The sequence below is a fragment of the Nostoc sp. genome (assembly GCF_036917135.1).
In the GTDB taxonomy this organism is placed as follows: domain Bacteria; phylum Cyanobacteriota; class Cyanobacteriia; order Cyanobacteriales; family Nostocaceae; genus Nostoc.
The window spans coordinates 1-40452 of record NZ_JBALEA010000064.1; the positions used below are offsets into that span (position 1 = coordinate 1).

General features: G+C 41.9%; 32 protein-coding genes, 1 tRNA gene and 2 pseudogenes. 9 read left to right on the forward strand and 26 right to left on the reverse strand.

Features of this window, described 5'->3' with window-relative positions; translation table 11 throughout:
* Window positions 1-224: 224 nt before the first annotated feature.
* Window positions 225-1553: pseudogene (locus tag V7K50_RS19435) on the forward strand (IS701 family transposase).
* Here V7K50_RS19435 and V7K50_RS19440 read toward each other — a convergent pair.
* From V7K50_RS19440 to V7K50_RS19475, 9 genes and pseudogenes are all read right to left on the reverse strand, one after another.
* Window positions 1538-1687, reverse strand: a complete 150-nt coding sequence (locus V7K50_RS19440) for a hypothetical protein (RefSeq protein WP_334962821.1) — start codon at window positions 1685-1687, stop codon at window positions 1538-1540. The pseudogene V7K50_RS19435 and the gene V7K50_RS19440 overlap by 16 nt on opposite strands.
* An 83-nt stretch (window positions 1688-1770) precedes the next feature.
* Window positions 1771-1908: pseudogene (locus V7K50_RS30770) on the reverse strand (N-6 DNA methylase); the annotation flags it as partial.
* A 636-nt stretch (window positions 1909-2544) separates the two neighbouring features.
* Entirely contained in the window at window positions 2545-2907 is a 363-nt protein-coding gene (locus V7K50_RS19445) for a hypothetical protein (RefSeq protein WP_334962823.1), read from the reverse strand.
* 30 nt (window positions 2908-2937) lie between these two features.
* Complete coding sequence (locus V7K50_RS19450; RefSeq protein WP_334962825.1) at window positions 2938-3144, reverse strand: hypothetical protein; 207 nt, start codon at window positions 3142-3144, stop codon at window positions 2938-2940.
* A 315-nt stretch (window positions 3145-3459) separates the two neighbouring features.
* On the reverse strand, window positions 3460-4770 hold the full coding sequence (nifN, locus tag V7K50_RS19455) for a nitrogenase iron-molybdenum cofactor biosynthesis protein NifN (protein WP_334962827.1): 1311 nt from the start codon (window positions 4768-4770) through the stop codon (window positions 3460-3462).
* The gene (gene nifE, locus V7K50_RS19460; RefSeq protein WP_334962829.1) at window positions 4770-6173 is read right to left on the reverse strand and encodes a nitrogenase iron-molybdenum cofactor biosynthesis protein NifE; all 1404 of its coding nucleotides are present in this window, start codon (window positions 6171-6173) and stop codon (window positions 4770-4772) included. Before nifE ends, nifN begins: the two co-directional genes overlap by 1 nt.
* A gap of 380 nt (window positions 6174-6553) precedes the next feature.
* A complete protein-coding gene (nifH, locus tag V7K50_RS19465) occupies window positions 6554-7510 on the reverse strand; it encodes a nitrogenase iron protein (RefSeq protein ID WP_174709898.1) in 957 nt (318 codons plus the stop codon).
* Window positions 7511-8002: 492 nt separating this feature from the next.
* On the reverse strand, window positions 8003-9136 hold the full coding sequence (locus tag V7K50_RS19470) for a substrate-binding domain-containing protein (protein WP_334962830.1): 1134 nt from the start codon (window positions 9134-9136) through the stop codon (window positions 8003-8005).
* A 581-nt stretch (window positions 9137-9717) separates the two neighbouring features.
* Window positions 9718-11364, reverse strand: coding sequence for a metallophosphoesterase family protein (locus V7K50_RS19475; RefSeq protein ID WP_334962832.1), 1647 nt, complete (start codon window positions 11362-11364; stop codon window positions 9718-9720).
* Window positions 11365-11770: 406 nt separating this feature from the next.
* On the opposite strand from V7K50_RS19475, the gene V7K50_RS19480 reads away from it, so the two are divergent.
* The gene (locus V7K50_RS19480; RefSeq protein WP_334962834.1) at window positions 11771-13012 is read left to right on the forward strand and encodes a hypothetical protein; all 1242 of its coding nucleotides are present in this window, start codon (window positions 11771-11773) and stop codon (window positions 13010-13012) included.
* A gap of 21 nt (window positions 13013-13033) precedes the next feature.
* Here the strand turns inward: V7K50_RS19480 and V7K50_RS19485 are convergent, their stop codons facing one another.
* The gene (locus tag V7K50_RS19485; protein ID WP_334962835.1) at window positions 13034-13708 is read right to left on the reverse strand and encodes an S-layer homology domain-containing protein; all 675 of its coding nucleotides are present in this window, start codon (window positions 13706-13708) and stop codon (window positions 13034-13036) included.
* Window positions 13709-13862: 154 nt separating this feature from the next.
* A complete protein-coding gene (locus V7K50_RS19490; protein ID WP_334962836.1) occupies window positions 13863-14342 on the reverse strand; it encodes a hypothetical protein in 480 nt (159 codons plus the stop codon).
* A gap of 191 nt (window positions 14343-14533) precedes the next feature.
* On the opposite strand from V7K50_RS19490, the gene rpiA reads away from it, so the two are divergent.
* Entirely contained in the window at window positions 14534-15244 is a 711-nt protein-coding gene (rpiA, locus tag V7K50_RS19495) for a ribose-5-phosphate isomerase RpiA (protein ID WP_334962838.1), read from the forward strand.
* A 372-nt stretch (window positions 15245-15616) separates the two neighbouring features.
* On the opposite strand, the gene V7K50_RS19500 is transcribed toward rpiA, so the two are convergent.
* Window positions 15617-19888 carry a DUF4347 domain-containing protein gene (locus V7K50_RS19500; protein WP_334962840.1) on the reverse strand — a complete coding sequence of 1424 codons (4272 nt, stop codon included), beginning with the start codon at window positions 19886-19888 and terminating at the stop codon, window positions 15617-15619.
* A 430-nt stretch (window positions 19889-20318) separates the two neighbouring features.
* On the opposite strand from V7K50_RS19500, the gene V7K50_RS19505 reads away from it, so the two are divergent.
* Window positions 20319-21941 carry a serine/threonine protein kinase gene (locus tag V7K50_RS19505; protein ID WP_334962841.1) on the forward strand — a complete coding sequence of 541 codons (1623 nt, stop codon included), beginning with the start codon at window positions 20319-20321 and terminating at the stop codon, window positions 21939-21941.
* A gap of 212 nt (window positions 21942-22153) precedes the next feature.
* Here the strand turns inward: V7K50_RS19505 and V7K50_RS19510 are convergent.
* The 7 genes from V7K50_RS19510 to egtC form a co-directional block, all read right to left on the reverse strand.
* Window positions 22154-22238, reverse strand: a tRNA-Ser gene (locus V7K50_RS19510).
* A gap of 416 nt (window positions 22239-22654) precedes the next feature.
* Window positions 22655-24118: a PQQ-dependent sugar dehydrogenase gene (locus V7K50_RS19515; RefSeq protein ID WP_334962843.1), complete on the reverse strand. Its 1464-nt coding sequence runs from the start codon at window positions 24116-24118 to the stop codon at window positions 22655-22657.
* 101 nt (window positions 24119-24219) lie between these two features.
* A complete protein-coding gene (locus V7K50_RS19520; protein WP_334962845.1) occupies window positions 24220-25569 on the reverse strand; it encodes a DVUA0089 family protein in 1350 nt (449 codons plus the stop codon).
* A gap of 833 nt (window positions 25570-26402) precedes the next feature.
* Window positions 26403-27209, reverse strand: coding sequence for a pentapeptide repeat-containing protein (locus tag V7K50_RS19525; protein WP_334962847.1), 807 nt, complete (start codon window positions 27207-27209; stop codon window positions 26403-26405).
* A gap of 10 nt (window positions 27210-27219) precedes the next feature.
* Window positions 27220-27861: a hypothetical protein gene (locus V7K50_RS19530; protein ID WP_334962849.1), complete on the reverse strand. Its 642-nt coding sequence runs from the start codon at window positions 27859-27861 to the stop codon at window positions 27220-27222.
* Window positions 27862-28530: 669 nt separating this feature from the next.
* Complete coding sequence (locus V7K50_RS19535) at window positions 28531-29331, reverse strand: RMD1 family protein (protein ID WP_334962851.1); 801 nt, start codon at window positions 29329-29331, stop codon at window positions 28531-28533.
* A gap of 229 nt (window positions 29332-29560) precedes the next feature.
* A complete protein-coding gene (gene egtC / locus V7K50_RS19540; protein WP_334962853.1) occupies window positions 29561-30349 on the reverse strand; it encodes an ergothioneine biosynthesis protein EgtC in 789 nt (262 codons plus the stop codon).
* Between egtC and V7K50_RS19545 the strand changes: the two genes are divergently transcribed.
* Complete coding sequence (locus V7K50_RS19545; protein WP_334962855.1) at window positions 30348-31112, forward strand: nucleotidyltransferase domain-containing protein; 765 nt, start codon at window positions 30348-30350, stop codon at window positions 31110-31112. The two genes, egtC and V7K50_RS19545, sit on opposite strands and share 2 nt — an antisense overlap.
* 228 nt (window positions 31113-31340) lie before the next feature.
* Here V7K50_RS19545 and V7K50_RS19550 read toward each other — a convergent pair whose 3' ends face one another.
* The 4 genes from V7K50_RS19550 to V7K50_RS19565 form a co-directional block, all read right to left on the reverse strand.
* Window positions 31341-31721, reverse strand: a complete 381-nt coding sequence (locus V7K50_RS19550) for a DUF423 domain-containing protein (RefSeq protein ID WP_334962877.1) — start codon at window positions 31719-31721, stop codon at window positions 31341-31343.
* A gap of 64 nt (window positions 31722-31785) precedes the next feature.
* On the reverse strand, window positions 31786-32265 hold the full coding sequence (locus V7K50_RS19555) for a hypothetical protein (RefSeq protein WP_334962857.1): 480 nt from the start codon (window positions 32263-32265) through the stop codon (window positions 31786-31788).
* Window positions 32266-32766: 501 nt separating this feature from the next.
* The gene (gene bchM, locus V7K50_RS19560) at window positions 32767-33453 is read right to left on the reverse strand and encodes a magnesium protoporphyrin IX methyltransferase (protein WP_334962858.1); all 687 of its coding nucleotides are present in this window, start codon (window positions 33451-33453) and stop codon (window positions 32767-32769) included.
* A gap of 234 nt (window positions 33454-33687) precedes the next feature.
* Complete coding sequence (locus V7K50_RS19565) at window positions 33688-34653, reverse strand: stage II sporulation protein M (RefSeq protein WP_334962860.1); 966 nt, start codon at window positions 34651-34653, stop codon at window positions 33688-33690.
* 80 nt (window positions 34654-34733) lie between these two features.
* On the opposite strand from V7K50_RS19565, the gene V7K50_RS19570 reads away from it, so the two are divergent.
* Together V7K50_RS19570 and V7K50_RS19575 are read left to right on the forward strand one after the other, a co-directional pair.
* Complete coding sequence (locus V7K50_RS19570; protein WP_334962862.1) at window positions 34734-35582, forward strand: DUF975 domain-containing protein; 849 nt, start codon at window positions 34734-34736, stop codon at window positions 35580-35582.
* Between the two features lie 20 nt (window positions 35583-35602).
* Window positions 35603-36382, forward strand: coding sequence for an RDD family protein (locus V7K50_RS19575; RefSeq protein ID WP_334962864.1), 780 nt, complete (start codon window positions 35603-35605; stop codon window positions 36380-36382).
* Between the two features lie 147 nt (window positions 36383-36529).
* On the opposite strand, the gene V7K50_RS19580 is transcribed toward V7K50_RS19575, so the two are convergent.
* From V7K50_RS19580 to V7K50_RS19590, 3 genes are all read right to left on the reverse strand, one after another.
* The gene (locus V7K50_RS19580; RefSeq protein WP_334962867.1) at window positions 36530-36937 is read right to left on the reverse strand and encodes an HNH endonuclease; all 408 of its coding nucleotides are present in this window, start codon (window positions 36935-36937) and stop codon (window positions 36530-36532) included.
* Entirely contained in the window at window positions 36934-37290 is a 357-nt protein-coding gene (locus V7K50_RS19585) for a hypothetical protein (RefSeq protein WP_334962869.1), read from the reverse strand. The genes V7K50_RS19580 and V7K50_RS19585 overlap by 4 nt, the downstream gene beginning before the upstream one ends.
* Before the next feature lie 211 nt (window positions 37291-37501).
* On the reverse strand, window positions 37502-38290 hold the full coding sequence (locus V7K50_RS19590) for a DUF1868 domain-containing protein (RefSeq protein ID WP_334962871.1): 789 nt from the start codon (window positions 38288-38290) through the stop codon (window positions 37502-37504).
* Window positions 38291-38494: 204 nt separating this feature from the next.
* Here V7K50_RS19590 and holA point away from each other — a divergent pair, with 204 nt between their 5' ends.
* Both holA and V7K50_RS19600 read left to right on the forward strand, forming a co-directional pair.
* Complete coding sequence (gene holA, locus V7K50_RS19595; RefSeq protein ID WP_334962873.1) at window positions 38495-39484, forward strand: DNA polymerase III subunit delta; 990 nt, start codon at window positions 38495-38497, stop codon at window positions 39482-39484.
* Between the two features lie 109 nt (window positions 39485-39593).
* A complete protein-coding gene (locus V7K50_RS19600; protein ID WP_334962875.1) occupies window positions 39594-40079 on the forward strand; it encodes a DUF4168 domain-containing protein in 486 nt (161 codons plus the stop codon).
* Window positions 40080-40452: the final 373 nt, after the last annotated feature.

The window sequence follows — 40452 nt, forward strand, 5'->3', positions numbered from 1 at the left end:
TTTAGGGGTAGCCCTACGCAAAAATAGCTCGATGCCAGGGATCATAATTTAAACAAAAGCCTCCTCATGATAATTTGAGGAGGCTTTTGTTATTTCTGGGGCGTACTAAGTAAGGACTATTTCTCCATATTTAAGTAGAGTCATCACATACCCCTCTTTTGTCACTTTCCGGGTATTCTGAATAAAAGAATAAAAAAAGAAAACCCTGAAAGGTAAGTAGGGCAATGGATGTAGAATTACAACTCTTGAAACATTTGGCAAGGGATGCTCACCCAACAGTTGCCACCATAGATGAATATTGTGCAGAGTATAAAAACCTGTTTAAAGAAGTAAGAAATTATGAGTGCTTCAAATATTTACATCTGGGAATAATGTCCCAAATTCAAAGAAAATCATTACCAGAGATAGCGAAAGTAGTAAGTATAAACTCTGCACAGTCGTTACATCATTTTCTAGCCAATTCAGATTGGTCAGTAAATAAGTTAAAGCAACGAAGATTAAATAAATTAAAGAAAGAATTAGATGGTCAGGCAATTACAGTAGTAATAGATGAAACAGGAGATAGGAAAAAAGGTAAAAAGACTGATTATGTGGCTAGGCAATATTTAGGAAGTGTGGGTAAGGTAGATAATGGGATAGTTTCAGTCAATGCTTATGGAGTTTGCTCTAACATAACTTTCCCATTAATTGTAAAAGTATTTAAACCAAAAGGAACCCTAAAGGAGTCAGATAAATATAAAACTAAAATAGAGTTGGCATCAGAAATTATTACTGAATTAATCGAATTAGGCTTTAATATTGAATTAGTATTAGCAGATAGTTTATATGGTGAAAGTAGCCAATTTATTAGAAAAATAGCTGAATATAAATTAGATTATGTCGTAGCAATAAGAAGTAATCATGGAGTCTGGTTGCCAGCAGGACAGAGGGTTAGGGCGAATAAGTGGTGTAAATTTGAGAGAAGATTTAGCAATCAGAAATCAGAAATTAGATACATTAGGGAAAGAATTTATGGTAAAAAAAGAGCCATAACTTACTGGGAAATAACTACTGACCCAGAAACTATGCCAGAAAATTCTACCTCCTTCGTGATGACGAATCTTCAAGGGAATTTGAAGAAGACTTTAGGCGATTTATATGGATTAAGAACTTGGGTAGAATATGGGTTTCGACAGTGTAAATAGGAACTAGGCTGGACAGATTATCGTTTCACTAATTTCCAACATATTGAGAGATGGTGGGAGATTATTTTTTGTGTTTACACGATGATTAGTTTAAATTTTCCAGTCTTCTTAGGCTTCAATCAATCTCGTCAACTTGAGACTGAAGCACAAGAAAATAGTGATATTGATTTTTCTAATCATCCGCAATGGAATCATGAATCAGGATGGAAGAATACTTTAAATAATCTGCGTCTCATTATCCAACCACTTTTACTATTTTGGTTAATTTATCCCTGGTTAAGTATTTTCCCTAATTCACAGTTGTTACTGGGATTCAATCATTTAATTGCAGCCATGAATCAATTTAAACCCTTTTATGCTTCTGGATGATTTAGCTCCTGAACTACTTGCTTATTCCGGAGAGTGACAAAAGAGGGGTAAGCTTCTTTGGCTTTAGTTTCTGCTTCTTGTCTGATGGTATTATTAACAGAATGAACGGGAATGGTAAATTCTACTTTAGTCAATCTTCTTTATATCCTGCTCTCGTAAATTGTTCTGGGTTTTGATATTAGCAAAGTCACGACTAGCATCAATAAAAACCACATTCTTATCTATTATCTATTTTATTTCGCTTAAAAATCAGAATCGCCGCCGGGATACCAGTACTAAAAAATAAATTACTCGGCAACCCAATCACCACATCCAGCAAATTCTCTTCAATGAGTTGCTGACGGATTTTACCCTCACTGCTACCCGTCCATTCATTAGGGTTGTTGTTTCAATCATGTGACTAATAAAAGAAACCCCCCTAGCAGACTCAATCCTATCTAGAAATCACAAATTCACCCTGACTTGCACACCATAAATCGCCGGATCGCCAAACCCCGCAGTCACATCAGGAGGTGTGAAAAAGAACCCAAAATATGGTAATTTTGGGCGAAGGCTTAAAATATATTAGTTTGATTATGATTATAATATGATCTTGTCAAAATTGTCAAAGATATCCTGAAAAGCCTACCAAAAAATGATTATCCAGTATTAAATAGTTGTCTATTCTTTGAGTGCTGGCTTTCTAGCCCAGAAAGGGTTTTAAGCTTATTTTTCAACAAGTTTAGCACGCTAAGTACGCAAGAACCGTTTTTCCATGCCAATACACTGCACGGTTCGGGTTCTAACTATTCCGAAATGCCCCGAATGCTGATTCATTATGCTTATAAAGCTGTTACGTATACAACTTGAATTATCAGGGCGCTCATGTTGCCCACCCCACAATCATATTGAAAAAATATTAGTGCAAATTAAAGGCGCAACAGCTTAATGCGGTGTCAAACTCTTATCTTAGTTAATTTGTCAAGCTCACCCTATACCAAATTAGATGAGCTTACCCTGCATCATCTGATGTTTCTTGAATGTCAATTTCCCAAGGTTCTCCTTTATAATCTGGTGAAAAAAGGTGAATTTTGCCTTTGTTAGAAAACTGCTTCAACTTTTTGATGAACTGGGGAATAGCATCGACTATATGCAGATAACTTTCTATGTCATAGCAGATAATGAGTAACATCAGAGGACTAGTATTTATCTTGAAATACCAGTGACAATTTGATAGTAAAACTCGCATAATTGGGCCGCAAGCTTGATAAAATCGCCTGCAAGTAGCTTCTTCTAGTTGCCTGTAGAATAACTCGTTAAGTATAGGTGCTCCAGTTGGAGGCAAATCATCTGCGGGAAGGGGGAATTTATTCATAGTAAATAACTAGGGATTGGGAATTGTTAGTCAAAAAAATACAACGCTCCTGCGTGTTTTCATCACACTATCTATATGTATAGCTGCGGCGATCGCCTTATCCGATTTTGTCGCGTTAATTCTCTGCAATGCACTATGAAGGCGCTCATACAAAACCACCTCAGTATAATTACTGTGCCCTATCTGATGTTTACCCAAAGCAATATCTGGCTCTAATAAAACTGTGTAGCCAATCACCTCGAACCAAGTGAGCCCATATGGTGTAATGACAGATTCTGTAAGGTCAAAACGGCAGCGAAGTTTTCTTGTAACACGACTCGCTTTGGCAGTTGTTTTTTTTTAGCTGTGCTGGATTCATGAAGAAGACTTAATTTGAGTCAATGCAGGAGCTAGGCACGAGCTTGCTGACATTGGTTAGTATATTCACTAATGGACGTATACGGCTTGATACTAATTATCAAAGCTGAAGTTGATCGGCAAGATTGTATTTTGTGTCACTCCTTACCAATATTATTGGTAATGTTGGGATAAACAGTTAGAATTGGCTCTGTATTAATGCTTAACCTTTGCTTCCTGCTCTAAAAACAGGTTGCCAATGTCAAATAAAAGTTGCATAGTACCTCGATAGCCAACTTTGGTGAACTGACCATAATCTAAGCGGTCAAAAATGGGAATCCCTTGACGGTAGAGAGGAATTTTTAAGCGTTGAGCGATCGCCACTCCATGAGAGTTGGTAATTAGCAAATCAGATCCAACCGCCAGTTGCTCAAAGTCTTCCAAATCGCCAATAGTGACGGTGGGAATCGGAAGTTTTTCTAGCAGAGGAAAGCGTGTTGTTGTCACTGCTGAGTGAATCTCAACTCCTAGCGATCGCAAAAAAGCAACTGTTGACCAAAGTAAATCTGGTTCCAGCGCTAAAGAAACTCGCTTGCAACCAAAGTAAAAGTGATTTTCCAACATCACATGTTGTAGCTGACGGCGTTGACGGCGATATTTATCCGGTACGCTAACACCACTGATATCCGCCAATGCTTGCAGGAATTTATCTACTGCTGCTAGTCCGGTTAGTTCACCAAATATCTCATAAGGTATATTGAATCTCTGCTCCAAAATTTGTGCTGCACCCCGCATACTATCACCTAGTGCCAAAGTGAATACAGAACTGCCAATTGAGCGTAACTGTGCCAATGTAGTGCCATTGGCTGTAATGGCACTAGAAGAATCTTCTATATGACCATCTAGTGAGCCAGAAAGGTCAGGTACAACAATAGGTACAAGTCCAAAAGAGGTAACAATCTCTTTGATTTCTTGGACATCCCCTGGTGTGAAGGCAGAACTCGCCAAAATAGTGATTTGTGTGGCACAAGCGTCTTGCTTGGAGTTTTTTTGGGGAATTTCCCTGACTATACTCTCAACTGCACCAGCAAAGCCATCCTGTAACGTACCTTTGAAATCCGGTGTAGAGACAAGCACAATTGGTAAATAATCCAGTTCTGGGTGACGGTGGCGAATCTCCTTAACAAAGCGTCCCATGTCATCACCTCTGGTTTCCACGAGTCCAGTGCTACAAAGACCGATAATTTCTGGTTTGGATCTCTGCACCAAAGTCAAGATTGCTTGTTCAACTCTTTCCTCGCCACCCAAAATCGTTGCAACTTCGGTCATCGCCGTACTGGAAAGGGGAATTGTCTGACGGAAATGCTGTACCAATACCGCCTTAGTCAAAGCAGTACAGCCTTGAGAACCGTGTAATAAAGGCATGATTCCCTTCAACCCCAAAAAGGCTAAAACTGCACCCACAGTTTGGCTTTGCTTCAGGGGATTAACTGCAACAGATGTACTCGTAACGCTAATAATCGCCATCAAATTTCCTCCTCTGGAGAATTTCCTACTTCAAGAGCTTCCCACGGGGCTGGCTGATACACTTGCTCCCACACAGGATTGTAAAAAGCGGCATACAGTTCTCGTGCTACTTCTAAAATTCCTACATACCCTGCATAAGGATGGTTGCGTTCTTGATTAATATCTAGGAATGGAATTCTAGCTGTGAGAGAGGTATCTTGATGGCGTTTATCAGCAATTAACATATCAGCTTGATTTTCGTTAATTATCTGTAAAATTTCTTCAGGACTATTTTGTTCTAGAATTATGCCATCTTGGCCCAGCAAACTTTTGACTCTAATTTTATCCTCCTCATTATTATTCTTAGTAAGAATAGCAATAACTTCCATCCCCAATTTCTTAGCAGCAAAGATAATCAACCAACTCTTGAAACTTCCAATAGAAAGGATAATGCGCTTACCTTGCAATCGAGTGATATACAAAGCGAGTTTTTCATCTATTGCAGCAGTTTCTTCTGCAATTAGTTTTTCTGTACGTTCTTGCAAATCAGAATTACCCAACTTGGCAGCAATATTCCTTAAACATTGGTTGATTGACTCTATACCATAGATAGACTCTTCAATATAGGGAATGCCATATTTTTTCTCCATGCTTTTTGCCATGTTAATTAGTGCTTTGGAAGAAAGCAACACGTTAAGTTTGGCGCGATGGGCATAGCAAACTTCTTTGTAGACAGCATCGCCTGTAATTTTAGCCAAAACTCTAATACCTAATTTCTCCAATAACGGTAGAACATTCCATATTGCACCTGCGATGTTATGTTCACCAATTAGGTTGATGTCATCAGGTGTACTAGTCTCTGGTTCAGCTGTTCCAATAACGTGTTCTAACAAAGCTTTACCAGCGACACGGTTGCCCAAATTTTGATTCCCAATAAATCCAGGGCAATGTACTGGGATAGTGGGTATTCCTGTTTTCTCGGTGGCATTTTTGCAAACTCCCTCGATGTCATCTCCAATCAGGGCGGTGATGCAAGTGGAGTAAACAAATACCGCCGTCGGTTTGTAGCGTCTTGCTAATTCTAAAATGCCTTTGTAGAGCTTTTTGGCTCCACCGAAGATGATATCATTCTCATCTATGTCGCTAGTAAAACGTATTTTGTACAGCATCGAACCAGAAGAGAGGCTGCTGTAACTTCCCCAAATACTAGCAGCACAGCCACTTGGCCCGTGAACTACATGAGCAGCATCAGTGATTGGTACTAGGGTAATCATTGCACTATCAAAAGCACAACTCCCTTGAGTAGTTCCAGGTTGGGGTAATTGTGTGGAGGACTTTTTTTTATGCAGTTTCTGTTGCTGAGGAGCATTTTCGGAATTTGACTCACTGAATGAATCGTTGATTTTTTCTGGCGTGGGATTCATTTGTTTGGTGACAATAGGTAGAATTTGTTAGATGTTAACTGAATTCCCAAAGGCTTTTATAGGACTTTCATTTATTAATGTATCTAAAACATGGAATAAAAGGGAATGAGAAAGATAATTTATCATTCCCTAAAATATAAACATCAACTAGGTTAGAGAAGGAGAAAACAAAAACACGAACTAAACTATTAAAGTATTAATCTTGCTGTGTATACTTTAGTAGATTAGTGTTAACACGGTGATGATAAAATACTCAGAGGTTAAGATTAGCTATTCGATTACCTCCATTTTAAAAGATTGGTGAGAAAGTGGGCGAGAATAGCCCACCTAATATTTACTTTGTATTTAGCACCGGAGTCTGAACAAGAACCTTACTTCTTCTAGCTACCGGAAACTATTTCTACGTTTCCTTTTTTTACTGCTTCTAGTGCTTCGCCTTGAGCGTCTTCTAGCTTTTTAGCAGCGTCTGCTTGGCTAATCATTTTTGCAGCATTTTCTTCACTTTCAAGGATGCCGAATTCAATCAACAAATCTTCTAGCTCATCCATCTCGATGGGTGTGGGAACTGTAAGATTTGTATTGTTGATAATCTTGTCCGCTAATGTGCGGTATTCATTAGCTTGTTTACTGTCAGGTGCATACTCGTTCACTGTCATCCGGCGCAATTCGGCGTGTTGCACGATATTGTCACGTGGGACGAAGTGAATCATGTGGGTATTCAATCTGGCAGCCAAGGTGCTAATCAGTTCATCTTCCCGGTCAGTTTGACGGCTATTACAAATCAGCCCACCCAAACGTACACCACCAGTGTGAGCATATTTGAGAACGCCGCGAGCGATATTGTTCGCTGCAAACATCGCCATCATTTCACCGGAGGTAACGATATAGATTTCTTGGGCTTTACCTTCACGAATTGGCATGGCGAAACCACCACACACAACGTCGCCCAATACGTCGTAAGATACGAAATCTACGTCTGAGTAAGCGCCGTTTTCTTCAAGAAAGTTAATGGCAGTGATGATACCCCGACCGGCGCAACCTACACCAGGTTCTGGTCCACCTGATTCTACGCATCTGATATCCCGGAAGCCAGTGATTACCACTTCTTCGAGTTCGATATCTTCCACAGCGCCCCGTTCAGCAGCCAAGTGCAACACGGTGGTTTGCGCTTTACAGTGTAGAATCAATCGGGTAGAGTCAGCTTTGGGGTCACAACCCACAATCAAGATGCGTTGACCCTTTTCCGCCATAGAAGCGAGGGTATTTTGGGAGGTAGTAGATTTACCGATACCGCCTTTCCCGTAGAAAGCAATTTGTCTAATTTTGCCGTCGGACATGATGATTAATCCTGTAATTGTTTGTTTGGTGAGTCTGTCGATTTATGAGGCGTTGGCACTTTGTGCCTACCGGAGGTACTTGTGCTGTCAAGTTACAGCAGTGACCTGATGTAGAACGTCGTTGGAGGCGCTCGTTCTACAGCAAAAAGAGTCTGAAGAAAAAACATATTCAAGTTTTGGTCAGTTTTCATTGGCCATTAGTCATTGTTTTTTCTGACTAATAGCTAGAGTAATAAGACATCACTCAAGGAATATTGCAAGTATTACTATCCGCTTACTCAAATGATTTCTCTGGCGGTAGTAATACCAATTGCAAAAAAGAAAGCTACAAATTCCAAGCTGGAAACTCAAATTCAATCCGAATTACGAATTCAGCATTATCAGTTGTTGTAATCTCCTGAAGGTTGCTCATACCTAAAGAATGGTTGCAGCAGGAATTTAAATTTACGCAGAGTTTTCCTTTAACCACGCAACCAACCATTGCAATCCACTCTAAACAGTCGCTACAACTTCACCAATTTTACTGATATCATAACCGCCAAGAATTTCAAATTGTGAGTGAACCATCCGATGTCCCAAAGTACTGAGCAACTGCTGTACAGGTGCTTCTTCTAAATATTCCTTGAGAATCACCAAATCATATCGTGACTGATGTAAAGGGATAAATCCCAGTCCAAAAGCGGTAGCTACAGATGCCGTACTCATACCTGCATCGGCAACTCCTCTGACTACAGCTTGGGCAACATCTTGGTGACTTTTGAGTACATTGTCAAAGCCCTGAACAGCATCGAACGGTATCTGCTCCTTTTGGAGTGTTTGTTCCAAAAGCATCCGACTACCAGAACCTATTTCGCGGTTAACAATAGTCGCTCCCCCAGCCACTAAGTCGCTAACTGTTCTAATTCCCATTGGGTTCCCTGACTTCAACAAAAGTCCCTCCTCCCAGACACCAAGGGTAATCAGAACTGCTTCCCTCCCAGCCAAAACATCTCGAACAAAGGGAGTATTATACTCACCAGTTTCAGGATCGTACAAATGCATCCCAGCGATGTGCGCCTCACCTCTGCATAGACTGTGTAATGCAGCCATGCTATTGGCGAAGTTATATTGGACTCGCAGTTGGGGATGCCAGCGTTCGGTGGCTCTTGCCCATAATGAAATTACAGGCGCACAACCAGCAATCACAACGGTATTGTGAAGTGTGTCGAGATTATCGTCTAGTAACCTGACTCGAACTTTATTTGTACCTGTAAGGCTTGTGCCTTCACCATCAGCCGGAATCATGTCTTGGCGAAAAGCATCCTTACCAATTAAGGGGTAAGCTATCCATTGTCCTCCCACACGAGCCATGCTAACTCGTAGTTGCTGACCATTAGGAACAGGTTTAGCAAGAACGGCTTCAATTTCAGGTAAATCTCGCTCTAACCAGAATAGATCCTCAACTTGACAGCCAAGCGCTTTGGCCAAGCGAAGTGTGATGGCTACTGAGGGAGCATATAGTCCCGACTCTACACCACTAATAGTCTGACGAGTTACACTAGCGATGTTAGCCAAGTCTTGTTGGCTCATGCCTAAGCGAGTTCTAATGGACTTCAAGTTATTACGGAGGTCACTATCCTGCTTCATTGGCTTTGTCTCTTAGTTTCAAAAAGCCGTAGCGGATTTAAACATTGCATCTGCCAAGGCGAAAGTCTAGTCTTTGAGTTTATATTTCTCTTTGACGACATGACTGTGCTTTCGCTGTCTTGATTCCCCATATAAAAAGACTATCACAGAAATTGCCAGTTTGCTTGCGAAGCGCAAATTATTTTTGCGGGTGGTTACTTTTTAGCACCTTTTTTGGCTCAAAAGCCCGAAATTACAATAAACAGAGCATTTGTTTAGTACGAAAGCGCTACCAACTTAATTGGTAAAAATTAGCGTTTAATACAGGACAAAATTTTGCGGTTCTCAGGCAAATTGCAGTCAATCTTTTAGATCAAGACAAGCACGTGAAACTTGGGATAAAAAATAAACAATTTCTTGATTTACGTGTTCAACCGCAATGGGAGCTTGTCAACTTATTTATTACATTTGAATTGGCGACGATTTATTTTTAATAATACTGTTTTTTCGCTCCAAGGTAATTCGACAGACTGGTTGTGATTCCATAACTTGTTTTTCAAACAACCTCTAAGAGGACTTTTGCAATAGGTCTATTCAATGAATCACTGAAGATTCAACTTAAATTCATCAAACTTTAATACTTTCGAATCAGGCTTGCGAGTATCAAAACGATAACTACTTATGGTACCAGTCCCCGTATCAAAGATACTAAAAACTGTAATATCATTACTCGCAATATAAGGCATCGGCTTTCCATTTTCGCCCAATAAGGGAGAAATTGTTGGTACTATCGGTTCTAACCCATTAGGATCACCAATCTTAACATAATCTTCTTGATATCCAATTGGCACTTCTCGCTTTCTCTCACCCCAAGCAGCACTGTAAGTATTACCCACATTAGATGTTTCTAGAAAGTGCATTCCACTGGGGCTAACAAAACGGTTCCATAAATGGGAATGCCCATAGAATACCAATTGCACATTAGCCGCTTCAAGGATTGGGACAACATCGCGGATAATATAATCTGCGTCTTTGGGGTATTCGTAACGCACTGCTTTGATATTATGATCATCCCGTTCAATTATTTGTACTGGTTCTGTATAAGGAGGAACTATATTATCACCCAAAGTATGGGGTGGATGATGGAACATTACAACTTTGTATTTTGCTTGTTTAAACTCAGGGCTGTTGAGTTCTGTCTCTAACCAATTAGACTGCTTACTGCCTTTAGCAATTGGCTCATAAATTAGCTGTCCATAACCCCAATTTTCAGGATTATTTAAATCATTTTCGGCTTCTCGATATCTACCCTTATGCTTTCCATCTAGCTTGGGAGTGCGCCACATATTGGTAGCGAACAGTACCACCAAACGCACATCACCAAAGCTAACTGCATAATACCTTTTTCCACCCTCTTTACTTTTTGGTAAAGAGAAAATCTCTTCATAAGTATTAGTATTAAAAGAATTGTCTATTAAAGAGTTGTCTGGGTAGATTTTGTGAGCAACGACACGGGGAATTGTATCATCAAATTCACCATTTAAACTTCCTGTCCTGGCAAAGCGCCCCATCACCTCATGATTGCCAATGCAAGTAAACATGGGTGCGTGTTGAATTATTTGTCCACCAGTGTAGGTTGTCTTAACGTCGTTGTGCGTCATTTCATATTTAGCACGACCTTGTAAACCGGGAAACAAGGCACCACCACTGTTATCATCAAACCATTCTGAGGCGCGATCGCTAACATTGACCAAATCACCAGCAAACCACACTCCATCAACTCGTCCCACTGTTTCTACCACCTTTTGCAGATTTGCAGATGTCATCGGCTTTAACTGATGGTCAGAGGTAAGTAAAATTTTTAGTGGTGTATCTAACTTGGGAGTAGCTGCGAGGGTAAAAACATCACTATTAACACTCTCGCCCTCTTTTCGCGCACTCGTGACACGATAGTTTACCCGCACACCAGGAGTTAACCCAGTCACCTCAGCCTCATGTCGCCAAATATCACGCTGGACGGGTTTTTGATAAACTTGTCCGTCCTTGGTTTGGTTTGCAACTCTTGATTCCTGGTCTTCACGCGTGCGAGTGAGTTTGGTAGTATTTGCCTTTGCAGTGTGTTTGAGATTTTCCCCGTAGCTTACTGTGTGATTAACACCAGCAAACTCAGTAAACCAAACTACTTGCACAGAGGTTTCAGTTGGTAGTTGCAAAAATGGGTCGGTGAGCAGTTGGGGTGCTGATGTCATAATTGATTGCCCAAATGAACGCACGCTTACTAGACTAAAGCATATAACAAGCACGAGCATACCCACTAAAAAGGTTTTACGGCTGCTTACAGCGATTTTCAGGCAAATAAACCACAAATAGACCTCTCTCCTCCGAGGAGAGAGGCTTTGATTTTCTCCCCTTCCCTTGTAGGGAAGGGGCTGGAGGTTAGGTCTTGTCTGATAATTGTGGTTTAAATACATGAAAACTGCTTAAGCCTCTGAGCATGAGTAAATTTTTGACTTGCTAATGACTAATCATTTCTTGAGAAGTTAGGATGAAATCATAATCAAACTTAAGTTGAGATATTTCCGGCTCAGGCAAGTAAAAGAATCAAACATTTCCTGAAATTTTACCAATTTATAGTAAATTTAAATTACCAATCCTATGTCAAATCGTCATTATCCTCCCGCCTACTTACGCTATCTCAGAGCCAGGTTATGGAATCTTGGGCGACCTGCTTTTTGGGGAACTGCAATTTTTTTATCTTTAGTAGGGCTAATAACCTGGGAATACTGGTCAAACCCAGATATCTTCGTTTATAAGCAAAAAAAACCAGTCGTTTCACAACAGCCTGCGGATTCCTCTCTGTCAGAAGAAAACAGAGCGATCGCAGCAGATATTGATAACTTGCCAGTTTTATTTAATGACTTTGAGCAAGGAAGTCTTTCATCAACGGCAAATACCCCGAAAGAAAAGACTGAGGCAAAAAAGAGTACAGACTTATTAGATGATATAGCTAGCAAGCAAAAGCCTGATAGTGATACCAAGTTAAATCCTGGTTTAGCCGTTAATAGCGACAACTCTCCAGAGTTAAAAAACCCCTTTGTTGTCGAAACACAAAATTTATTGCGTACTGGGACAGGTGATAATAATAACCAGTTTCTAGGTCTCAAGACCTTAAATGCACCGTCTGAAACAGCAGGGGGAGAACAAACATCCTCTGGTCTGGGTATTGGATTCACTAATCAAACCAACAAAAATCAAAATTCTCTTCCTCTCACCCCTCTGCAAGGGGCGCTCAACCAATCGACAAATCAGAAATTGTCTAGCTTCAATGGTACCCCAACTCAGACAAATACCTTGGGGCAAGTTTCTGACCCAGGAACAACGTTAATGCCACCTATCAACAGCTTACCCAATCAGAATTCTCTACCAAGTAATGGGTTAAATACTGGGACAGGTTACACGTCAACGGGGATGAGCATACCACAAAATCCCTACGGTAATTTAAATAACGGTCAGGTATTGCCAAGTAATCGGTTAAATACTGGTGCAGGTTATACGTCAACGGGTACGAACTTACCGCAAAATCCCTACAATAATTTAAATAGTGGTCAGGTAGTGCCTAATGTAGCACCAATAACACCCCCAATCACTACACCTTACTCTAGCCCGAATCTGAGTCAAGGCGTTGTCACACCCACAAACTCTGCGGCATACGGGAATTATGGGTTGCAGCAACCAACGCAACTACCACAATCTAATTATGGGAATTATGGGTTGCAGCAACCAGCGCAACCATCACAATCTAATTATGGGAATTACGTGCAGCAGCAACCAACACAGTCTAATTCCTTATATCTTCGCCAACTTCGAGACAAGTATAGAAGTCCGGGTCAAAACTGATTTTAACTGAATAAAGTTCAGCTAAGGAGATTGTGGGCTATTTGGAATAATGGGAACCTCTGGCGTTTCGGGTTGTTGCTTTTGGCGTTGCAAATATTTACTCAATACATAAGCCATATCCCCACGGGTGACGGGTTTTAATGGAGAAATATTGCCTTGAGCATCTGTGTTAATAAATCCCTCGGTAACTACTGTAGCGATCGCTTTTCTCGCCCAATCTGGGATAGACTTTTCATCTGGATGTGTAGCCAAAATCTCATTCACCGCGTCATCGGGAAACTGAAATACACCATAAGCCTGGGCAAAAATAGCCAGAGCTTCTGCCCTTGTCACCTTTTGGTTAGGGAAGAATTCATCGCCGCGATAGCCTTTCATGATGTCAGTTTTTAAGACTATCTGTATATCATTAAATGCCCAATAAGAACGAGGAACGTCTGGAATCGCTAAATTTTCTTTAGTAATAGCTTGTCTTTTATCTAGCCGAAATGTTTTCACCATAATCGACGCTAATTCTGCCCTACTCAGTAACCTTTCTGGATAAAACTTGCCATCAGAAAAGTTTGTCATCCATTTGGCAGTAATTACTTGTTGAATGGAATCAGATGGGATTCCAGAAGTAGTTTCTGTCCCTTGAGCAATTGCTGGCAAGTTTTGTAGTAGTGCTACCAAAGATAAAGTAATTGAAAGCTGACGCATCACCATAACCACTTTTAGCTGCTAACGTGAATTTAAAAAACTACGTTACTGAGGTTAACGCAAAATTTGGTATTCCTAATAACCTGTAACTCAGTTAGTGACGAATTTAGTGTGGGCAATGTTGCTCCAGCTATGTAAGGTGTGGCTATCAACTTTAAAAATTAGGACTGTGTTCAGAATCCCAGCACTTCCCATTATTCCAAATTCTACCAGTGTGTTCACATTCGGATTTATCGTCAATCCAAGGAATTGAAGTAGGGTGAAAGGAGCTAGATATAGGAGTAAGTGAAGACAATACAGAAGAAAATATAGTGTAGCTAGAAGTGGATAGAATGATTAGAAATCCTATGAGGAACAAGATATTGGCAGGAGTCCAAAAAGGATATAAACTTTTTTCAGAACGTAAACGCACTTGAGAGCGACGTTCTAAACCTGCTAGCAACACCAGATAAAACCTTAATTTGGGAATTGGTACTGAAACTCTTATATCTAAAGGATGACGTGTCCAACCACGAGAGGCAAAACCACTTTTTATCGCTTCTAATTGCTCCACCGTAAAGGTATTTGCTACTTTCGGGTCAATTTCAGCGAAAAGTTGCTCAAAAGTCTGGTAAGTGTACTGAGTTTTGCTCATATTTTTGTATATTGCAATACATTACTCTACCACTAGTCATCTCCTTTGTCCGGGATAATATGATGTTTTATTTTTTGTCAGTCCCTAATCAAGGAAATAGAAATTAGCAAAAACTTGTTTTTTACCTTTCATCTTTTGGCGTTATCTGCCCACTACTATGGACTATAGTCAGTTTTTCAGGAGTTTTGGCAATGACCGCAGCAGCAGATCCCGTAAAGTTGATGAAGCAAGAAGTTGGCAAAGCCGCCGCCGCCTTAGTCAAGTCGGGTTCCATTGTGGGGTTGGGTACGGGTTCAACTACAGCATATACGATTCAGTATTTAGGCGATCGCCTCAAGTCTGGTGAACTCAAAGATATCATTGGTATACCCACCTCCTTTCAGTCAGAAGTGCTAGCGAAGCAGTACGGCATCCCTCTCGCCACCTTAGATGCTATTGACCACATCGATATTGCCATTGATGGGGCAGATGAAGTCGATCCACACAAGAATTTGATTAAAGGCGGTGGTGCAGCACATACCCGCGAAAAAGTTGTAGATTACTTGGCAGAACAGTTTATTGTCGTGGTAGATAGTGGTAAGTTGGTAGACCGCTTAGGTTCTAGTTTTCCTGTGCCTGTGGAAGTGATTCCGATGGCAATTACTCCCGTAACCAATGCCATCAAAAAACTCGGTGGCAAACCAGAACTCCGCATGGGTGTAAGAAAAGCTGGCCCAGTGATCACTGACCAAGGTAACTTTGTCTTAGATGTCACATTTGACTCTATTGAAGATCCAGCCGGACTAGAAAAGACATTAAATAACATTCCCGGCGTTTTGGAAAATGGTATCTTCGTTAACTGTGTCGATTTAGTTTTAGTTGGAGAAGTCAAAGATGGTCAGCCATTAGTGCGACAACTGTAAGAGTTATAGATTTTGGATTTTAGATGTCTCTGAAATCTAAAATCCAAATCTTCTTTAAATTCATCGTCTTCATCGTCCCAATATGCGTAGTTTACCAACCTAGGCATCGCAGCTTTGCCCCCATCTTGCTCAATAATTATTAAATCGCCCTTTTCGCCTAACTCTGCGTTAATGAATCGTGAAGTTTCACCCCATTCTTCAAAAAGCCTAATTTTAGCTCGCGTAGTTTGGAGACATGCAAAAAATAAAACGCCCAGCCGTTTCAATGATATTGTTGGCAAAAGTCCCAACTGGCCATTTTATTACTTGTAAGTGACCTACTGGGCGTCTTATTCTCTTAGAAAAACATAGGCAGATCGCTAGAATCGAGCGCTAGACGATGACATTAGTACCGACTACCAGATTTGTAGCGGTGAAATTATTCAAAGTTGCAAAGGTATAAAAATTGTTACTCAAGTAGGCAAACTGAACTTCTGTAGAAGTACCCGATTGCACAAACCGCAGATAACCATCTGAGATAGGATTGCTGCTAATGTAGCCTCTACTCTTAAACAAGTCAGTAAGGATTAACTTATCCTCGCTTTTATTAAAGTCAGTGATTGTATCACCATTGCTAAGGGTTTGGTAGATGAACTGGTCATTACCGCTACCGCCAGTCAGCGTATCACTAAAATCACCGCCAATGAGGATGTCATTACCAGCACCTCCAATGAGGCTATTATTACCATCACCACCAAGCAGGGTATCATTACCATCACCACCAAGCAAGGTATCCTTACCAGCGCCACCGCGCAGCAGGTCGTTACCACCCTTGCCGTCGATGCGGTCATCGCCCCCTTGACCATTAATCACATCTGCTGAGTTGTCAAAGCCATTGACATTGTTGTTCAGGTCATTGAGAAATGTGACTGTGTTCTTGTTGAAGATAGCGTTTTGGGTGGAGTTGGCATCCAAAACATCAAAGCTTTCACTAATGCTGGTTTGCCCATTAAACAGGATATTGCCCACTGCCGATACGTTCTCTAGGTTTTCCAGGGTAAAGTTTTGGAGGATAACTTTGTCATCAGCTACCCCTTCAAAGGTGATTTCCAGATTGTTAGCATTCTGGGTAAGTAGCAGATTTCTGGCTGTGAATCCAGCACCTTGGAATTTGAGGATATCCACTTCGGCAATGATTGCTGCTGATGGATTTGAGCCTTTACCTAGCCCACCGAAATCGGTAATGGTATCAACACCGTCACCTAAGTTGTAAACAAATTTATCTTTGCCACCGCCACCAGTTAGGATGTCGTTGCCTTGATTACCTGTGATGGTATCGTTCCCGGCTTGAGCGTTAATTATGTCACTATAACTGTTGCCCACTAAATTATCAGCGCCATTGGTTCCATTCAGTCCATTAAACTCTAATGCACCAATATCAACTTTACCCTGAGAGATTCTGTTAAATGTACCACCCCGTTGGTCAGTGGTGATACCTGCTGGAATCAAAGCATTATTGCCAGCGTTAATGGCGGGACTATCCGCAAGTAAGGCATTAGTAAAGGTTGTACCACCATTATTTTGCAGGGGGCTGAGTCTTGGATCAATGGGGTTGGTTTGGGTGCCGACAAGGGTACTGGTGGTAAAGCCAGTGCTACCTGTGTTGTCGCCAATTAGGTTATTACCAGCGTTGGTGAAGTTGCCGGCAACGTCGCGGGAATTAGCGGAATCGCGCGGACCTGGGTAGAAGTTGCCTGCAATGATGGTATCGCCAACGATAACAGTGCCGCCATTACTGACAACACCCCCACCGTTACCAATAGAACCGTAAAAGCCCTCTGCTGTATTATTGGTAATGGTGTCATTGGTGAGGGTGAGAGTGCCACTGTTCAAGATGCCGCCGCCGGTGTAATATACACTATTATCAGAGACAGTGCTGTTAATCAGGCTAAAAGTACCTGAGTTAGATATGCCACCGCCGTCTGCCGCTCTATTATTAGAGACAGTGCTGCTAGTGATATCAACAGTGCCTAAGTTATAAATGCCACCGCCGTAAGATGGGTAGGGGTCAGGGCCTCCCCGTTCAAGACCCGTAGCGAACGCACTATTATTAGAGATAGTGCTGTTCTTTATACTGAGCTTGCCTGTGTTGAATATGCCGCCGCCATAGGCTGTGTTGTAATCGACGTTTGCATTATTGCTTGAGACAGTGCTGTTAGTTAGGCTCAGGTTGCCTTTGTTAAAGATGCCGCCGCCTAAAGACGACCCCCTATTGCCAAAGACAGTGCTGTTAGTCAGGCTGAGAGTGCCTCTGTTAAATATGCCGCCTACCTCCCCTCTATTGCCAGAGACAGTGCTGTTAGTCAGGCTGAGGCTGGTATTGCTATTGAGCAAAATACTGCCTAAGGGATCGTTAGCATTAGCAATCTTCAAACCATCAATGTTGGCATCTGTCCCAGAACCCGATATCTCGAACACGCCTGATGAATTATTCCCACTCACAATGAGGTTAGATGCCCCAGTCCCCAAAATGGTAATATCATTGGTAATGGTTAATTTGCCAGAGGTCAGGGTGATGATATCTGGGGTGGCATCGGTGAACACGCCCGCAAAGGTAATCGTATCTGCCCCAACGGTCGCATTGGCATTGAGAATAGCCTGCCGTAATGACCCTGAGCCAGAATCGTTGGTATTAGTCACCACTGTAGTAGTATTAACAGGTGGCGGGGTGATGGGAACCTGGACTTCGTAAGCACCAATATCAACAACACCGTTGAATATCCGGTTAAATCGAGTGCCGCGTTGGTCAGTGGTGACACCAGTAGGAAGTAGGGAATTATTGCCAGCATCAATCGCGGGGCTTTTCGCAAGTAACGCCTGGGTAAAGGTTGCACCACCGTTATTTTGCAGCAGTCCGAGTTTGGGGTCAATGGGGCTAGCACTTGTGCCGACGAGGGTGCTGGTGGTAAAGGCAGTGCTACCAGTATTATTGCCAATCAGGTTATTGCCGGAGTCAATCAACCCACCACTCACGTCGGGGTGTATATCAGCGGAGGTGGACTTGTCGAAGTTGCCTGCAATGATGGTGTTACTAACCCTGTCGTCAACAAAGGAAGTAAAGTAACTATAAACACCCCCGCCATTGCCAGTACCATCACCATCTGAGTCAGCTGTGTTGTTATTAATTGTAGTGCTGATTAGGGTGAGGCTGTTGTTACCGACATAGGCTCCGTCATTGTATATGCCACCGCCATCCTCTAACGCTGTATTGCCAGAGATGGTGCTATTAGTTAGAGTAGCTGATCCGAAACTATAACCACCATCATTTCCGTTAAAAATGCCACCGCCGGAGGTTGCCCTATTGCCAGAGACACTGCTGTTAACTAGGCTGAGAGTACCGCCTTGATTATAGATGCCACCGCCGGAGTTTGCCGTATTGCCAGAGACACTGCTGTTAACTAGGCTGAGAATACCAGTTTTACCAGAAGAAGCGTCATTAAAAATGCCGCCTCCGGCAGTATTGCCATTAAAAATGTTGCTTCCCCCGGTATTGGCATAAACACTGCTGTTAGTTAGGCTGAGAGTACCACCATTATAGATACCGCCTTGCGTATTGCCAAAGACACTGGTGTAAGTAAGACTGAGGATGCCGCTATTATAGATGCCACTTCCTGCTGTATTACCAGACACACTGCTTTTAGTTAGGCTGAGGATGGAACTTCTATTAACCTTAATACTGCCGCCAGCGATCGCCAAGCCATTGATGGTGACACCTGTCGCTAGTCCCGATATCTCGAAGACTGGAGAGGCATTCTTTCCATTCACAGTCAGATAAGATGTCCCAGTCCCAAAGATGGTAAGATCGTCAGTAATGGTCAATTGCCCAGAGGTAAGGTTGATCGCATCTGGGGTGGCATCAGTAAAGATTCCGCCGAAAGCGATCGCATCATTCCCAGGAGTCGCATTAGCTAAGTTAATTGCCTCCCGAAGAGTAGTGATGCCGTTGTTTGGATCACCATCATCTGCGTCTCCGGTATTATTTACCGTAAACGTCGCCAGCACTCCCGCGTAAGCCTGTCGCGCCGTTTCTGTAAATGCTAAAATCACTTCCATCTCAGCAGTGCAGACTTCTAACTCCCAGTTACCGCCTAATGCTGCATTGCCAATCTGCTGAGGCGAAGCGGCAATATTGGCTCCCGTGAGTTGGTGTAGTTTTTCGACAAATTCTGCTCCCGCATCACCCAAAGCGACATTGCAACCATAGATGAGTAGGTTCCACGAGTTATTGCTTTTAGCAGAGGCTGAAAATATCTTCTGCCATTGTTGGAGTTGCTGGCTGTACTCGTCGAGGTTATCAAGTCCTAAATGGCTGTTGCCCAATTTTAAGCTACCGGGGGCACCGTGGCACACAATATGAATGTTAGTCAAATTCGAGCCATGTCTAAGGACAAGCCCCTGGGTGTCTACGCCACTGGCCAGAATTTGCGTAATTTGTTCCACACCGTTCTGTGTCGAATCAAGCACAAACACTTGGGTATTATCAAGCACGCCATTGACTAAATCACTATAGTCTTCAACGGCCATATCGATGAAGACTATACTCTGGCTATAGGAGGTGGAAATTGCCGGATTTGCTTGGAAGTGTGAGGTATGTAGCGTTGCCATTTTGTTACTTCGAGCTAAGGTTATGAGGGAAACTCAAACCGATTCCAGCCTTGTAATTACAGGATTTTCACACCACAACCGAGAGTTAAACAATTAGATATTTACTAATCATTTTCCCTTTCGTTGCTATCATCTAGCAATTTGTCGCTTTTGTAAAGCAATAAAACTTTAGCGTATCTTCATCCAGAATTGGTATTAGCCCGTCTTCCGCTTTCGGCTTGCCGCACTCCCCGCGTTATCATCTGAGAAAGATAAAACTGTTGTGATCATGGGGAGGTCTTTCTCACTTCAGGTATTCCAACAACTAAATTATCCCCTAATATAGACAGGCAAGAACCCTGCCCTATAAGAAATATGGGAAAATTTTTGGGAAATCCCTCAAGACTCAGGACTCGCTACTTATCTGCTCACTCAGGACTCAGGACTCTTTATGTTAGCAGGCACAATTTTGCAGGATGGAAAATATACCCTAATTCAAGAAATAGGGCGGGGTGGCTTTGGCATTACGTTTAAAGCTACGCATCACTACTTGGATCAGGAGGTGGTGATGAAAACCATCAATGAACGGCTGCAACAACATCCTGATTTTGCCAAATTTGAGCGCCAATTCCAAGATGAAGCCAGACGATTAGCTACGTGTATCCACCCAAATATAGTCAGAGTTAGTGACTTTTTTGTGGAATCTGGACTGCCTTACATGGTGATGGAATACATTCCTGGCGAAACCTTGGGAGACGCATTTGTATTACCAGGAATACCAATGCCTGAAACCACAGCAATTCATTACATCTGGCAAATTGGGGCAGCCTTGCAGGTAGTACACAACAATGGTTTGTTACACCGAGATATCAAACCAGATAATATTATTCTTCGTCAGGGAACGCAGGAAGTAGTATTAATTGATTTTGGCATTGCCAGAGAATTTAATGGCAGTGTGAGGCAGACTCATACGGGTTTAGTTTCTGAGGGTTATTCTCCCATTGAGCAGTACTTGACGCAAGCAGCACGCACACCTGCCACAGATGTTTATGGTTTAGCAGCAACCTTGTATGCACTGTTGACAGCCCAAGTTCCCATACCAGCATTATTGCGCGATCGCGAACAAATGCCTTCCCCCCGCGAACTGCAACCACACTTGAGTGCTGCTGTCAACCAGGCGGTAATGCGCGGTATGGCGGTAGAGTCTCGTTTTCGGCCAGCGACGGTTGCTGAGTGGTTACAACTGCTACCTGGAAATGGGTTGCATACGACACCGCAAGCTTTAGCTACTTACGCGGTGCCAACTGTCAATTTATCTGCACAGCAGCCAGCAACTGTAATTGGGAAAACTGCCCAAAATCGGATTAATAGACCATCTGCGTTAGCGCAGCCCAACCCAAGCATGGCTAAGGGATCAGTAGTAGCTAAAAAGCTGGGGTCATCACAGGTACTTATTGGTATAGGTGTAGCTCTAGTTGCGGCTACAGCAGGTTTTGGGATCACGAGCATATTACCCAAATCTCCGCAACAGCCAACTACAAAGCCGCTTTTTGAACAGCCAACCCCAGAACCAGGCGCGAAAGTGCCTAACTTCGATAGAACATCTTCACCCGAAGGTGAAGATACTAACACCACCTCAAGAACCGAAACAGCACCTGCGTCTAATTCCAAGCAGCGCCGGCGGAATCGTCGTTCTCCCCAGCAAGAATCTTCCAGCCCCAGCCCTACAGGACAATTGCAACGGGGCAATTCCGAACAATCTACACCTGCACCGAGCGTTTCACCCACACCCTCGCTAGTGGAGAAACTACGGGCGATCCGCTCATCTCGTAAGGCTTCACCCGCACCATTCCCACAAAATAACTTACCCGCCTCTAGTCAAAATTCTCCCTTCCCTCAACCCGTGAGTCCGTCAAAACCTGTGGTTATACCAGCAGCACCATCAACGGAATCGAAACAATCAGATCCTTCTGCTGTAGTAGTACCAACGGTGGAAAAGCAAAATTCACCAACTAATAGTCAACCCCAGAATGTTCACAAGTTTGAGGAAAAGCCACAAGATGATAATAATTAGTACTTTGTCAAGTTGGTTTTGAGGGTTTGTAGTAAGCACTTTAGTGCTTAGAAAATAAGGACTAAAGTCCTGACTACGAACTTGCTTACCCATCTATTTAAACTTGACAGACTACTAGTAAATTTTAGATTTTGAACTTTGAATTTTGGTGAAGCAGCGTAGTGAGTTAACCACCACGCTGGCTCCTATTAACTAATTCGTCATCTTTTGAACGGAGAGGGGGGGATTCGAACCCCCGTTGAGTTTCCCCAAAACGCATTTCGAGTGCGTCACCATCAACCACTCGGACACCTCTCCAGCTATATATTCAGACATTTGAATATCTATTCAAGATTCAAATGCTGTTAAGTCAAGGAAATCTTAATGTATTTCCTGAAATATTATAGCATTATTGCTTTTTTTGCGTCACGCAATCTTCCAGGAACGCCAATGGTCAAGCCCAAGACATTTACCCCCCTTAATCCCCCCGATATATTGGGGGGAAACCAAGAAATCTAGTTCCCTCACCTTTATAAGGGGAGGGTTAGGGTGGGGTAATTGAACAGACTGATTGTGATTCGATAAACACGGTAGCCTTTTTAAAGCTTGTTCGGAGGGATCATTTAAATGCCTGAAATCACAGCAAAACACTTTTAAAACATCATCTGAAAATGACTCAGAGTGCGTGTAGTTTTGCGTAAGTCCTATAAGTAATGCAAAATACCCAATCTGCTTTAGGTAGTGGGTATAGAGACTTCCCAAATTCCTTGGTTTCCACCATATTCTATAACATAAATCTTATTGCCGATAATCTCAGCATCAATGGGATTACTAAAACCTGCGGCAATCCGCGTAGCGTTAAGTTTATAGTTGGTATTTCCGACTTTCGTTAACTTTAAATGCAGTAAGTCTTGGCTGGCATCTTTAAAAGGGCCTGCTAATGTTTCGCCAGTAGGATCGCCTGGTGTCCAACTCAACATGAATCCATCTCTCTTGAATTCTGGACTCATTACTCCTACTGTATCAAAAACCAAGCCCAAAGGAGAACGGTGTGCTGTAAAAGTGCTAATACTTTGCCCAAGAACACTAGCATCTTTGACTTTACCATCTAGAGGATCGCGGTAATTGTCTGCGTCCGGGCCAAAATTAGGAATTGGTTCAATCAAGTTTACAGGGCGAGTAGGAAAGGTTGGATCGTTACGATAGTAGCCTTTTATGACTGCGCCAAATTTGGGGTTTAACAATCGGTCAGTAGCAGGGTTATAGTTGGGGAATTGTTGGGGATTATCTGTTCCACCAATCCGCCAGGGAAAGCCGTAATTACCACCTAGACGTAGCCAATTTAATTCTTCTGACATATCGCGATCGGGACCATTTTCTGTACCAAATAAATCCCCATTGGGTGCAAAAGCCATATCGAAAGTATTACGTGTTCCTTCTGCAAAAATATAGCCAGCTGTCTTTAAGGTTGCTCGATCGTTTGCAAGAAAGAGATTTGTGCCATTAGTAGGAAGGCGGAGTATACAGGCGGTTAATCCTACTTCGCGAGTATTAGGATATAGACCATTAACAGACTGAACCTCACCATGATCGGTGCGAGAACCGCTATTGACATAGATATAGTTACCATCTGGGCTAGCAACCACGCCGTTGAAGCGATGGTCATAAGCTGTTTTGCTTTTGGGATAACCTGTACTCTTAGCTAAGACAGACCAGATACGCTGTCCTGTAGCCGAATTAATTACGCCTTTAACAATAATTGCTTTGGTCTGGTTATTCACCAGGTCTACATTGCCAACCAAATAAATTGTCCCGTTAGGGCCAATGGCCATACCTTGAGTTTCACCGACATTATGATTGCTAGAGTTGTAGACAAGTGTACTAGTAGAGGAGCCTAAATTGACTTGATAAATGTCACCATTTTGTTTGAGGTAATAAAGGGTGTTGTTTCGTGGATCTTTTACAATCCGAACAGAAGGAGAGTCTGATAACGTATTCAGAATATTGCGAACCTGAATATCAGGACGCAGGGCTACAGGTGTAGGATTGACTGCAATAGTGCTATGACTTGATATAACTATTGTAAATAACAGCGTTATTGTAAATAACACTGCTTGAACGGCGAAAAAGAACCGTTTTAGAGGGAAATTATCGGTAAATCTGCGTTGAACTTGGTTGGATGATTTAGTCTTATTCATTATTTTCTTGATAAAATACTCAGATGATTTTGTTCCTAAATCTTGTTGATGAGGGAAAAATTTTTAGAGATTACAGAGTGAAGTTATTAATGGCTATTATTCTATTCTTGTGACAAACTGACTCCTAGGGTATAAGGAGCAGAGTTGTTGTCACTAGAGCCAGAAAAAGTTCCGCCATCTTGAGGAAATAAAGCATATTTACTCACTGAAATGGAGTATGTACCAGCACCTAGTGAAGCAGTGATTAATGACCCCAAATCAGGGCCACTATCATCGTCACTTTTCAGTAAAGTCCCAGCATTGTTAAACAGTCCGATAACTGTATCATCGGTTGTCACTGTACTGATAGTAACAGTTTTTGGACTTGCTAGAGAAAATGTAAAAAAGTCGAAATCGGGCTTGTTCCCTGGTTGAACTGTTACTAATTCACCTGAGATATTAACGTTTGAGCCGGATGATAAAGAACCCAATCCTTCAGCGCTGGCTAGTGTATTGTTTGTAGCTTGTCCAGCATTTTCCCGCTCATAGAAAAGGAAGTCGTCACTATCAAGTCTGAGGTTAACTACGCCCTGTACAATACCAATAATTTCATCTGGCTCTGCTCCAGGTTTGTCTAAGAATATTTGTGTGTTGGCTCCAACAACTTGTAGGCGGTAGTCCTTTGGGGGGCCTTTGAGTTCTATTCGATCTTCACTACCGTTGAAGTCAGTAATAGTAGCTAAGTCCCCAAAACCAGCATTCCTAGTGTTTTTATCGTCGTAGTAGACATTTTTAGCATCCCCAAGGATAAATCTATCTCGCCCAGCACCGCCAGTTAAGGTATCAATCTCCCCTAATCCGGGTGAGAGTGGACTACCAGGCCAAGCACCGATGAGGATATCGTCTCCAGATCCACCATTGAGTATGTCATTGCCAGGCCCACCCTGTAGACTATCATTATCATCCTCACCATTGAGGGTATCATTACCAAAATTACCATCTAGGGTGTCACTGCCTGCTCTTCCATTCAGAGTGTTGTTAGCACTATTACCAAAGATGAAGTTGTTAAGACTGTTACCTATCCCGTTGATGGGGCCTGTCCCGGTGAGCCTCAGATTCTCTAGATTGATACCTAGTGTGTAGGTGACAGAAGACTGGACGGTATCTGTGCCTGAATTCACAGCCTCGGTAATGATATCAGCAGCACTATCAATAATGTAAGTGTCATCGCCTACTCCGCCATTTAAGCTGTCAGTACCCAAGCCGCCATCAAGTGTGTCATTGCCTAGTCCACCGATTAAACTGTCGTTTCCCGTCCCACCAAAGAGATTATCGTTACCCGCCGCACCATTTAGGGTGTCGTTACCGGAAAGACTATTGGCATTACCACCATTAGCCCAACCATATATCGTGTCATCTCCCGAAGTTCCATTTCTGGTATCAGCAGATGTAGTTCCGTAAATAATTGCCATAGTATTTTCCCTGAAATTATAATTAATGCCTAAGTTCGCCCTCAGTCAAAGAACTCTTTATAAGTTCAATGTGGATTAATTTAAATTGTAAATTTAGATGCAGACAAACTTATTAACCTAGTTGATACTACTTGCAAAGTATTAATTAAGGAACTGACAAATCAAAAAATCTCCCAAATTTTTTTGTGGGATGGTTTTCTTCAGCCGTCCCATACTTAGGGTGGGCAGGATGCCCACCCCACAAGATTGATAATTTATTTCTTGTCAGTCCCTTATTGATTTGGTTATTCGATTACGCAAATGGTAAGTAACTACTACACCACGGCGTAAATCTAGCTACCATCTCAATTAACTAGACAACAAATTGTTCAAGTCCGTTGTTAAATCCAGGCAAACTTTCGTCACAGTGTACTATGTCAAATATTGATTTGCTTTGGTTTTTTTGAGAATATTTTTAATTTTTAGATGTAACTATTTAATTACCATGAGCGAAAGGTCACGTCAACTTATTTACCAAATCTTTAAAATATAATATGTGTACTTTATGATATATTTAAAATTCTGAGAAAAACTTTAAGTAGCTGGACAAAAATATTTACAGTCATTGGGAACCTTTCACTTCTTTACAAGGCGCTCGACGAATGTTACACTGGCTTTTGAAATTGTGTAATTAATTAGACATCTCCAGAAATTAAATATGCTTTATCCAGAACCCTTGTAGAGACGTAGCACTGCTACGTCTCTACATTCATTTTCACTCCTATGTCTATTCTGTCCGACTACTTAAACTCCAAAAATTGAATCTAAAGGTCAATTAATTACTTTTTTGTCACCTAATTGTGTTTTGAAGCGTCAGGCATAATTGCTTCCTGAATATTTACGCCGATGAGGTTGGCTCCTCTAAGGTCGGCTCCTCTAAGGTTAGCTCCTCTGAGATTCGCTCCTGCCAAATTTGCGCTTCTGAGGTTAGTCCAACTTAAGTTAGCTTGACTCAAGTCAGCTTCACTGAGGTTAGCTCGCAACAGGTATGCACCAGTGAGGTGAGCCTTGTTCAGATTAGCTTTGTAAAGGTCAGCTTTGTAAAGATAAGCTCCCAACATTTCTGCTTCGTACAAACTTGCCTCGCTGAGGTCAGCTGCAATCAAGTTAGCTTCAATGAGATTGGCAAAAGAAAGGTTAGTCCGCATCAGCTTTGCTGCACCCAAATCGGCATCTCTCAAGTTAGCGCCTCTTAAGTCAGTTCCAATTAGATTAGCATGAGCGATCGCAGCGCCTCTAAGATCCACATCACTCAAGTCGGCTCCAATCAGATTGGCATGACTCAAATCAGCCTGCCTAAGAATAGCACCACTCAAGTTAGCAACACTGAAGTTAGCCGCACTCAGGTTAGCTTCAATGAGTAAGGCTTTGTAGAGGTTGGCACTACTAAGGTCAGCACCACTGAGGTTTGCTCGCACCAGTAAAGCGTTACCCAAATCCACTCTTCTCAAGTTTACCCCCTGGAGGTTTGCGCCTCTGAGGTTATCGCCTTGCAGATTGGCGGCGCTGAGGTCTGGTTCAATGTGGGAATTTTTCTTTCTCCACTCAATCCATGTAACTGCACCGGCTTTGAGTAAAGCTAGATGCTCTCGATTTGCCATTTTCTCTCCTTTACTCCTGACGCCCACCCAGAGGATTTGCCCGACCTGCTACACTTTCAATGGCCGTTAACGCTCCCTGAGCACCTGCTAGAATATCCTGTTCTTGTCCACCTAAGTAAAGCCGTCCAAAACTACCTACAGCCTGAACCTCAAGAATGTTAATCCTCGCTGCTTTCTCCGCTTCATTGGCAGCCAGTGCAGCGTAAGCAGCAGGCTCCACTTCTAATACATATAGTGTTTGTCCTGCTAGTAGTAGCTGTCCCCGGCGCGTGCGATTAATCAGTTGTGTTTGATAAGCATCGATGTTGCGGATAATCTGACTAGAAATAACACGCGGTTTGAGACATTCCTCTCTTTTGACTCCCAATGCTGCCAAAATTGCTTGACCGGCTGCTCGCGTTTCCCCTTGGGAGCTAGAATGAACTTCCAATAGTCCGTATAGTCGTTCAACTACCTGTACTCCTGGACGGACAGAGGCAGATTTCAGGGCTATATCGGTAATTTTGTTAATTTCGATACCAGGAGAGATTTCAATCCACAGTGATGTATCTCCTGGTAATGGTAAGAAGCCTTGGGCTACTGTTCCCATATATGCTGCATGTTGAGGTTGCAGGTTGTCGAGAAATACGAAACTGCGTAGTTCTATTCCCAAGATTTTGCTCTCCAGTCGTGAAGGAAAAAGGTATCTATATATGGCATAAAGGAGCGCAAATTCCGTTTAATGTATCTACACCCGTGGGTTAAATCACAATTATAGAAGTCAATGCTTATTTAGAAGATCCTCGTCCTCGTGGGATAAAATCTACTTTGATCGCACAACCTAATTTTTGTTCAACACAGCTATTTTGTAAACACCTTGACCTTTTTACATTACCCCAGTTTTAGCCCAAAATTGACTATTGGCTTAAACAGCTTGGTCTGATATTTTTACATCTCCAGAAAAGAAAAAGACCCCTCTCCAAACCTCTCCCCGAAACGGAGAGAGGCTTTAAAACCCCCCTTCCTTGGTAGGGAAGGGGGGAAGGGGGGTTAGGTCTGCGTGTAATTGTGTGGTATCTAAATCTTTTCTGGAGATGTCTTTTTGACATCAACCCGCCTCGCTAATTATATAGAAGTGGGAAGAATGTTTTCTTTGGTTGCGATCGCTTGAGGTCGGCTTGCTCGTCGTCATCACCTGGTGGGATGTAAACCGATGATAAGCTAAAAATCTTTTAGATTTGCATCCTCCAAAAATAAATCTCTTGTGGGGTGGGCAACATGAGCGCCCTAGTTGTGCAATCTTATTTGCGCGACAGCTTATTTACCGTCTCAAAATTTAGGGTTAGCTTTTGAAAAGGATGTCGTAAACTGACAGCAGAACTTCCACCACAATCAGAATTACCACATACCACTCTACTCGCTGGCTACTGCTATGCTGCATGAACTCCAACACTGTTTGGGCGGTTTGGGAAATTAACTCTAGTTTGCGTTCCAAGGCGCTGTGACGCTCACGGATTTCGTATTCATCCTCCAAACGCAGATATAAGTTTTCTAGCTGTGGGGATTCCCAGAGCAACTCCGGCTTATCGATAATCTCGACTCGACCCACAATCTTATGTTGAACTAATAGGGTAGTCCCAAGTTGACGCAGTAATTCCCGACTTTGGCGCCCACTTCTGTTTTCACGCTGGAGACTAGCTGCAAAGGGTTCAATTTGATCAAATACAGTCGCTAGGCTAGTTTCATAATGAGACAGCACAACACTCTTGGCGAGAATATCAGCGACTATCTGCAAGCGTTCTACACTAAATTCATGGAGCAAAATTTTTCCTTCTTTAACTCGCTCACTCTCGCCAACGTTGAGATGAATTTCCACTTCTTCTGTTTCCGGGTTGGCAAAAGAGTCACGAACTTGAGAGGATAGTTTGGTCAAGAAGGCTACCTTTTCCCCAGGCTCAAGATTAAACAGCACAACTGCACCATAGCCCAGAAGTACCGCACAACCTTGTTCACCGACTGTAACCATTACTGGCATCGTCGCCAAGCAAATGTAATTCTCCAACATCTGTAAGTTAATATCTTTACCCAGGAATAGGGCTTGCGCTCTAAATCTATCTTTGTCATGAAAAAGGAGTTTTTGCATTGTTACCATTGGCTATATTTTGCCTGTTTTACTACCGGGTAGCGATCGCAATTGATGCCTGTTGTTGGAGATCACTAAAATTTCAGCTATACTGATGCAAAAACCTGTCCCAGGGTTCAAAATCAATCATTCTCCCCTGCTAAAATTCACCAGATGAGATTTTAATCATTTCTCTTGAGAGTACTGATTTTTGAGTTTTGATAAGCAAGATAACTAAGACTTTTTCGCACTAGATTTGCTCAATTTGGATCTCACAGTCTGCTCCCACACTAATGATGCTATTTTCTGGAAAAGGAATCCAATTACCTCTAAATAGAGGTTCAGACGCAATAATTACAGATTTGGGGAAAGTCGGATCATCTCGTATCCAGTAAAGAGATGGAGGTGGTGAAGTGGTAGCAAAGCGAGAAGCTATTAGGCGATGTCCGTCAGTAGAGATTATATTGAGTGAGGCTTCTACTTGATAGCGTTTTGCCATCTCCGATAGCGTTAATAATGTGGTGCGTAAAGCAGATTCTGGAGGTCGATGTTTGTTAATTTGACTTTGTGAAAGCAACAATGCGAAAATGTGTTCAGAGTCAGTATTGCCATTAATTTGTTCGTAAAAATCTTGGGTTAAAGTGCTGCGGATTTTTCTGTGTAATGTTTTGCGGAAATTTTCGATTAGTCCATTGTGAATAAATAGCTGTTGTTGATGGTTAAAGGGCTGACAATTAACAAAATCTACCGATTCGTCTGGTGTAGCACTGCGGATATAAGCAAGTACACACTTTGATTCAACGTAACGGCTGAGACTGGGTAGGTTTATATCATTCCAAATAGGTAGGGTATTTTTGTAGATAAAAGGTTCGATATCTTTTTGAATATGATACCAGCCCACACCAAAGCCATCTGCATTTACCAACCCGGAGGTCATTTCGCGGGGTTGATAACTCTGGACTATCAGTGAGTGTTCTGGTTTATATAGAAGAGATTCCAAGGAAATAGGCGAACCGAGGTAAGCAAGTAAACGGCACATGATGAATATTCCACCTTCTATTAGCACAATTATTGGGCAACAGCCTTACCCGTTTTTATTCACCATCATTAGTGGTTCCCACTTATATGGTTTTCCGTCACCTGATTCTGATTATGATTTGCGTGGTGTGCATATCTTACCAGTTCAAGAAGTGGTGGGATTAGAAACTAAGAATGAAACTATTGAAGTTTCAGAAGTTCGCCAGTCTTTAGAAATTGATTTAGTCACTCATGATGTCAAAAAGTTCTTTTTGATGCTACTTAAAAAGAATGGTTATGTGTTAGAACAACTGTATTCTCCTTTAATATTGACAACTTCACCAGAACATGAAGAGTTGAAAGTTATTGCCCAAAATTGTATTACCCGTCATCATAGTTACCATTATCTGGGTTTTTCTGCAACCCAATGGAAACTTTTTGAGAAAGAACATACCCATCGCATCAAGCCATTACTTTATGTATATCGAGTCTTATTAACTGGAATTTATCTGATGCAGACAGGGATAATTGAAGCTAATTTAATTAAGCTTAATGAGGTTTTTAATTTACCATATATTCCTGATTTAATCGCGCAAAAATTAGCAGGTACAGAAAGGTCTATTTTGTCAGATATTAATGTAGATTTTCATCAAAGAGAATATGAACGTCTGCGTAATAAGTTGCAAGAAGCATATCAATCCAGTCCATTACCTGAAGCACCTTCAGCTAATATGGCTTTGCATAATTTTTTGGTAAGGCTGAGAGTGGGTAATTATAAATTATAAACTGAGAATTCATAACTCATTTTCTGGCTGTTATCTGGCGGATATGGAGATAGGAATTAAGAGTTGTTAAGGCACTGACAAGAAATAAATTATCCATTTTGTGGGGTGGGAAACATGAGCGCTCTAAATCTGGGACGGCTGGGGACACCCATCCCACAAAAAATTTGGGATGTTTTTTTATTTGTTAGTCCCTAAGTGATAACTTCTAACTCTTAATTCCTAACTTCTTTAAAACTTGAGATTCCAAGCAGCAAAAGCTAAAGCACCCCAACCGGCAAGAAAGGCTACGCCGCCTATTGGTGTAATTGCACCCAAGGATTTTACACCAGTTAAGCTAAGAGCGTACAAACTTCCTGAGAAAATAGCAATACCAATGATAAATAACCATCCACTGGCGATGAGGGCGGGTTGAGGAAATTCGGTGCGACTAATTAGTAGTGCTACTAAAAAAAGTGCCAGAGCGTGATACATTTGGTAACGAGCGCCAGTTTCAAAAATTTCTAGAGATCGCTCACTAATCTTTTCCCGTAATGCATGAGAAGCAAAAGCACCAGCAGTAACTGACAAGCCGCCTAAAATGGCAGCTATGCTCAAAAAAATCTGCGTCATTAGACTTAGCCGTAAATTGAAGATGGTCATTAGTCATTAGTGAATAACAAATGACCAATGACAATTAGACATCAAAATGATATGATACAGCCCCTTCTTCGTTCACCTGAAAGTTTGCATTGAATTCTTTAGCTTTTTCATCTAAATATTGTCTGGCGTGGGCTGCGGGTAGCTGTGATTGCATCGCAAAGCCTAAAACAGTTAAGCGACCCTGATTCTCTTGTAGCATCTCATAAAAAATCGATTGCAGGCGATCGCTAACTTGTTGATTAAGCACCTTTTTCTCCTGTCGGCTTTGACGGTACAATCCCAATGCTAACCATGTGCCCAGTGTGAGGGTAGGAACGCCAAAAATTAGACCACCGACAGCACTATTGTCATCTTGGTAAGTAGCATTTGGTGCAGTAAATTCATACGCATCTTTCACTGGTATGTACACCTTACGTGTAGCAAATTTTTCCAATGCCGCCGTTGCTGATAGCATTAAAAACATGAATCCGAGTGTCAGTAGCCAGCCGGCGGCTAATTTTTCAGCAGTCTTCATAGTTTCACATCAGATTTACACTTTGCTAGTGATTTTAACCTGACTTTCGCAAAGGTTCCAGTTCAGCTTCCAAGAATAAAACTCATCTGACTAGAGGTATATTCTGGCTAATTACTGGAATCACGCTTCCTTTCTGATAATTCTCCTTTGAGATTCTTAAATCGCAGCAAAGGTATAAGCTGTTGCGCCTTTAATTTGCACTAATATTTTTTCAATATGATTGTGGGGTGGGCAACATGAACGCCCTGATAATGCAAGTTGTATACGTAACAGCTTAGGTGATTTCTGATTAAAAAAATACCATGTTTACGAGTTTCGACTTACCTCGGCTCCGCCCTTCGGCTACGCTCAGGACAGGCTCGGCACAAGTCGCTCAACTCTCGGCCACTCAGTTGGTTGAGCGAACTTGTACTGAGCGAAGTCGAAGTAGTCGAAACCAACGGCTATGGTAAATTTATTACTAGAATTCACCTTAGTAGTTTCCTTGCTGCGGTTTTCACCTTAATTACGTGTAGCTTCCAGTATGCGGGAAAAATAGAAGCGAGTCTTAGTCATCGCCTTTCTTTGCAAACAAAAGCCATTACTTTCCAAGATTCTTACCACATCAGCTTCACGGTGTAAATATGCACGAGTGGCTTTACTTGGCCCAGGAAAGAAACTGCCAATTTTCTTGAGTATACTTAGGGCGCAGGTCTTCGGCGCAAAACTGAGAATTATCCGCGATTGTGCTAAAGAACAGAGGTGAGATATCATCTCATCGGCTTTTTCTTGGGGGTAGTGGATGAGAACATCCAAGCAAATAACAGTATGGTAGCTACCACTCAATGATTCCAAATCCTGCACAGCAAAAGTGGGATTTTCAGTATTTCCCAAAGTTTGCTTCGCCCTATCCTTTCCTTCTTCCACCATTTTTTCAGAAATATCGGTGGCATAGACTTTGGCACCATCTACCGCCAGAGGGATGCTGAGACTACCGACACCACACCCAGCATCACAGATTGATAGCTCTGGTAAATTGTTATCAGCCTTCAGCCAACCGAGAACTGTATCCACGGTTTGCTGGTGTCCATTGCGGATGTCTAGTTGAACTTTGTTGACTTCGCCATCGCCATAGATTCGCTTCCAACGGTCAAACCCTGTGGAATTGAAATACTCGCGAACAATCGTTTTGTCGTCGGCTACGTTCATAAACTTTGATTTTTAGGGGTTCCCAATGCTTAAAATTATCATTGATAGGAACCCATAAGAGCGGTCTTCCAGATTTTTCTAGATATGGTGCCCAGAAGTAGGGGTGTACAGATGTGCGTCTCTAATCATTGAAATGAGAAGCGCTATTTTTTGAAAAAGCTATCATTCAATTACTTTATAATTTCACTAAAAGTTTTTGGTAGGTAACAATTTCAGTATTTTCAAATTTTACCGTCATCGCACTGCTGATGTTTGCTTGCGGCTACAATACATTACCAAAAGTACAAACAATCCCATTCCTGCCAGATATTTAATTGCATCAGGTATGCTGGGATTAGGAGAAAAGAAGCCTTCGATCGCACCAGCAATAATCAACATTGGTACAATCCCAAATACTAGTTGTACCGCTTGAGAACCGTAAAATTTCAGTGCATCCCCACGGCGATATTTACCAGGAAATAAAATTGCTCTGGCTAATAAAAATCCCGCACCCCCAGCAAAAAAGATGGCGGGTAATTCCAAAGAACCATGCGGCAACACAAAAGCCCAAAAAGGATAAGCGAGATTATTTTGACTAACTAAAGTACCAACAGCACCAATTAATAAACCATTAAATATCATCAAATAAGCTGTGGATGCCCCAAAGGTGATGCCACCAGCAACAGCCCCAAAAGACACTGACAAATTATTGATCATGATACTGCTCGATGCCAGAGGTTCAACGCCGACAATTGACCCCATCCATAATTTATGCTCATCTCGCACCTTGTTAATCAAGCTTTCAGGTACGATCAACGACATAAAGCTGGGGTTTTGCCAGGAATACCACCAAGCCACTAATGCCCCTAATAAAAACAGCGCCGTTGCCGCCGCAATGTATACAAATGTTTTCTGGACTACATCAGGTAATCCCCATCGGTAAAATTTTAAAATTGCCTGCCATTCCTGGCGCGGGGAACCTTGGTAAATCTGCGTATAGGCACGAGTTGTTAAAGATTGTAAACTTTGGATCAAAGTATTGCCGATTTGCTGAGTGCGGGCGCGTGCCAAATCTGCCGCCACTGAACGATACAAACTCGCTAACTCTCTAATTTCTGCTGCCCGTAAAGATTTTAACCCTTTTTTTTCTATCTGCCTTAATAGGGCATCCAGACGTTGCCAATTCGGTTCTCGTCGCGCAATCCAACGTTGAATATTCATGAATTTTGCTAACACTGAGTTTAACTTAGCTTAAGATAGCCTCAAATTCACCTCCGTACTTTCAAGGGAAATTTGCCATCATGTCTGAAAACTTTGGATCTCCTGGTCAGATACAACCACTGAGTGTAGGAAATGTTGTCAGTGCTGCGGTGCGATTGTATCGTTCTCACCTGAAAGACTATTTTTTACTAGCACTGAAAGCTTACGTCTGGGTACTGGTTCCAGTTTATGGATGGGCTAAATTTTATGCTCTTTCAGCGCTGATTTCTCGTTTGGCCTTTGGCGAGTTGGTCAATCAACCCGAAAGTATTTCGTCAGGTCAGCGTTACGTCAATTCCCGATTGTGGCAGTTTTTAGTGACAATGCTGTTAATGTTTCTCATCGGTATAGGAGTTGGCTTAGGTTTTGTAATTTTATTTGCCTTGGTTGGTTTTTTCTCAGCCTTCTTAGGGTTGGGACAACAAGCAAATCCAGCTACCTATATTCTGTTTATTTTGCTGACCATTGTGGTGAGTATTGTGGCACTTGTGGCAATTTTTTGGTTTTTTACACGATTCTATTTAGCAGATGTGCCCCTTGCCATTGAAGAGAATGTTGATGGGATATCAACTATTAGCCGTAGCTGGGAATTAACTCAAGGTTACGTCTGGCGAATTCTAGCTATCTCATTTGTCGCCTTTTTGATCACAATACCTGCTCAAATTGTTCTCCAGATTGTTTCTGCTGTGATTCAGGCGATTTTCTTGCCCTTAATCAATCAGAATTCTACTATTTTTGCTCCGATTTTGGCTGTGTTTATCCTGGCATTAAGTTTTAGTACTGGGGCAATAATTTTACCATTTTGGCAAGCAATTAAAGCTGTTATTTACTATGACCTGCGGAGTCGTCGTGAAGGGTTAGGCTTGAAGTTACGCGATCGCGAAGTTTAAACGACAGTAAAAAGACGATTATGCACCTTTTCAATAATGTTAAATTTAATACTCCAGAAAGCGTAGAACTAGAATTTACTCTTGCTGGAATCGGAAATCGTGCCTGGGCTTTGCTCATTGATTATCACGTTTTGGCTGTGATTTTGGTAGGATTTTTCACAGCTTGGTCTATTATTTCAGTCCCATTAGGAGATTTTTGGGTAGATATTTTCGGTACATCTGTGACTTTGTGGTTGATGGCGATCGCATTCCTTGTTAGTTTTATTATTTACATCGGCTATTTTGTATTTTTTGAAACCTTATGGTTTGGACAAACCCCTGGTAAACGAGTTGCTAAAATTCGCGTAGTTCGAGATGATGGTAGACTCATCGGGCTACAACAAGCAACGCTACGTGCTTTACTGCGACCCTTTGATGAAACTTTGTTTATTGGCGCTTTTTTAATTATCTTAGGTCGCCGCGAAAAACGCTTAGGTGATTTGGTTGCTGGCACAATTGTCATTCAAGCCCAAACACCCACTGCATCTGCAACATTGACAATTTCAGATCGGGCTAAAGTACTCCATGAAGAGTTAGTAAAAACTGCCGATTTATCACCATTGATGCCCGATGATTTTGCTGTGATTCGTGAGTATTTGCAGCGACGTGGTGCAATGTCATTAAAGGCAAGAGCCTCACTATCTCTAAAGTTAGCCGAGCAAGTTGTTGCTATTCTTAATTTAGAAAAGTTGCCAGAAGTTGTTACACCTGATGTTTTTTTAGAAGCTGTTTACCTTGGATATCAACAACCAGAATTTTAGGCTGGAGTTTTTATTTAAATGAGAACAGTCCTAACCTCCTCCTATGCCTTAATACCAAGAGTGTTGCTCTCTGCGCTGCTGTTAACCCAGTTAGCACTTTAACTCGCCGCTTTGCGTCTACGCAAGTCAATTAAATAGTTAGTGATTCTAAGAATACTGACCTGCTGAAACCAACCTCTTCCGTTCTTCTAACCGCTCTGATTGATTAAATTGGAGAATTGCAACAGTTACTCGCCCAACTGCTGTCAATGGTGCGATTTCTGCCCCATTTAACTGAAAGTGATCAGTCCATTTTTGAGTCCTTGGATTGAAAAAAGGTGTTAGTTTCGCCGTTTCAGGATCGATTGACCCCAAATCAGTACCCTTTGCACGATTACAATATGGGCAGGCGAGAGCTAGATTGTCTGCCTCAGTAGTGCCACGATGTTTTTCGGCAATAATATGTTCCATCTCAAAGCTAAATAGTGCAGCACTCTGAGGAAATAAGCAGTACTCACACCTTTGCTTGGCTCGTTCAATTACGAGTTTCCGCAAGTGGGCTGATACATAAGTCATGGGTTTTGGCGTAATTGCTCGAATGCATGAGCTTTTGCCATACGCACAAGATGTTCTATGGTCAGATAGCGTTCTAGTTCAGCTTCACCTTTGGCTGAAAGTGTTCCTGCTTTACTCTGTGCTAGCAAATCACTGACACGAGTCTGGAATTCTGCTGAGGGTCGAATTGCTAAAATTTGTTCTGGTGTAGGCTGACTTGCCAACAACCCAATAATCTCCTTCTCATCAAGAAAATTGCCAGACTGTTCGCTTAACAACTCTTGGAGACCGCGTTCTACTATCTCTTGTAATCGGTCTGGGAACTGCTGTAATTGCTGTCCTAGCTCCTCAGATACCTCAACAGTGATTTGCATTATCTAGCTCTGTTGTTTTTCTAATTTAATCTTATTAGTTTAAGTCTAGCTACAAATCTTTACTATGGTCAAAAACGCTTCACAACTGCTTACTCTAAATCAGCTAACCCTAATTGCTTCATTTTCAGGAAGACATAAATAATGAACATAACTAATAATCAGTAGTCAGTGGTTAGTGAGTGGAAACTACTGACTACTGACTACTAATTACTTAAAAATCTAAAACTGGCCAGTCTGTTTCCCGATAATAGCGCGTCATATTATCAAACTTCCGTAATTCGACGCGATTGATCAAAAATTCTGGCAAATCCAACAGCCATTTTTCATTTAATTCAGACAGCATCGTGCTGAAGTTTGTGCGGTCTAAGTCAGATAGAACCTCCCCAAAATAGGCTAATGTAACATGGGCTGTCAAATGATAATGCTGCTCAATACCCAAGGCAATTAACTTGGGATTTTGATAAATTGTTCGGCGAAATTTAATAATTTCTTCATAGCAGCGTTCATCCTGGGGTATTAAACAAACGGCTACAGCTCTTGGCATCAGTATCAGTCCCAGCATTTGCCATTTAATCGGATGACTCCTATTTGTCATCAATTGTTGATATTGCTGAAACATTTCGGCTAAACAAGAGTGCAACTCCTCATCGAATTTGGGATTTTTTTCGGAGGCATCAAGATAAGCATTGTCCCAAATTAAATCCGCTAAAGTCAGATGTAAGCTAGCAGGAGGTACAGGTACAATCAAATTACGGTTTACAGGCAACTGCAAAAGTTCCTGTTGGTAAGTCTGTAATTTGGCGTAGAAAGCCGAGTTCTGTGATTCTTCTTCTGCCGGCGGGGTAATTAGCGTATAGCCAGGAAAGGATGCTGGTTCTCTCAACCCAGAATTTGGCTGAAATTTAGAAGATTCCTGAATATGCTGGGCTTGGGATCTGTAGGTTTCTGGTAGCGTCAGTCGTGCTAGCCGATTTAAGTAAGTTTGATAGTTGTCGTCCAATCTTCATGGCCTCATGCTCTCACTTGATAGATTTTAGGGAAAATTACCGCAATTAACAGAATGATTTTAAAAGTATTTTATTTTTGGGAGTGGGGAGTTAGGAGTGAGGAGTGAGGAGTTAGGAGTTTAGAGTTATAAATATTAACTCTTCACCAATGCCCACTTGCCCTGAGCGGAGCCGAAGGGATACCCAAAGGTTAGTCTATGCCAATCTATGTTTACTGGGGTGAGGATGATTTTGCTATAGAGAAGGCGATCGCTATGCTGCGCGATCGCGTCCTCGATCCCCAATGGATAAGTTTTAATTACACTTCGTTCTCCCCAGATCAGGCTGATGCTGCTATCCAGGGGTTAAATGAGGTGATGACACCGACATTTGGCGCTGGTGGGCGCTTGGTATGGCTGATCAATACTACTCTGTGTCAGCACTGTCCAGAGAATGTATTAGCAGAATTGGTGCGATCGCTATCTGTAATTCCCGAAAACTCATTTTTATTGCTCACCAGTCGCAACAAGCCTGATGAACGCCTTAAATCGACGAAATTGTTAAAGCAGTTTGCCACCGAGTTCCGAGAATTTCCCCTCATCCCCCCTTGGAAAACAGAATTACTGGTGCAATCGGTGACTCAAGCAGCCCAGACTGTGGGCGTGAAACTGACTGCAAATACTGCCCATTTGTTGGCAGAATCTGTAGGAAATGATACACGATTACTCTACAATGAGTTAGAGAAATTGCGGCTATATGTCCAAGGTAGCAACAAGCCCTTAGACGTAGATACTGTGACCAAGTTAGTCAGAAATACTACTCAAAATAGCTTACAATTAGCAGCAGCAATCAGAACTGGAGATACAGCTAAAGCTTTGACAACATTGGCAGATTTGAGCAATGCTTCTGAACCGGGATTACGGATAGTTGCGACGCTGATTGGACAATTTCGCACCTGGTTATGGGTGAAGATTATGATAGAAGGTGGGGAGCGCAATCAACAAGCGATCGCTATTGCTGCTGATATCGGTAATCCCAAACGGCTCTACTTCTTACAGCAAGAAATCAGGCTGCTCTCTGTGCAACAGTTAATTTCTTGCTTACCCCTACTACTGGAGTTAGAAGTTAGCCTCAAGCAAGGAGCATCAGAAATGTCAACACTCCAGACTAAAATAATCGAACTTTGTCAAGTCTGCCGAGGAAATTGACAATCAAATATAAAAGCTTGATGTATTGAGCCGTTGCTGGAACTTCCAACGGCGAAAGTAATTCAAAGTCCTCATAATATCCCTGATGTAGTTTTGTATCACACACTATATGAAGAAAATTTCCAATTTATTTTACCGATCTAGCCGAAAGCGAATCCTTTACCAATCATTCTTTTTTGGCGCGATCGCTACTGTGGGTGTGATTTTCAACGCTTTTTCATTGACTCACAAAGCTGACGCTCAAACTCCATCACCAATAGTTAACAATACTGAAATCAACAGCTACGCTCAAGCCGTGCTAGCAATGGAGCCAGTACGTCAAAATGCCTTTGGAGAAATTAAAAAACTTATTGGCAATGGAGAAATTCCTAAGATTGTTTGTAACGATTCTAACAGCTTTAATGGTCTTCCCAAGAAGGCTCAAGATATCGCCACGACTTACTGTACTCGCGCTCAAAAAATTGTCGAAGATAATGGTTTGAGCATTGATAAGTTCAACAAAATTACTCTAGAATTACAAAATAATAATATTAGTTTAAAAGAGCAGGTTTACAATACCTTCTTACGTCTGCAACAACCTCCTGAGTCTCGGTAACTAGAAGGGTCTAGAACACAAATTCAGTAATCCTGAAATAACCTCTCCCCCAACGCTCCTAGGGAAGCACGATGGTTTCATATAAGCAGAGAAAAACTAAAACGGGTTTAGGACTAGCCCTTTCAAGGTGGTGAAATTTGGAACCAATATTGGTTATTTCAATCTTCAAAAAGCCCAAAATCTGAGCGGATAACTCATGATGATCACACTAAAACAACGTATCTTCGTTTGTCACCTTGAAAGGGCTATACCTGGATTTCTCACCACATCTCAATAATTAAATAAGTAATGAGTAATGAGTAATGAGTAATGAGTAATGAGTAATGAGTAATGAGTAATGAGTAATGAGTAATGAGTAATGAGTAATGAGTAA

Bases quoted from the DNA above. Each gene is read 5' to 3' on its own strand.
- V7K50_RS19470 (WP_334962830.1), bottom strand. From the start codon at position 9,136: ATGAAGCAGGATAGTGACCTCCGTAATAACTTGAAGTCCATTAGAACT.
- bchM (WP_334962858.1), bottom strand. From the start codon at position 33,453: ATGAACGTAGCCGACGACAAAACGATTGTTCGCGAGTATTTCAATTCC.
- V7K50_RS19505 (WP_334962841.1), top strand. From the start codon at position 20,319: ATGTTAGCAGGCACAATTTTGCAGGATGGAAAATATACCCTAATTCAA.
- V7K50_RS19600 (WP_334962875.1), top strand. From the start codon at position 39,594: ATGAAGAAAATTTCCAATTTATTTTACCGATCTAGCCGAAAGCGAATC.
- V7K50_RS19480 (WP_334962834.1), top strand. From the start codon at position 11,771: ATGTCAAATCGTCATTATCCTCCCGCCTACTTACGCTATCTCAGAGCC.
- V7K50_RS19520 (WP_334962845.1), bottom strand. From the start codon at position 25,569: ATGGCAATTATTTACGGAACTACATCTGCTGATACCAGAAATGGAACT.
- V7K50_RS19515 (WP_334962843.1), bottom strand. From the start codon at position 24,118: ATGAATAAGACTAAATCATCCAACCAAGTTCAACGCAGATTTACCGAT.
- nifN (WP_334962827.1), bottom strand. From the start codon at position 4,770: ATGGCGATTATTAGCGTTACGAGTACATCTGTTGCAGTTAATCCCCTG.
- V7K50_RS19490 (WP_334962836.1), bottom strand. From the start codon at position 14,342: ATGAGCAAAACTCAGTACACTTACCAGACTTTTGAGCAACTTTTCGCT.
- V7K50_RS19525 (WP_334962847.1), bottom strand. From the start codon at position 27,209: ATGGCAAATCGAGAGCATCTAGCTTTACTCAAAGCCGGTGCAGTTACA.
- nifH (WP_174709898.1), bottom strand. From the start codon at position 7,510: ATGTCCGACGGCAAAATTAGACAAATTGCTTTCTACGGGAAAGGCGGT.
- holA (WP_334962873.1), top strand. From the start codon at position 38,495: ATGCCAATCTATGTTTACTGGGGTGAGGATGATTTTGCTATAGAGAAG.
- V7K50_RS19570 (WP_334962862.1), top strand. From the start codon at position 34,734: ATGTCTGAAAACTTTGGATCTCCTGGTCAGATACAACCACTGAGTGTA.
- egtC (WP_334962853.1), bottom strand. From the start codon at position 30,349: ATGTGCCGTTTACTTGCTTACCTCGGTTCGCCTATTTCCTTGGAATCT.
- V7K50_RS19580 (WP_334962867.1), bottom strand. From the start codon at position 36,937: ATGACTTATGTATCAGCCCACTTGCGGAAACTCGTAATTGAACGAGCC.
- V7K50_RS19545 (WP_334962855.1), top strand. From the start codon at position 30,348: ATGATGAATATTCCACCTTCTATTAGCACAATTATTGGGCAACAGCCT.
- V7K50_RS19485 (WP_334962835.1), bottom strand. From the start codon at position 13,708: ATGCGTCAGCTTTCAATTACTTTATCTTTGGTAGCACTACTACAAAAC.
- V7K50_RS19535 (WP_334962851.1), bottom strand. From the start codon at position 29,331: ATGCAAAAACTCCTTTTTCATGACAAAGATAGATTTAGAGCGCAAGCC.
- V7K50_RS19555 (WP_334962857.1), bottom strand. From the start codon at position 32,265: ATGAAGACTGCTGAAAAATTAGCCGCCGGCTGGCTACTGACACTCGGA.
- V7K50_RS19500 (WP_334962840.1), bottom strand. From the start codon at position 19,888: ATGGCAACGCTACATACCTCACACTTCCAAGCAAATCCGGCAATTTCC.
- V7K50_RS19585 (WP_334962869.1), bottom strand. From the start codon at position 37,290: ATGCAAATCACTGTTGAGGTATCTGAGGAGCTAGGACAGCAATTACAG.
- rpiA (WP_334962838.1), top strand. From the start codon at position 14,534: ATGACCGCAGCAGCAGATCCCGTAAAGTTGATGAAGCAAGAAGTTGGC.
- V7K50_RS19565 (WP_334962860.1), bottom strand. From the start codon at position 34,653: ATGAATATTCAACGTTGGATTGCGCGACGAGAACCGAATTGGCAACGT.
- V7K50_RS19550 (WP_334962877.1), bottom strand. From the start codon at position 31,721: ATGACGCAGATTTTTTTGAGCATAGCTGCCATTTTAGGCGGCTTGTCA.
- V7K50_RS19445 (WP_334962823.1), bottom strand. From the start codon at position 2,907: ATGAATAAATTCCCCCTTCCCGCAGATGATTTGCCTCCAACTGGAGCA.
- V7K50_RS19575 (WP_334962864.1), top strand. From the start codon at position 35,603: ATGCACCTTTTCAATAATGTTAAATTTAATACTCCAGAAAGCGTAGAA.
- V7K50_RS19475 (WP_334962832.1), bottom strand. From the start codon at position 11,364: ATGACATCAGCACCCCAACTGCTCACCGACCCATTTTTGCAACTACCA.
- nifE (WP_334962829.1), bottom strand. From the start codon at position 6,173: ATGAATCCCACGCCAGAAAAAATCAACGATTCATTCAGTGAGTCAAAT.